This is a genomic window from Streptomyces sp. NPDC002788 (assembly GCF_053592115.1).
Genome location: NZ_JBSFVB010000020.1, coordinates 109,126 through 153,766, shown reverse-complemented (window position 1 = coordinate 153,766; position 44,641 = coordinate 109,126). Strand labels below are relative to the sequence as shown.

The following is a 44,641-nucleotide window of genomic DNA, read 5'->3' as shown; positions in this document are numbered from 1 at the left end:
CCCACGCCTGCCTGGCCGTCCTGCGAGCCCGCGAGCTGGATGCCGGGAAAGCAGAAACGGATCCTCCCAGCTCATCCACCTCAGCCTCGCCGAGATACGACGGCTGATCACCCGCCTCACCAACCGTCATCCCACACCCGTCGAGCACATCCTGCACTGGTCGACCGGGCGCCGACATCGACAACACCAGGCCCGCATCAGCCACTACAAACGGCGCGGCCACAGCCCCTGACCTGGCCATCAGTCACAGCAAACACCGTTGCAGTACTAGGGCCTGTTGCGAAAGTGGATCTTGTTCGTTGATGATCACGCCCTGTGGGACGTGGGGATCTGACGAACGGCCAATGGGCCAGGCTGGAGCCGCTGCTGCCGCAGGGCGTCAAGCCGGGCCGACCGCAGGTGTGGACGCGGCGGCAGCTTATAGACGGCATACGGTGGCGGACCCGGACCGGACCCCCTTGGCGGGACGTGCCTAGCGTTACGGGCCGGGGGACCGGGTCTACGACCTGTTCCGGCGCTGGCAGCGAGACGGAACCTGGGCAAGGATTTTCACCCGACTCCAGGTCGAGGCGGACGCGAAAGGCCTGATCACCTGGGACGTGAACGTCGACTCCACCGTCTGCCGGGCCCACCAGCACGCGGCCGGGGCGGCGAAAGAGGGGACCTCCAGAAGGAAAACCGCCCGGCGGTGTCTCCGTCGAACCGGCTGACCACGGACTCGGCCGGTCCCGCGGCGGGCTGACCAGCAAGATCCACCTCGCGGTCGAGCATGGGCAGAAGCCGCTGTCGGTGGTGATCACAGCTGGGCAACGAGGGGATTCGCCGCAGTTCGAGCCGGTCCTGAAGCTATCCGGGTGCCGCGGTTGGGGCTCGGCCAGCCACGCAAGCGGCCGGACCGGGTCCGGGCCGACAAGGCGTACGACTCCCGCAGCAACCGCACCTACCTGCGCAGACGCGGGATCAAGGCCACGTTTCCGGTGCCTGCGGACCGGGTCCGCTACCGGCTCCGCGGATCGCGTGGCGGACGGCCACCGAAGTTCGACAGGGACGACTACAAGCAGCGGCACGCCGTCGAGTGCGGCATCAACCACCTCAAGCAGCACCGCGCCGTCGCCACCAGGTACGACGAACTCGCCGTCCGCTTCGAAGCAACCGTGCTGGTAGCAGCCATCAACGAATGGCTGTGATGGGCACACCCGCCGACGTTGCTTACGGCTCGTACAGCGGCAGGAAGTGGATGACCGCTTGCTCGTAGGGATGGGCATCGCGAACAGCCTGCTGGACGGCGCTGGCCTGAGCCGCGTCACAGACCGATTCGATCCGGCACTCTTCGCTGTGCTGTACGACTCCCACCTCGCCGTCGTAGGGCTGCGCGCCAGGTAAGGCCTGCCAGTTTCCGGTCACCTTCCAGATGCTGGAACACCGTGCGTACTCGCCCACTCGTCCTGCACCGGCCATGTGGAGAGCCTCGATCACAGCCTCCGCATGACTCTCGGGGACGGATATCTCGATCTTCAGGCGTGTCATGCCTGGACCCTAGCAACCTGTGCGACCAGCACTTTCGCAACAGGCCGTGCTGTCCTGCGCCAGAGATCCGTCGGCAGAAGCGGGCCAGGGAGTCCAGGATTTCCTCGGCTGACTTGGTCCGGATGAATAGCTTGGGGTCTTCGTTCCAGTCCTTGACCCACTTGCGGGTGTCGGCTTCCAGGGCCCCGGACGTTCTTGTGTGCACCCCGGCGGATCATCTGGTCGGCCAGGAACCCGAACCACCGCTCGACCTGGTTGATCCAGGAGGAGCCGGTCGGAGTGAAGTGCGTTTGGGACCGCGGGAGTTTGGCCAACCGCGCCTTGATCGCGGGAGTCTTGTGGGTGCCGTAGTTGTCGCAGATCAGGTGTATCTGGAGATGTGCTGGCACCTCCCGATCCTGAGCAGGAACTTCTTGAACTCCGCTGCCCGCTGCCGAGCTTGAAGGTGGCTGTCAGATGCGGCTTGAGCTGGAACTTCCGCCAGATCCGGCCGACGGTGGACTTCGACAGGGCACTGTGCTCGCCATCAACTTACGCGACCAGTGGGTGGCGTTCTTCGGGATCTCCTCCAGCGTCGTGGCCACGACCGCTTCCACCTGATCAACGCTGACGGTGGGCGGTCGGCCCGGCCAGGGCTCGTCGACCAGGCCGTCGAGCCGCTCCGCCAGGAACCGGCGCCGCCACTTGCGGACGGTGTCGGCAGCCACCCGCAACTCGCGGGTGACCTCGACGATCGGCAGCACCACCGACCCTGCACACGCCAGCACGATCCGCACGCGCAGGACCAGCGCCTGGGCCGACGACGCCCGTCGCATCCACCGCTCCTACACCGCCCGCTCGTCATCAGACAGCAGCAACGGTTCCAGCTTCGGGCCCCGACGAGGACCTGACGCACCAGCAGCAGAAGTCACGCAACTACTAAAGAAGCGTCCTCAGCGTGTCCGACCGCTCGGGGTCCGGCTGAGGACGAAGCGACGCAGGTTGGGGACGTCGCCCAGCGGCAGGACAGGAAGGGCGTCATGGACAAGCAATCGCGACCCTTGTCCCCGAGATGGCACCCGACGGGAGCTAATGGATCAGGGCATTCGCCATAATGATCACTAGGCCGATCAGCATATCGAGGCCCCCTGCCCGGCACGAGGACGGCCATCCGTGCCCAGCGGTGCGAGCGGCCGAGGCGCCCAAGCCGAACAAGGCGACGGTGTTGAACAGCAGGGCCGCCTCTACAGCCGTGGTCTCTGCCCACCACCCGGCTGCCGCCGCAAGAAGTATCCCCGCCGTGGGCAGCACGGCGGCGACCAGTGGCCACTCGGCGAGCACCGACCGCAGTCTGCTCGTGGTGGCTGCCTTGTGGACGGACGCACGCTGAGCGATCACGTGCGCGTACCCATGGGCGGCACTGGACGCCAGCGCGGTGATCAGTACCCACAACGCGTACACACCAGGGTCGGTCTTCCCACCCGTCGCGTCCAGCGCGGCCACCATGGCGCTGGCCAGCACCAGTCCGTAGATGCCGCTGAACAGCCACTGCTCCGACGGCAGTCGCCGCAAGATCTCCCTTGGCGCAACGCCCTCGGGGCGGACATGGTCAGCGCGGTCAGGCATCGCATCCCCTCGGTACGGGAAAAGGGCTGGGTCCGCACATGCTCACTCGCGTGGCGTCAGGGCCGCTGAGGATCGGCATGAACCATTCGATAGGCGAAGTAAACGCTCACTCAGAACTCCGGGGCTCCCGTCACATCCCGCCCAGTCCGCACCCGGTAGGAGATCCGCAGCCCTTCAGGCCCGGAAGCCCGGATGCTGCCCCAAGGAATGGTCTGCCCGAACTTGAGCCCCGTGAAGTTGGGGTCGTCCACCACATCCAGCTTCACACCATTCAGGCGCCGACTGAGAGTGAGGGTATCGCGGGGTTCCTTGATCTCGACTGTGCACTGCCTGGACACGGCAACGTCAAGCACCTCCAGACCGCTGTGTCCAATAGTGCGGACTTTGTCACGGACCGCCATAAAGAGTCCTTTCGTTCTGGCACCGTCGACAGACAAGAGCTATCTCTGAGCCTGCACGCCGCCTGGCGGCAACGCCCACCAGGACATACGAACGGGTGACGGCCACCGAGCGGCCGCGCCGCAATCCCCGAACCGTCACCATGTCGCCCCATCTGGCACAGCGGCTTGATCAGAGCCACGGCGGTGGGCCGCCGGGATGCTACGGCGGCTGCCGTCACGCCCGGATACCAGGCGATGTCGTCGGCTGGGGCAGCCGCACAGTAGCGCAAAACCGTGACGTCGAACTGCCGCGGCGGCAGTGAGTACAGGACGCGCGCGGAGTCGGTGAAGGCGATGGCCGTGATGCTTGAGGCCATGCCGACCTGGGCCACTTGGCTCAAGGCGTAAGCGGGGAACGCACAGCCGCCGGGCTCTCGCTCATGGCGAGCGCATGACGGCTTGCGGGCGGTGCGGCGGCGGCCTGGGCGGTTCCCCTTGGATCATCGGGCGGACCAGAAGCAGCAGTCACACCCGCCTCGTTTCTGCTCTGGGCAAGATCGGTTTGAAGAGGGACCCCAGTCGCGTCCCCCACCGCACGCTCGTGATCAACAATCAGGGAGACGGACCTCCTGTCACCAACGATGCACGAGCTCGTCAGGCGGCATGGTGGATGACGAGCTTGAACTCGGCGAGGGTCAAAAGACGCGGGTTGGCGTCGTTGTGCGTGACACGGAGTGCAACCGGGGTGCCCGGGTCGACGAAGACGCCGTGGTTCTTGACGTAGTACTGGCCGCCGGGCGTCGGCGTACGGTGCTCGGTCGCCGTGGTGTCGTTGGGGTTGGGCGTCAGGCCCAGCGGGTCACGTACGTACTGGTCGCGCAGCTCGCTGTAGCCGCCCGTGCCGCTGGCGGCCTCCCACTGGATCATCGCGTGCAGGTGGCCCCAGCCGGCTTTGGACGGCCAGATCAGGCCGCTACGGTCGTCTGTCGCCCAGTCACTCACCACGTAGCCGTCCGGCTGGACGGCCTGGTGCATTCCGAATCGGTCAGTCGGCTCCGCCACGCCGAAGGGGAAACGGACGATCTTGTAAGCGGTTCCCGGCGCGATCAGCTGCGGCGTATCCACCTTGAGAGAGCAGACCTGCACACCGGGCGCAACACCGTACGGCCCACCTTGCGCCGGACGAACTTCACGACTGCCACGTTCGCGGCCCGCCTGGCCCAGGGGGAGGCGGACTCGGCCCAGCGCCGTGTCCGCGGGATCAGCTCCAGGTGCCCCAGGAAGAACGGATACAGCAGCTTCAGGCACACGTCGTCGCACTGCGCCCAGTTGGACACGTACGTCTCCAGCCAGTGCTCGCAGCGGTCCAGCAACTCGTCGCCGAGGCCGGTCCTGGCGACCTTGTGGAGGACCGCGAAGCCCAGGAGCACCTCCTCGTGGTACTCGGCGTGCGCCAGCACCTCCTCCGCCAGGAGCAGCCGGGTAGCCGCGGGAGTGTCGCGCCGGTCGCGGAAGAAGCCGGTGGCGATCTCGACGACCGCGGCGTTGCCGACCCCGAGGGCCCGGATCTCGTGGGGGAAATACCGCTGCATCCGCACCGCGAAGTCCGGGTCGGCCCTGGCCGCAAGCGCCTTCGACAGGTCGCCGGCGACGGCTGGAACATTGATCACGGGGTGCCGATCGTGTGTTCGGGCGGCTGGGTGGTCACCGGTTTCGGTGCGCGCTCCAGCCGGGGCTTGCTCTGCATGACGGACGCGTACTCCTGTTGCGTGTCGGCGACGGCCTGGATGGTGTCCCTGGAGCGGTCCGTCGGGTTCTGCCCGCCCAGGCCCCACCACAGGTACCAGTTCTTGGGGTGGCTCAGGTAGACGTCGCGGACGAAGGCGAGCGTCCCGGTCGGCGGGGATCGCCGGCTCCACGTGGAAGGCGGGGACGAACGTGCTATGCCCTCCCGCAGGATCCCGGCCTTGACGGCCTGGCGCTGCAGTTTGTGCCGCTGAGGATCCGGATGCCGAGGTTGGCGCCTGTCCGCCACCGGCCGCTGGCAGCCCCGCAACGCCCCTGGCGCCCTGCGCACCGGACGGTGCACGGGCGCGCGTTCTCGGAAGGGAGCTGCATGGTCACCCGTCACGCGGGCGTGGTGGCGCAGGCGCTGGAGGGCGTCGTCGGCGTGCTGGGCGCCACGGTAGCGGTCGCGGTGGGCGCCCTCGAGCTGGTGCCCGGCCATCCAGGCGGTGTGGGCGCGGTAGGGGGCGACGGCGGCCCGCTGATCCTTGTCGGGGGCGGTGGTGCCGTATTCGAGGTGCGGGGCGGGCCGGGACGTCGGCGACCAGCGCATGGTCGGTGGCTCGTGGGGGCCACGCCGCCGGATGGCCCAACCTCACTGGTTCGCGACCTTTGGTGTCATAACCTGCACGATATGAAAAAATGCCATATCGCACCTCTGTCGTGCATCGCGGCGCTGCTCGGCACGGGCCTCGGCGCCGCTCCGTCGACCGCCGCCCACACGGTCCATCTCGTGAAACCGGGGCAATCCATCCAGGAGGCGGTGAACACCGCCCGACCGGGCGACACCGTTCTGCTGGGGCACGGCACCCACCACGAGAGCGTCAACGTGACCACGCCCGGGCTCACCCTGCGTGGCATGGGCCGTGGCACGGTGCTCAAGCCCGAGGCCGGCCCGAGCACCGCCACCACCGCCCCGAACGCCGGCCCGGGCGCCGTGAAGGCGGCCAACAGCTGCGCCGCGGCCGGTAACGGCATCTGCGTGGTGGGCACCAAGGACCACAGCGTCGACGGCGTCACCATCGCTTCCCTGACGGTGACCGGCTTCAGCAAGACCGGCGTCTATGCCAATGAGGCTGACGGGCTGACCGTGCGGGGAGTCACCGCGGTCAAGAACGGCGTGTGGGGCATCGCCACGGAGCACTCGGTCCGTGGCGTGTTCCGCGCCAACACCGCCCGGGACAACGGCGACGCGGGCCTGTTCCTCGCCAACACGGTGACGCAGGAGCAAGGTGCCGTCGACACCGAGGGAACGGTGGTGGAGCACAACCGGCTGGAGGGCAACCGGATCGGCGTCACCGTCCGCCGGCTGCGCAACCTGACGGTCGCGGGCAACCACCTCACGGGCAACTGCGCGGCGGTATTCGTCGTCGGCGACGAGAACAAGCCGAAGGCCGGCCTCGTCACCGTGCGCGAGAACCGCATCGAGCGCAATAACAAGTTCTGTCCGAAGACCGCCCGGCTGGACGCCCTGCAGGGATCCGGCATCGTCCTGACGGGCGCCGAGGAGAATCTGATCACCCACAACGTGATCAAGGACAACGTCGGCAGGTCCCCGCTGTCGGGCGGCATCGTCGTGTTCAAGAGTTTCGTGGGCACACCCAGCGAGCGGAACCGGATCAGCGGCAACATGCTGCGGGGCAACTCCCCGGCGGACCTGGTCAACACGGACCCCGGTATGGGCAACACGTTCCAAGGCAACTCGTGCCGGTCGTCCAAGCCTGCCGGCCTGTGCTGACCGCCCGCCGTTGCCCTTCGCGGAGCTGAATGACTCCGCGAATGCCCAGTGATCCTCGTACTTCAGGTGACCCAAGTAGGAAGGCGGCACATGACGACCACTCAGCCTGCGCCTCCGCCGTCCATGCGGCTGCGGGAACTCGCTTTCGGGGCGGCATGTGCTGCCGCCCTCCGGGCGGCAGCCCGGCTGGGCGTCGCCGACGCCCTCGGTGACAACCCCATGGCCGTGGAGGACATCGCGGCCGCGGTGAAGACGGAACCCCGCCCGCTGCGACGGCTCCTGCGGACCCTGTCCTGCTACGGCGTCTTCGCCGAACGCCCGGACGGGACGTTCGCGCACACCGACGTCTCCCGGCTGCTGCGCGAGGACGACCCCGACAGCCTGCGCGCCATCTCGCTGTGGTGCACCGAGCCCTGGACCTGGGACGTGTGGCCGATGCTGGACGAGGCGGTGCGCACCGGCCGCAACGTGGTGGAGGACCTGTACGGCAAGGAGTTCTTCCCCTACCTCAACGAGGACGCCCCGGAGTCGGCCGACGTCTTCAACCGCGCCATGACCACCTCCAGCGTGCAGTCGGCACGCGACGTCGCACAGTTCCTCGACCTCACGGGGAAGGCGTCGGTCGCCGACATCGGCGGCGGCCAGGGGCACGTGGTGGCGAGCCTGCTGGACAAGTACCCCACCATGCACGGGACGCTGCTCGACCTGCCCCGGGTGGTGGAGAACGCTCTGCCGAGACTGCGCGCGGGCGGCGACCTCGCGGACCGTGCGCGCGTGGTGCCCGGCGACGTCCGGACGGCCGTCCCGGTGAAGGCCGACGTCTACGTCATCAAGAACGTCCTCGAGTGGGACGACGAGAGCACCGCCCGTACGCTGCGCAACGTCCGCGAGGCCGGAGGCCCCGGGACGCGGGTCGTGGTCATCGAGAACCTCGTCGACGACTCACCTTCGATGCGGTTCAGCACCGCGATGGACCTGCTGCTGCTCCTCAACGTCGGCGGGGCGAAGCACACCACCCAGAGCATGGTGGCCCGGCTGACCGAGGCGGGCCTGGTCATCGACGACATCAGTCCGGTCAACCCCTATCTGCACGCGTTCGACTGCCACGTCCCCGGCTGATCAAGCCGGGTTCCCGTATCTCCGGCTCCCTCCTGTCCCGCACAGACCACCGGTGGCCGGGCCCGCAGCGTCGCGGGCCCGGCCACCGGTGATGGTCGGCGGCAGTCAGCCGGCCGGCTCGCGCTCCCAGAGGTAGAAGCGCTGCGCCATGGCGTCCTTCGGGGAACGCCAGGTCTCGGGGTCGTACGCGCTGACGTACGCGGCCAGCCGCTCGCTGACGTCCCGGAACTCGGGATGCCCGCTGATCTCGGCGATGGCGGACCCGGGCTCGCGCTCGGACTCGATCAGGTGCATGTACACATCGCCGAACTGGAAGAGGCTGCGCCGGGTCACGCCGACGAGCCGCGGCAACTCCCCACGGTCGGACTCCTCGAACACCTTGGCGATGTCGGGCGCCGATCCCGGGGCCATCCGGGCGACGATCAGGGCTTGGTGCATGGGGCTGTTCTCCGTCCGGCTCAGTCGGTCAGAGCGGGGCTCACACCGCGCTCCGAGGCGATCTTCTCGATGTGGTCCCGGATCAGGCCCAGCTGCACCTTGGAGTTCCGGTTGATGTTGTCCGTCATCCACGCGTCGTCGACCGGCGCCTCCGGCTTCATCGCGAAGTCCTGCGTCCAGACCATCCGCGTGCCGCCCGGTACCTCCTCGTACCGCCAGTGGATGTCCATGTGGGCGAAGGGCCCCGTCTCGACCCGGCGGGCCCGGACGGTGAGCGTGTCGCGGTCCGGCTCGCGCTCGGAGACCCAGCTCCACACGGTGCCGTTCTCGTCCGGGTGCATCGTCAGCCGGAAGGTCGTCTTGCCGCCCTCCCGGGAGAGGATCTCGACGGAGGCGTACTCACTGAACAACTGTGGCCAGTTCTCCAGGTCGTTGGTCACCTCCCAGACCAGGTCCACGGGTGCCGCGATGGTGATCTCGTTCTGCGTGTGTCCAGCCATGTCAGGCTCCTGCCATGAGGGCGCCGTTGACGAGGTCGAGGAACTGCCGGGGTGACTTGGAGCGTTCGGCGTCAGTCGGCATCGGCGTGCCGTACCGGTTCTCCAGCTCGCCCACGATACCCAGCAGGCCCAGTGAGTCGACGCCCATGGACTCGAAGAGCGCCTCGTCTTGACGGAGTTCCTCCGGGGTGACGGTGGCACCGGCACACTTCTTCATGAGTTCGGCCAGCTCTTCCACGGTGATGCGGTCACTCATCGCATTCCCTTCCTCTCCTGTTTCTGCGAGGCCTCACGACGAGGCGTCGGTGGCGCCGTGCCGCAGCACCAGCGCCGAGTTCGACCCCATGAGTCCGCGGCTCAGCAGCAGCGCCGTGCGTACCTCGGCGGTACGGGCCTGGCCGGTCACGAGGTCGAGGTCGTGGCAGATGTCGAAGACATTGGGGGTGGGCGGGACAAGGCCGTGCTCCATCGAGAGCACCGCTGCCGCGGCGTCCATCAGCGGTGCCGCGCAGTAGCCACGGCCGATCCCGGTCTTCGGCGCGGTGACGGGCACACGGGTGCCATGGGCCCCGAGAGCATCGGCGATGGCCAGCGCCTCGGCGCGGTCCGCCTGCGGTACGCCGAGGGCGTCGGCGAAGACCACGTCGATCTCTTCGGGGGCGCAGTCGGCCTCCGCCAGGGCCCCCCGGACGGCCTGGGCGAGCCCTTCCCTGGACTCCTCCCAGCGGGAGGCTCCCGTAAAGGTCGCCGCGTGTCCGGCCAGGTGGGCCCGCACGCGCGCGCCCCGTGCCCGGGCCGCGTTCTCCGCCTCCACCACGACCATGGCGCCGCCCTCTGCGGGCACGAATCCGCAGGCCGCGGAGGTGAACGGGCGGTAAGCGCGGGTCGGGTCGTCGACCGTGCTGAGTTCCGGGTAGCCGAGTTGGCAGACCACCGAGTAGGGCGCGATCGGCGCCTCGGTCGCCCCGGCCACGATCACATCGGTGCCGCGCCGGACGGCTCGTGCCGCGTGAGCGAGGGCGTCCAGGCCGCCGGCCTCGTCCGCGGCGACGACGGAGCAGGGACCCTTGAAGCCGCGGCGGATGGAGATCTGGCCGGTGCTGGCGGCGTAGAACCAGGCGATGGACTGGTACGGGCCGACGAAGCGACTGCCCTTGCCCCACAGCTGCTGGAGCTCGCGCTGTCCGAACTCGCCGCCGCCGGAACCGGCCGCGGTGACCACGCCCACGGAGAACGGCGCGCCGTCGGTCTCGGGCCGGTGGAGCTGGGCGTCGTCCAGCGCGAGGTCGGCCGCGGCCATCGCGAAGTGCGTGAACCGGTCGGTCTGGACCAGGAAGCGCTCCTCGATCGCGGCTGCCGGGTCGAAGTCGCGGACCTGGCCCGCCACGCGCAGCGGCAGGTGTTCACAGCCCTCGCGGGTCACCCGGTCCAGGACGCTGACGCCCTCCCTGGTGGACTTCCAGAAGGTCTCGGTACTGGCTCCGTTGGGCGCGACCACGCCGATTCCCGTGACGGCCGCGCGCCGAGCGTGGGGTTCGCTCATCGTGTCTTCTCCCTCGGCCGGTTCATGACCACCGCGGACTGGAAGCCGCCGAATCCGCTGCCCACCGAGAGCACGCTGGCGAGCTTGCGCTCGCGGGCCACGCGCGGGACATAGTCCAGGTCGCACTCGGGATCGGGTGTCTCGTAGTTCGCGGTCGGCGGGACCACCTGGTGAGTCAGGGCCAGCACACAGGCGACGAGTTCGATCGCTCCGATGGCGCCCAGGGAGTGGCCCACCATCGACTTGATGGAACTCATGGGGGTCTCGTAGGCGTAAGGGCCCAGAACCCGTTTCACCGCGGCGGTTTCGTGGCGGTCGTTCTGCTTGGTACCCGACCCGTGCGCGTTGACGTAGTCGATCGCGGTGGGGTCGAGCCGTGCGTGGTCGAGGGCGTCCTCGATGGCCCGGGCCATCTCCAGGCCCTCACTGGTCAGGCCGGTCATGTGGTAGGCGTTGCCGAACGTGGCGTATCCGCCCAGCTCGCAGTACACGCGGGCGCCACGGGCCCTGGCGTGCTCGAGCTCCTCGAGGACGAGTACGGCGCCGCCCTCGCCCATGACGAATCCGTCGCGGTCGGCGTCGAAGGGACGCGAGGCGTGGGCCGGGTCGTCGTTGTTCGGGGAGGTGGCCTTGATCGCGTCGAAGCAGGCCATGGTGATCGGGGAGATCGGCGAGTCCGAGGCGCCGGCTATGCAGACGTCGGCCCGGCCCTCCTCCACGGTGTGGAAGGCGTACCCCACCGCGTCGAGCCCGGAGGTGCAGCCCGTGGAGACGGTCTGCACCGGACCACGCGCCCCGAACCGCTCAGCCACCGTCGAGGCGAGCGTGCTGGGCGTGAACGCGCGGTGCAGGTCCGGGCCCGCCTGCCGGTGGTCCACGTCCCAGCGCTGCCCGCGGTGGCTGACCAGGACGTAGTCCTTCTCCAGGCGGGTGGTGCCGCCCACGGCGGTGCCCAGGGAGACGCCTACCCGCCAGGGGTTCTCGGCGGCGAGGTCGAGACCGGCGTCCCGTACCGCTTCGTCCCCCGCGACCAGGGCGAACTGAATGTAGCGGTCGCATCGTTCCACGTCGCGGGTGTCCAGGCCGTGGGCCGCAGCGTCGAAGTCGCATTCAGCGGCGATCCGCGAACGCAGGCCGGAGGGGTCGAAGAACGTGATGGCCCGTGTCGCCGTACGCCCGGCTGCCAGGAGACTCCAGAACGCCGGTACGCCTATGCCGCCGGGAGCGACGATGCCTATGCCGGTGACCGCCACTCGTCTCGTCATGACCGGACCTGACGTCGTTCGGCCGCCTCCGCCCCCACCACTGCGGACTCGGCGTCGGTTTCCTCGGTGTCGACGTGGCCCAGCGGCGGGCTCGGGGCCAGTGGGCCGAGGTGGAAGACCATCCGGGCCTCCACGTCGCCGACGTTGCGGAAGCGGTGGCGCACGTTGATGGGAATCAGCAGCCCCTGCTCGGGCTCGAGCGGGTGCGGCTCACCATCCAGGTCCACCTCCAGCTGCCCGCACATCACGTACACGAACTCCTCGGAGTACGGGTGGTAGTGCTCACCGATCCGGTCACCGGGCTGGATGAGCGCCACACCCATGAAGCCACTGGTGGCGCCCACCGTGGTGGGAGTGAGCATGGCGCGCAGGTCACCGCCTCGTCGGCAGTTGGCCTCGACCTCGCTCATACTCACGATTCTGGGACGAGATGTGATCACGCGTTCCTCCGATGATGTGCTGCTCCAAGGTGGGAGAGGCAGGCACCGCCTCTCCCACTGGATGACGAATCAGGCGTCGGGCGACCGGCGGTCGGTGACGAGATCCATGCGCGCCAGTTCGAGGGAGCGCGCGAGGCTGCCGTCCTTCGACGGCGACGCGTTTCTGCCCGCGGCGTCGTCCAGGAGGGTCGTCAGCTCGGCCACCTGCGCCGAGTCGGACAGCCCGAGAACGTGGGCGGGGTCGGCGGCCTCGAGTCCGCCGCGCACGTCGATCAGCCGTACGACGACGTCGTCGCGCTGGAAGATCGTGCTGCGCAGGACCGGGCTGCGCGGGTCGTCCGCCGCCGCCTCGTCCTGACGGGCCAGGAGTTCGGCCAGCTTCATACCGCTCTCCGGCCGCGCCGGGTAGTACAGGGCGTACCGCTCGGCCTGCGGGTCCTGCCGCCCCGCCGTCACATGGTGGACGGCCGGCAGCGCGGCCCTGGTGAAGAAGACCCGGGCGGACTCGGGGTCGTTGAGGTCCCGGTCCTGCTCCAAATGGGGGTTGATGGCCTCTTCGACGGCCCGTACCTCGGGCTGCCGGGCGACGTGGCGCAGCGCGGCCAGCAGGTCGCCCCGCACCTCGACGGCCCGCACCACCCGGTTGCCGTACATGAACAGCGAGGTGCGGCACAGCCGGGTGGTGTCGTCGACCTTCGGCTCGGGGGAGGCGTAGTCGGCGAGGATCTTGGCGACGATTTCCTCGCTGCCGGGCTTGACGGTGAAAGTGAGCGCGTGCCGGATCACACCGTCACCGACCCTGGGCGCCGTCTGGAGCCGGCGCCCCGCCTGGTCGGCACCCGTCGCCGGGCCGCCGGTCTCGCGGACGATGTGGAAGCGCAGCGACCGGGTGTCGCGCACACAGCTGTGCAGCGGCTCCACCATCCGCACGTGCTCCTCGCTGTTGACCCAGGCGAGGAACGGCGGGGCGCTCTCCCACTCACTGGTGATGAGCCACTGGGAGGGGTTCTCGATCGACTGGCACAGCTGGTCGCTGACATGCCCAGGGACGGACGCGACCTGGTGGCACAACTGTTCGTAGGCTTCGAGGAACTCCTGCTGGGCTCCGTCGTGGACGTCGACCAGGAGGACGACTCGCAGCGGGGAACCGTCGAACACGGACTGGGAGACATGGTGCGACGCCTGTCGCGCCCGTGAACCTGCCATCCGTTCGGACGTGGTGGTCATCCTGCGCACATCTCCTTCGCGGAGGGGAAAGTGAACGTTGGCCGCAGTGATGCGACGTCGGCGTTCCTCGATCCTGTGCCCGCCCCCGCACATCGCGCGACTCGGATGAAGTACGTGAGTGGTCGGCCGGGAGGCGGTCAGCCGAGATGAGCGAAGACGACCAGGCCATCCGCGTTGTCCTCGGCCTGCCGGTCGCACTCCCCCGCACGGGTGATGGGCGCATCTGCGCCAGGGTGGTGTCGCCATCCGCCCGGCGGCCGAGAAACCCGGCCCTGCGGGATCTCCCCACTGCCGGCCCGGAGGCACGCCTTGCTGCCTCCGCCCGCCGGCCTCCTCGCTGCTGGTGGAGGAGTCCTCGTGCTCCGTGTGAGCGACTTCGCCATCGGCGCCGGAGGCGCCGATGGCGAAGGGATCCGATGCCGCCGGGGTGGCAGGGCATGTTCAGAGCACATCTGATGGTCCTTGCGTCTCTGCCGGGCAGCCGGCGTCCCCCCGTCGGCTGCCCGGCCGAGACGCGATACGTCCGCAGCCCGCCCCTCAGCACCCCTCGGGGCGTTCACACGGTCGAAGCCCGCAGGGAGTCAGGCGACTGCGAGCCCGGTCCTCAAGACCTGGCGCAGCACCGCCTCGGCGTCCGCCTCCGGGCCTGGCGACCGCCATACGACGAACCCGTCGGGCCGGACGAGCACGGCGCCCCCAGGGCCCGTACCGTGGCGCTCCGCCCAGTCGGCGCCGTCCTCCGGCACCAGGTCGGCCTGAGCTCCGGTGCCCACCCGGTACGACTTGAGCGGGAGGGCCGGCTTGTCGGCGAGGCGGATCGCGGCCTCGTGCCATGCGTTCGGCTCAGCGGCGTCACTGAGCAGCACGAGGGACCGCTCGTAGAGGTCGAGCGTCGAGATCCGTTCGTCCCCGCGGCGCACCCACAGGTGAGGCGCCCTGGTGCCGGGTCCGCCGGTCAGGTCGAGGCTCTCCGGCACCACCGGGGCCGCAGGATCGGCGCCGACGACGGCGCCCTGCGGGTAGCGGTAGCCGAGGGCCACGTTGAGGATGCCTTGCCGGGGACCGCCGCCTGCTCCGGGCGGGGGGGCGAATCCGGGATGGCTGTGCTCGGCCGACCGGGCCGCGGCCCGCGCGCTGGTGGCCTCGGCCACGGGACGGCGCTCGGCGTCGTAAGTGTCCAGCAATTGCTCCCCGGCCCAGCCGTCGAGCACTGCAGCCAGCTTCCAGGCCAGGTTGTGCGCGTCCTGGATGCCGGTGTTGGAACCGAAGGCGCCGGTGGGGGACATTTCATGAGCCGAGTCACCGGCCAGGAACACACGTCCCGACCGATAGCTGCGGGCGACCCGCTGAGCGGCGTGCCAGGGCGCCCTGCCGGTGATCTCCACATCGAGATCGGCGACCCCCACCGCCCGGCGGATGTGCTCGACGCACCGCTCGTCCGTGAATTCGTCCAAGGATTGGCCGTGTTCGGGGTGCCACGGGGCGTGGAAGACCCAGTTCTCGCGGTTGTCGACCGGCAGCAGGGCGCCGTCGGCCTCCGGGCTCGTCAGGTAGCAGACGATGAAGTGGCGGTCACCCACGATGTCGGCGAGACGGCGGGAGCGGAAGGTGAGGCTGACGTTGTGAAACAGGTCGCCGGGTCCGCTCTGCGTGATGCCGAGTTGCTCACGCACGGGACTGCGCGGGCCGTCTGCGGCGATGAGATAGTCCGCGCGGATGGTGGTGTGCTCGCCCGTCTCGCGGCTTTTGACCACGGCCGTCACGCCGGTGGGGTCGCTGTCGAACGACATCAGCTCGGTGGAGAAACGCAGGTCGCCTCCGTGCCGGCGGGCATGGTCGAGCAGGACCGGCTCAAGGTCGTTCTGGCTGCACAGGCACCAGGCGCTGGGGCTGAAGCGGGCCAATCCGCCGCCCGGGTCGATGTCCCTGAACAGCCACTCGCCCTCGTCGCCGGCCAGGGTGGGCGCCTGGAGGATGCCGCGGTTGACGGCAAGGGTGGCGGCCGCCTCTTGGATCGCCTTCTCGACGCCCGCCACCCGGAACAGTTCCATCGTGCGGACGTTGTTGCCGCGGCCTCGCGGGTGGATGGAGGTGCCCGCGTGGCGCTCCACCAGCACGTGCGGTACTCCCAGCCGTCCCAGGAACAAGGAGGTCGCCAGGCCGACCAGGGAGCCGCCCACGATGAGGACCGGGACGCTGATGGTGTGGGAGCCCCTCTGTCCGGCTTGTTCGTTCATCACTCTCGCCTCCAGCTCGTCGATGCCGCCGACCCAGCCGGATACGGCGGAGATCCTCATGCATGCCCCGGGAAGGTGACAGCGGCTCAGGCTTCACCCGCCTGCTGCGCGATGCCGACGTGCCCGGGTCAGCACGGCGGCGAGCACCTGTCCCGCGTCAGTGACGTCGCGCGTGTGGCCTCACCGATGTCCCGTGACAGCACTCGTGCAGGGGTTCGGGCGGCAGTTGTGATCACTCCGCCTCGGATCGTTGACGAGAATCGTTGGTCCTGCCGGGTGCTCCCCCGGCACGTCAACGTTCTCGAAGTCGGTGATCGTGCGGAAGCCCGAGGTCACATCCGGCGGCAGCGGAGCCCGCGGAGGCGCCATCCACGACCGCTTCACTGCGTGGCCGCGCCTCCCGTTCTGCGATTCCCGGGGGTTCCGGGTTGCACCTAGAACCCCTAGGAATATGTGGAGGGCGCATGGGGCGGCCAGGGCTGACGGCGGAGCGGGTGACGGTCGCGGCCGCGACCATGTCGCAGGTGGCGCGACGGCTCGGCGTGAGAGGACGCTGGCCTACTTACCCACGCTGCATGTCCCGAAGCACCGGACGACCCCGAGGCCGAGCAGCGCGTGACCGAACACGCCGACGACGCGGCCGAAAACGGGAACTGCTGTCGCCCCGGTGAGCCCGCCCGCGTGTTCGGCGCCGGCTCGGGCGCGATCGCCGCCCTGCACCCGCTCCCCCGAACGGATGAACGCGGCGAGCCGGCAGGCTGAGCAGTGCGACTCCTGCGGCCGGCCGAGCCCGGATCTGTGCGAAGCGCGGGCGCTGGTGGGCGGTGAACGTCGACTCCATGATGTGCAGGACTCCCCGGCACGCCGCCGGGGTGCGCCGCGGCGGCCAGGCCCGGAAGGAACCGCCTTGGCCCAGGAGATCCCGCGAGCCGCGCGGGGTCCTGCGGTGTCCGGCGGTCGTACTGTCGAGTCCCTTGCCGAGGAGGACTTCCGATGCGCAGCTTGACCTATTCGATGAGCGTCTCACTTGACGGCTACATCGTCGGGCCGGACGGCAACTTCGACTGGTCGGGGCCCGACGAGGAGGTCTTTCGCTTCTGGATCGACGAGATCCGACAGGTCGGCGTCCACCTGTTGGGACGACGGCTGTACGAGACGATGCTGTACTGGGAGACCGCCGACCAGGATCCATCGCTCGACGCCTCCATGCTCGAGTGGGCCGCGCTCTGGAAGCCGCTCCCGAAGGTGGTGTTCTCCACCACGCTGTCGGCGGTGCAGGGCAATGCCCGCCTGGTCTCCGGCGGCCTGGCGCAGGAGATCGAGCGGTTGCGGGCCGAGCCGGCGGAGGGCGACATCGCGATCGGCGGCGCGACCCTCGCCGCCGAGGCGGCCGCGTCGGGTCTGATCGACGAGTACCGGGCCATGGTCTACCCGGTACTGGTCGGCGGTGGCATTCCGTTCTTTCCCCAGCGCGAGCGCCGGGTGGATCTCGAACTCGTCGAGACCCGCACCTTCAACTCGAGAGTCGTCTACCTCCGCTACCAGGTGGCACGCTGAGAAGCCCTGACAGAAGCTGTTCGAACCTCACGAGCCGGAACACGATCTGGACGGACGACCGTCTGGTGATGACGGGTCATTGACCGGGACCCGGCCACCCCCGACGAGGCGTTGGACGACCCTCACAACTCGCTTGATGCAGCGCGCCTTTGCAGTTTCCCGACCGGCAGCGCGGGGTCGGCTACGGCGAGGCGGGCACGTCGTCGGTCTGAGGGCCCAGCCGGACGGCTTCTTGCTCAGCCCCTTCTCCCGCTGCCTGGGCCGGCGAAGCGCATCGTGGCAAGGACTTGCTCCCATGGGGCGGGTCCTGTCGGATCGCGTACTGCTGCCGGGGCGCCAGACGGCGGAGCCGGTACCAGAGCGAGGTCGGCGGCAGCGGATGTTTCCCGGAGGCTGTGGGAACGATTCGCCTGCCCGCAGCTGCGTTGACGGTCGGCACCGCCTCGCCAGTTCCTCATGATGATCCTCCGTAGCGGGTGGCGATCTCGGCGGCGCGGTTGCGCAGAGAGTCGCGCAACCACTGCGGGGCCAGGGCTTCCGCGTTCGTGCCTAGATGCCAGAGCGCCCACTCGGCGTGTCTCGAATCTTGGAAGGTCACCTCCAGCCGCAGCCGGCCGTCTGCGTCGGCTTCCTCCGCGAGGACGGCCAGTGTGCTGCCCACCAGATCTTCCCGCCGGGCCGCGTTCATCCGTACCAGCACGGTGACTTGGTCGCCGCCGGTCCGAAACCGTGTGCTGCGTTCCTGCCAGGCCCGGTCCAGATCGACCCGGTCCGGCCGCTGTGCCGCCTCGGCGAGCTCCTCGGCGGACAGGATGCGGGACAGCCGGTAGGTGCGGTCCGCGCCGGACCGCGTGGCCAGCAAGTAGCCCTGGTCGCGCACGGTGACCAGGCCGATCGGGTCCACTGTGCGCCACTTCGGGGTCTGGTCCACGGCCGCGTAGTGGATGCGCAGCTTGTGTCCGGCGAACACCGCGCGCCGGACCTCGGCCACGATGGTGTCAGGCACCTCCTCGGCAACCAGCCGACGCGCGAGGAGGTCGGTCTCCGGGTCGATGAGCAATCGCTGAGTCGCGTCGGCCGCGGTGGCCCGATGACTTTCGGGCAACGCGTCAACCACCTTGAGCATGGCCGATGCGAGCGCCGAGCCGAGTCCGAATGCCTGCGCGCCGCGCCGCGATCCGGCGACCAGCAGAGCGAGTGCCTCGTCGTGGTTCAGTCCGGTGAGCTCGGTCTGGAAACCGGGCAGCAATGCGAACCCGCCGTGCCGGCCGCGTTCGGCGTAGACCGGGACGCCGGCTGCGGACAGTGCCTCGATGTCGCGCAGCACGGTGCGGGTGGACACCTCCAGCTCGCGCGCCAGCGCGGTCGCGGACAGCCGACCGTGCTGCCGCAGCAGCAGTACCAGCGATACCAACCTGTCGGCGCGCATACGGAAACTCTAAAGGAATACATGACACAGGATGTCGTGTATTCGTTGCGAGGCTTCTCGGCATGACAAACAAGGAAGTGGCCACTGAGCCGAACGACCTGGGCAGGTACTTCATCGAGCGCGCCAACGCGGGCGATGTCGACGGGCTGGTGGCGCTGTACGAGCCGACCGCCGTGCTGGCGTTCCCACCGGGCAACCTCGCGAGGGGACATGCCGAGATCCGCAAAGTGTTCGAGCAGTTCGTCGCGGCCGCCCCGGTGCTCTCGCCGGGAAGGCAGCACCCGGCGTTGGTGACCGGCGACCTGGCACTGACGGCGGCCACGCAGACCAACGGCGACGTGACCGTCGAGATCGCCCGTCGCCAGCCGGACGGGGCGTGGCTGTGGGCCGCGGACCAGCCGACGCTCGCGCCTTAGCGAAGTGGCGGTGGGCCGGCGTGACCGAGCCCACCGCCGCACAGCGGCGCGTCGGACGGACGGTGTGCGCGCCGCGCCGCTTGCGGCGAGTGCCTCAGACATGAACGCGACGTCCCACCACGCGCCACCGAGCCGACTGGGTGCGGCGGTGAAGCGGCTCCGCGGGCCCGTGATTCGGACGCTCTGACTGCCGAGGGCCGGGGGATTCCCGTGCCGCGCCTCATGCGCGTGGGCGCCGGCTCCGACCTCGTGGACAGCCTCGGCAACCACGGCCGGCAGAAGCGGCTCGCCGAGCATCCGGCCGCCTCGCGTGCGGCGGCTCCGGCGACGGTGACGACCTGCGCGACCAACACCTTGCGCGACGCAACGGCCGCGTGGTGCAGTGCCCGGTGGTGAACCGGGCCTCGATGCCGACGCCGGTGCCCGGCAGCAACCAGGTTGCGTCCTCGTGCCGGTGATCCCCACGGAGGGCCGGGCGCCGCTCAGCGGGCGGAGCGTGTGCGCTACATTCTGCCTGTCTTTGACCGCGATCAATCACGATCTCTACGCTTCGGAGTCGGCAACCCCATGAGCGACATCGTCAACGGACTCGGGCGGGCCACAGCATACGGCGGCCTGGGACTGGTCCTGTTGGTCCTCGGCATCGTCCTGGTCGACGTGCTGACGCCTGGAAAGCTCGGCCGACAGATCTGGGAGCAGCGCAATCGCAACGCCGCCATGGTGCTCAGCTCCGCACTGCTCGGTATCGGTGGCATCGTGTTCACGTCCATCTGGACGACGTACGAGGACTTCGGCAAGGGACTGGTCTCGACCGCGGCGTTCGGGCTGCTCGGGCTGGTGATGATGGCCGTGGCGTTCCTGGTGGTGGACCTGATCACACCGGGGCGTCTGGGTGCGACGCTGGTCGAGACAGAGCCGCATCCCGCGGTCTGGGTGACGGCGTCCTGCAACCTCGCTGTCTCCGCACTCGTTTCGGCGTCCATCGCCTGAACCATTGTCCCTGAGAGGGGACTTGTCACCGCACGCCATACGGGGTTCCTGCCCCACGGAGGGGGCTTCAGCGTGGGGACTGGCCCGCGCGTCCCGCTCAGCGCCGGCCGTGCGGTGCGGGACGTCCAGGAGCTCACGCTTGTCGTCGTTGCCGCGTCGGCTCCACCCGAGTCGCCACTGCCGGGGCGCGCCGCCGGAACCGAGCGGGCGGTGTTCCGGTACGAGTGCCCTACGTCGGCGGCCCGTCGCGCCGCGCGGCTCGATGACGGCGCTGATGTCCAGCAGGTCGCCGTAGATGTCCGCGAGCAGCCGGTTCGCTTCCTTGACGGAAGTCCGCCGGATCCGGGCGAGCTGCTCACCGCAGAGGCCGGCTGCCTCGGCTGTCGGTTCGACGCCGAGAGTGTGTCCTGGCGCAGTGCGACGCTGGCGGGCATCTTGGCGGGTTTGTAGCGGGCGTCGTTGAAGACGTGGTCGACGGGGTCGGCGGAGCCGGTGACCACCTCGCGGGTGAACCTGCTGCCGCACTCGTCGAAGTCCCGGCGGACGGCGTGGCTTTGAGGGCTGTGGCGTCCCTGGGCGGCGGCCCGAACAGAAGTGAACGAGAGTGGGGCTCCGCGTCAGGCGGAGCGAGGACGCAGAACTCGTGGCCCTCCGGGTCGGCGAGGCACGTCCAGGGGGACGTCCCGGCCGGGGTCGGTCGCGCCGAGAGCCCGCAGCCGGGCCACTACCTCCGCGCCGGCCGAGTCCGACTGCTGCACCGTGCCTGGATGCCGCACAGGGCGCAGCGGATCGGGACCCAGCAGGCCCTGTGTCTCGAGTTCAGCCCCGTCCGCAGCGATCGAGTGCAGCACGAACCTGGTTCAGCCCCGCCTCTCTCCAGTGGGCCCGGTCAGGCATCTGGTCGTCTCGGCGCCAGCGCCATGCTGAGAACATCGCCCAGTTCAGGGCGCGGCACCGACGAATCAGGGCGTGGTCGGCCCCCGCATAGTGCTGTCCCACTTCTTCGGGCGCATGGGCGAGGTCGAACTCGATCGGCCCACGGCAGCACGTGGCAAGGTCTACGAAAAGCGGCCCTCTCCTCGTGTTGAGGAGGTTGCCCGGATGAGGCTCGCCGTGCAACAGCTGGGCGCTGGCTTTGTCGATGGTGATCGCGGCGCTCTGTCCACTGAGTGTGTCGCTGAGAAGTTCCCGGTCGGAATCGGACAGCTCGGGAGACTGCTCGCGGTCGTTCACCTCTCTGAGTGCCGCGGCGACTCGATCCGTGAAATGCGGTGCATCCAGATCGATCTGGCGCAGGGCGGCATGGTGCCGAAGGAACACGTCTGCGTAGTCGGCCGGCGCGATCTCTGATTCCGCTGGTTCGTAGTAGGTCCAGAGCGAGATGGCGAAGGCGTCACGCACATGGACTCGGGGGGCGACCCGAGGCTCGAGCTCGGCCACCGGAGCGTCGACGGCGGCGAGACGGCGAGCAACCTCGACTTCGAACTCGGACTCAGCCAGATGCCCCAAAGGCGCGACTCGAGCCAGAACCCCGCAAGGGACCAGGCGCAGCGCGACGCGATCCGAGTTGTGGATGACGACCACATCGTCGACCTCAAGGCCCAGCTCCGAAGCGGTCGCCCGTCCTGCCTCAACTGCGCGGCGGAGTTCCCGCGGCTCCATTCGGTCCTCCCTGGTTGTCGCGTACACATACGCGTCCGGAGGCAGCAGCGACGCACCCGATGCCTTCGCGAACATCGTTCGGCGCGCCAACCCGGACCCGGCGACCAGCATCGCAGGGAACGGTCGGCACAGGCCCAGGATTTCTCTGTTGTGGTAGACGCCGGCACGGATGTGTGCGGCGACCGCGCCGATGAAGAACATGACGAGTCCCGCGGCGGCGGCGACACCGATGACCGTGACACCCGTGAGCCCGAGTAGGAGGCCGGCGGCTCCTGCGAGCTTGAGCGCGGCGAGTCACGGGAGCCAGGTCTGCGGGAGACCGGCTCCGGGTGCGGAGGTCAGGTGCTTGGTCACTGCTGCTCTTCACCGGTCGCTCGGGGGACGTGGATGGCCAGGACGGCGGTGTCGTCGTCGACGCCCGTGCCGAAGGCGTCGAGCAGGTCGCGGACCGCGCCGATGGTGGCCGAGGCGGTGGTGGGGGCGAGATCGCGGCAGAAGTCGAGGAGTGCGTCGTCGCCGTAGCGGTCCTGGCCGCCGCCGACGGTGTGGGCTTCGGTGAGGCCGTCGGTGTGCAGCAGCAGCGTGTCGCCGGGGGCCAGGCGAACGGTTGCGGTGGCGATGTGGGCGTCGGGCAGGACACCGATGAGCTGTCCGCCGGGGGTGGGCAGGTAGTCGGCGGTGCCGTCGGCGCGCATCAGCAGGGCCGGAGGGTGCCCGCCGCTGGCCAGAGTGATACGGAAGCCGCCCTGGTCGTGCTCAGGGGTGAGCAGACCGAAGACGACGGTGCAGAACCGCGGGTCGATGCCGCTGTACTCGTGGTTCAAGACCGTGTTGAGGTTGTCGAGGACGGCAACCGGGTCGGGGTCGTAGACGGCGGCGGCACGCAAGGTGTAGCGGGCCAGGGAGGTGATGGCCGCCGCGGCGGCGCCCTTTCCGCATACGTCACCCAGGAACAGCCCCCAGGTGCCGGCGGCCAGGGGAAACAGGTCGTAGAAGTCGCCGCCGACCTCATCGACGGAGGCGATGTGGTAGTGCGCGGCGACGTCCAGGCCGGGGACGTTCGCCAGCGTCGGCGGCAGCAGGGTCTGCTGCAAGGTGGTGGCCAGGCGCTGGAGGCGGTCGCGTTCCTCGTCGGCCTGTTTGCGGGCGCGCAGCAGCTCGACTTCGTAGGCGCGTCGGTCGCGGGCGTCGAAGACAGTGCTGCGGATCAGCAGCGGTTGCCCGTCGCTGCCGGTTCTCACCGTCGAGCTGACCATGACCGGCAGGCGGGAACCATCGGCCGCCTTCAGTTCGAGAGCGATGCCGTTGACCTCGCCCTGCATCATGAGCAGCGGGGCGAAGTGGGTCTCGTGGTAAAGGCGGCCGCCGACGGCGAGCAGGTCGGAGAAGTACTTGCGGCCCACCAGCTCACCGCGTTCGTAGCCGAGCCAGCCCAGCAGGGTGGTGTTGATCTTCACGATCCGGCCGTCCAGGAGGGTGGACAGATAGCCGCAGGGCGCGTGCTCGTACAGGTCCTCGGCGCTGTCCTCCAGCAAGGCGGAGAACTGGGCCTGCTCATCCACCGGCCCCCGGTCCTTGTCCGGGCCCCCGGCTCCTTCTCCGTCGCCGGCCTCGCACATCATCCGGCAGCCCCCGCGAGCGCGGTGTTCTCGTCCGGGGCGACGCTGTACCGGCAGCGGTCACACTCGAACACGTTCGCCCGCATCGCTACCGGCCCGCTGTCCCGTCCGGTCACCGTCACATGAATGCTGCGCCGCACCTCCATGCCGCCATCCTCGCAGACAGCTCCCCGGCCATCCCGGTGACGAGGCTGACCTGCGCCGGCCCGAGTCCGTCCGGGTCCCTTGCCGTCCCCCCGTGTCGAGTCCGGTGATCGCGTGTCGGAGATACAGACCGGCCGCCTTGGCGAGACTCGTCGCCCTTGCGCTCCTGGAGTCCGGCCGCCCCGGACGCGACCCCGGGTTCCACAGACGAGATGCCGTACACGCCGGACGGCTTCACGGCCCAGGATGTCGCTGTCCGTCCGGTGTGCCCGAGGGCGGGGAGGTGCCAAGCGGGCAGACGCCGCTACCAGCGAGGTTGCCGGCCATGGCCACCGCCAAGGAGTTCGCTGTCGCACGTCCCACGCGCTCGACGGCCTTCGTCTGCGGCGCGGTCGCGGTCATCGGCAGCCAGGTCGTTCGAGGCCACCGGGGCGAACGCTCGCGAGCGGCTTGCCGGTTCCATTCGGACGGCAGAAAGCAAAAGGCAAGGAGATCTCTCTCCCTGCCACTCTCAAGCTATAGCGCACCGGGGGGCTTGCCGCAAGGCCCGGGTCACGGCGCAGAATCATCGGCCGATGCCACAACCTGCGGAAATGAGGGGGCGACGTGCGTGTGCTGTTGTCGACGTACGGGGGAGACGGTGACGTCGAACCAGTGGTGGGCCCGGCAGTGCGGTATCGGATGCGCGGCGCGGATGTGCGGGGGTACGCGCCGCCGGACCGGGCGCAGCGGCCGGCCGACTCGCCGGAGGGAGCGCAGCCGGAGACGAGGACGTGCATGACAAGAGGTTCGACAGCGCTGGAGGCACCGGTGATTCGATCGGCCCCTGCCGTGCAACGGGACACGACCGCCTCGGGGGTACCGCGGTGATCGCGCAGTACGTGTTGGATCTTCAAGAGGTTGACCAGAGCCAGGTCTCGCTCGTCGGCGGTAAGGGCGCGCACCTGGGCGGGCTCTCGCGGATCGATGGCATCCGCGTGCCGGGTGGCTTTTGCGTGACGACGGATGCCTTCCGCCGGATCATGGCGGAAGCGCCGTCGATCGGCGATCTGCTCGCTCGGCTGTCGTGCCTGAATCCGGACGACCGGGAGGCGATCGGCACGCTCAGTGCGCAGATTCGTCGGACCATCGAAGGGATCGCCGTCCCGGACGATCTCGCGGCGGCGATCACGGGTGCGCTCGCCCAGCTCGGCGAGCAAGCCGCCTGCGCCGTCCGATCCAGCGCGACGGCAGAGGACCTGCCGACGGCCTCCTTCGCCGGCCAGCAGGACACGTACCTGAACGTCGTGGGGCCCGAGGCGGTCCTCCGGCACGTCAGCCGGTGCTGGGCCTCGCTGTTCACCGAGCGGGCCGTGATCTACCGTCAGCGCAACGGCGTCGACCACCGTACGGTCCACATGGCCGTGGTCGTGCAGCAGATGGTCTTCCCGCGCGCGGCCGGCATCCTGTTCACGGCCGACCCCGTGACGGGCAACCGGAAGGTCGCCACCGTGGAGGCCGGCTTCGGCCTCGGCGAGGCGCTGGTCTCCGGCCTGGTGAACCCGGACGTCTTCAAGGTGCGGCAGGGCGAAGTCGTCGCCAAGGCGGTCGCCGCCAAACAGCGTGCCGTTCACGCCCTGCCTGCCGGCGGTACGCGGGAAGTGGCGATCGACCCGCGGCGTCGGGAACAGCCGGCGCTGACGGACGCACAGGTCGTGCGGCTCGAGCAGCTCGGGCGGCGGATCGAAGCGCACTTCGGCCGCCCGCAGGACATCGAATGGTGCCTGGCCGATGATGCGTTCCAGATCGTTCAGAGCCGGCCGATCACGACGCTGTTCCCCATCCCCGAGACCGGTGACCAGGAGAACCACGTCTACGTCTCCGTCGGTCACCAGCAGATGATGACCGACCCCATGAAGCCCCTGGGGCTCTCCATGTGGCAGCTGACGGCCATGGTGCCGATGCACGCAGCCGGCGGGAGGCTGTTCGTCGACGTCACCCGGCGCCTGGCGTCGCCCTCGAGCCGCGCCGGCCTCCTGGACGTCATGGGGAAAGGCGATCCGCTGGTCAGGAACGCACTGGAGACCGTCCTGGACCGCGGCGATTTCGTCCCGTCGCTCCCGGACGCGGACCCCGTCGGGCCGAAGACCGCCGGCGCGCCCGCCCCGATCGAGACCGATCCGGCCATCGTGACCGAGCTGATCGAGCGCAGCCGGGCGTCCGTCGCGGCCCTGGAGCGCGGCATCCGGACGAAGACCGGACCGGCGCTGTTCGACTTCCTGTCGGAGGCCTTCGAGGAGCACAAGCGGGCCCTCGGTGATCCGCTGAGCCTTCAGGCGATCATGGCGGGGATGGAGGCCACGTGGTGGCTCAACGACAAACTGCGGGAGTGGCTGGGCGAGAAGAACGCGGCTGACACCCTCACCCTGTCCGCCCCCGGCAACATCACGTCGGAGATGGGACTGGCGCTGCTCGATGTCGCGGACGTGATCCGTGCGCGGCCGGAGGTGGTGGCGTTCCTTCAGAACGTCGAGGACGAAGGCTTCCTTGACGAGCTGGCGAAGCTCGCGGGCGGGGCCGAAGCGCGCGACGCCATTGAGGCCTACCTCGATCGGTACGGCATGCGCTGCGTCGGCGAGATCGACATCACGAGGCCGCGTTGGCGCGAGCGGCCCACGACGCTCGTGCCCGCGATCCTCGACAACGTCAAAAACTTCGAGCCGGGCGCCGCCGAGCGGCGCTTCGAGCAGGGCCGGCAGAAGGCACAGAAGAAGGAACAGGACGTGCTGTCACGCTTGCGGATGCTGCCGGACGGGGGCCGGAAAGCCGACGAGGCCAAGCGGATGATCGATCGGGTCCGAACCTTCATCGGGTACCGGGAGTACCCGAAGTACGCCATCGTCAGCCGCTACTTCATCTACAAGCAGGCTCTGCTGGAGGAGGCCGAGCGCCTCGTGCAGGCCAACGTGCTTTCGGAGAGGGAGGACGTCTTCTACCTCACGTTCCAGGAGTTCCACCACGCCGTGCGCTCGAACCAGGTGGATGACCGGCTCGTCCAGGGGCGCAAGGACGCGTTCCGGTCGTACCACGCGCTCACACCGCCCCGCGTCCTCACCTCGGACGGCGAGGCCGTCACCGGGGCGTACCGGCGCGACGACGTGCCTGCCGGTGCCCTGGTCGGGCTCGCGGTTTCCGCCGGGACCATCGAGGGGAGGGCCCGAGTCATCCTTGACATGGCGGAGGCCGATCTTGAGGCGGGCGACATCCTGGTCACGACCTTCACGGACCCCAGCTGGTCGCCGCTGTTCGTCGGAATCGCGGGCCTGGTGACGGAGGTGGGCGGCTTGATGACCCACGGCGCAGTGATCGCCCGGGAGTACGGCTTGCCGGCCGTCGTGGGCATTCAGCAGGCCACCGGGCTGATCCGGGACGGACAGCGGATCCGCGTGAACGGGACCGACGGGTACGTCGAGATCCTGGCCTGACCGACCACACCGCCCGCTCGTGACATGAGACAGCCCCTTGTCCGGCTGCGCTTCTGCTCGGGCCCGCGCCACATGGCCCTGCTTCGGGCTCGTCGGCGCGCACAGCGCCACGGGGGCGGTCCGGCAGATCCGGACCATCAGGGGCCGCAGCAGGCAGACGGTGGACAGGACATGGGGAAGGGCCGCTTCGACCTCCCCAGGTGTTGCAGCCCTTCCCGTCCAGCGGCAAGCGCATACCCCGACATGCCGGTCCCACGCCTCACCCGCCGGGCCTGGGCCGCCGGGTGGGGTGCGCCCCCTCGCCACCCGCACGCACCTGTCGTTCCCCGCACCCACAGCCCTGGGGTCAGTGCACCCGAAGCCGCCTCACAGCGTCGTGCTGCCCATGCCTGCCCTGAACGGGGCCACGGGTGCGGCGAGCGATGCGGGGCGCTCCGCCGCTGGGCTGTGGCTCCCGACGGACCGAACGGCTCAGACGGCAACGGTTGTGTGGTCACCGCCCATGCGCGGACGGCCATGCAGGCAGCACCGGGCCTCGTCGGCGCCGCAGCCAAGACCGATTGTCAGTGGTGGGTGAGAAGGTTGGAACAACAAGCCGGAACGAGGGGGAGCTGTGATGTCCGGAAGTCAGAATTACATCAATCACGTTGCTCTTGTGCTGGATGCCAGTTCGTCCATGTCGCACCTGAGCCGCAAGGTCGTGGAAGTCGCCGACCAGCAGATCGCCTATCTTGCCCGCCGTTCGAAGGAGCTGGACCAGGAAACCCGCGTCACGGTGTACGTCTTCGCGGACAAGGTGGAGTGCGTCATCTACGACAAAGACGTGCTGCGCATGCCGTCGCTGAAGCAGATGTACCGGACTGGTGGAATGACGGCCCTGCTCGCAGCCGCACTGAAGTCTCAGCGGGAGCTGGCGCAGACAGCCCAATTGTACGGCGACCACAGTTTCTTGACGTTCGTCCTGACCGACGGGCAGGAGAACGCGAGCCATCGCTGTCAGGATGCCCCCGTCAGGAATCCACGTGAACTGGTCCAGGCCGTGGCCGAGATGATCGAGACGCAGCCGGACAACTGGACGCTGGCCGTCCTGGTGCCCGACCAGATGGGCAAACGCGAGGCCATGCAGTGCGGTTTCCCCAAGGACAACATCGCGATATGGGACGCCACGAGCACACAGGGTCTGGAGGAGGCCGGACAGGTCATCAGGCAGGCCACCGAGAATTTCATGGTGGGCCGCACCCAAGGAATCCGGGGATCGCGGGCGGTGTTCTCCACCGGCGCGGACACGGTGAACAAAGACACCATCAAGGCAGCGGGCCTCACCCCGGTCGACCCGTCGAAATATCAGCTGATCCCGGTGGCTCGCAGCGCGGCGATCCGGGACTGGGTCATCGAATGCGGGCACGCCTACCGTACCGGTGGGGCCTTCTACCAGCTGAGCAAGTCGGAGAAGATCCAGCCGCAAAAGCAGATCGCGGTACTGGAGAAGAAGACGGACCGCGTGTACACGGGACCCGAAGCCCGAGCCCTTCTCGGCCTGCCGAACACGGAAGTCCGCGTCAAGCCGGACCACAACGACCACTTCACCATCTTCGTGCAGAGCACCAGCGTCAACCGGAAACTCGTACCCCACACGCGGCTGCTGCTCATGCTCTGACCGCAGTCAAGTCGGTGGGTCTCCGGGGTGGATGATGACCGGAGGCTGCACCTGGACCTGCATCCGGGCAGCGTGTTCCGACCCGGCGGGGCCCGTGGGTAGCGACTGGTGCAAAATGCCGAGCACCCGCGGTGCCCCCGGAGCCGGCCGCCCTCACCGGGCGCCTGCCCTGGAGGCGCCGGAACCGTCCGCGAGACCGAGTTCGCGCTCGCCGAGCGGAGTGAAGAAGCGCTCGACGTCGGCGTCGGTGACCTCGGCCAGGGTCCTCGGCGACCAGCGCGGCCTGCGGTCCTTGTCGACGACCTGGGCGCGGATCCCCTCCACCAGGTCGGGTGTGGCCAAGGCGGCGCAGGAGACGCGGTACTCCTGGTCCAGGACTCGCTCCAGCGGGCCGAGCCTCCGGGCCCGGCGCAGGGAGGCGAGGGTGACCTTGAGAGAGGTCGGCGACTTGGCCAGCAAGGTCTCCGCTGCCTCCTTGGCCGCGGGGTCGCCGTGCGCGAGCAGCCGACGCACGATCTCCTCGACGCTGTCGGCGGCGTAACAGGCGTCGATCCAGTCGCGCTGGGCGGCCAGGACGCCTGGCGGAGCTGTCCGCACATGACCGGCCAGGGCCTCCTCTACGGGCATCTCGGCCAAGGCGCCGAGGAGATCCCGCAGCGAGGCCGACGGCACGTAGTGGTCGGCGAGCCCGCACAGCAGCGCGTCGGCGGCGCCGGTCTGAGCGCCCGTCAGGGCCAGGTGGGTACCCAACTCGCCGGGGGCCAGGGCGAGCAGGTAGGTGCCGCCCACGTCCGGCACGAAGCCGATGCCGGTCTCCGGCATGGCGACCCGGGACCGCTCGGTGACGACGCGGACGCTGCCGTGCGCGGAGACACCGACACCGCCGCCCATCACGATGCCGTCCATCACGGCGACGTAGGGCTTGGGGTAACGGGCGATGCGGGCGTTGAGGCGGTACTCGTCACGCCAGAACGCCGCGGAGGCCGTGCCGTCGCCGTCGCGGGCGTCGTTGTGGATGGCGCGGATGTCACCGCCCGCGCACAGGCCGCGCTCCCCCGCGCCGGTGATGACGACGGCCTCCACGGCCGGGTCCCGCTCCCACGCGGTGAGCGCCTCGTCGAGACGGCGGACCATGGCGTGTGTGAGGGCGTTGAGAGCCGACGGCCGGTTGAGCGTGATGCGGGCGGCGCGCCCGGTGGTGTGAAAGAGGACGGGTTCCTCCGCTCCGCTCATCGGAACGCCTCCCCCAGGCCGTGGGCCACCATGACGCGCATGTCTCGTCGATTCCTTCCCACTCCGGTGGAGGACACCTCGTCCGCCGCCGCTGCCGGCGACGAACGCCTCGCCACCGCGGACCATACGGTGCCTTCGGGATGCGTGTCACCGCTCCCGGGCTCGCCTGCGCGGTGAGCACCAGGAGGTCGATGACGGCGCTCGGCGCCTGTCTCGAGGTCATGGGCGTCGATTTCGTCCCCTGCGCGAAAGAGCGCCGTCCCCATCCGCCCAGGCGTGCCCACGCCGCTCGGCCCTGGTCCTACGCGGCCCTCCGCAGGCGCGCCACCAGCGGCACGTCCGTGTCGGTGCCCCGTCCGCGGAATGGGCCGGAATTGCCTCAGCTCGACGGCCGAAACGCAGGTTGAGCGCCGGTCACTGGTGTGTTTGCAGGTTGAAAAGGTACCGCCCGATGGGACGACGTGAAGCCGGTGGACCCCGACGCCGGACCGGTGCAGCGGCTGGCACACGATGTGCGCCTGCTGTGCGAGAAGGGCGCCGACCAGCTCGGCCGCCGACACCGATCACGGCACCGGGCTCGGCGGGCCGCTGGGCGCATGACGGAGCGGGCGAGGCCGACGGTGAGCGAGACGATGACGGCAGGAGAGCCGCACGTCCTGGTGGTGCCGCTGCGCAAGAACGGCACCCACCTGGTCGGTGAGGTGATGAAGGGGCCGGGATGTGCCGTTCGGCGCCGTGCCGGCGTCCGGGGACGTGGAGCGCGTCGACCCGGAACCCGTACGGCGGCCCCTGGAGGTCGGTTACGGGCGCCAGGAGGCCCGGCGGCTGCAGGGCAGCAGGCGGACCCGCGTGTTGTGATCCCGGCGGCCACCCCTAGAATCGAACACGTGACCGACCTTCCGCCCGACCTGCTCCGTTTGCGCACGCTGGAGACCTTCCTCGTGCTCCTTCTCGACGAGGTCCGGCGGGCTGTCGCGGCGGCGGAGCTACGGGAAGCTGAGCGGCAGCGTGGCGTCGAGGCCAGGCCGCCGACGCCGGACTGGCTGATCGAGCGCGGCCTCGATCGGGACAGCGCCCCGATCTACGTCCATGTCGGCGACTGCTGGAACGCGGGCAAGCGGAGCCGCGGCGTCGAGCGGGACCGGGCGCTGCGCGCGCTCGCCGAGGGCGTCATGGCGTGCCCGCAATGCCGGCCGGACAGCGCACTGGGCTACCTGGACGGTTAGGCCCGGCGGCTCAGCCGTCAAGCAGGACCGGCTCGAAGGGCGAGATCGAGAGGGGCCCGCCTGATACCGGACTTGAGCAGCGCCTGCGGTCAGGGCAGGTACTCGTCCAGCCGCCTCGCCGCGGCGAGCGGGTTCCGGGTCCCGCACCGCGGCCGAGACGGCCGATGGACCCCGGCCCCTCGCCGGCGGGTGCTCGCGGGACGAAGCGAAGTCCCGTCTGGCCCGAGTAGGCGCGCACCGCGACCCGAGCGCCGCGGCTCCCCCCGTCGGTCTCCTTCACGCTACGGGGATTCGGCCTCCGCACTCACCGCATACCGTGAAACCGCCGGGCGCGCACGCGTCGTCCGACTGGGTGCCACTGTTCGGGCGGTCATGGCCCGGAGGCTTCCCCAGTCTCAGCCGCCCCCTTCCTCACGGCCGCGTCGAGGACAGGGCCGAGTTCCCGGACCACGGTCGTCAGGGCCCGGACGTCCCGCTCGGCCCGGGCGAGAAGGATCGCCCCCTCGAGGCTGCTGATCATGAGCGTGGCGAGCCCCCCGGCCCGTTCCTCGGGCACGCCCATCCCAGTCAGAGCCTGGGCGACGGCGCCGGTCCAGGCGGCGAATGCGGCGGACGCGGCCTGCCGCGTGGAGGGGACCGACTCCGCGCAGTCCACCGTGGCGGCCGCCACCGGGCAGCCACCCGCGAAGTCGGCAACCTCGTACTCGTCGGTCCACTGACGCACCATCGCGGCGAACAGCCCGCTGGGCGTCGGCTCGGGCAGCAGGTGCAGGAATCGCGCGACACGGCCCGCCGCGTAACGGCCTGCCCACCCCACCGCCTCGTCGACCAATTGCGTCTTGCCGCCGGGAAAGTAGTGCTGGAGCGAGCCGCGCGGCGCGGCGGCGTCGACGGCGACTTCGCGCATGCCGGTGGAAACCACTCCGCCGCGCCGGATGAGCTGGGCCGCGCTGAAGACCATCCGCTCGCGCGGTCCCCGTTCGGCCTTCGTCATCGGCGACCTCCATCACTCTGTTACACGTGGTTCATCCGAGTCCACCCTATGACGGCCGTCATGACCACCCCTACTATGACCGTTGTCATAGTCGAGGTGACCACGGTGGCTCGGCCTTCGCACGAGCCGGAAAAGGCGGTGCGCGATGTACGTCGGTTTCGTCGGTCTAGGGGTCATGGGGCAGCCCATGGCACTGAACCTCACCCGCGCAGGGACGCGACTCGTGGTCTGGAACCGCACCCCCGGGCGATGCGAACCGCTGCACGCCGCCGGCGCCGAGGTCGCGGCGAGCGCCGCCGGAGTCTTCCAGCAGGCGGACACCGTGTTTCTGATGCTGGCCGACGAGACGGCCGTGGACGCGGTCCTGGGGCGCTGCACCCCGGACTTCGCCACCCGGGTCGCCGGCCACACAGTCGTCCATATGGGCACGACCTCGGCCGAGTACTCGTGCGGCCTCCAGGGCGACGTCCGAGCCGCGGGCGGGCGTTACGTCGAAGCCCCGGTCTCCGGAAGCCGCGTCCCTGCCGAGCGGGGCGAACTGGTGGGGATGCTGGCGGGTGACGAGGACGCCGTGGCGGCCGTACGGCCGCTGCTCGCCCCCATGTGCCGGGAGACGTTCGTGTGCGGGACCGTCCCGGGGGCGCTGCTGCTGAAGTTCTCCGTGAATCTGTTTCTGATCACTGTGGTCACGGGGCTCGCCGAGGCGTTCCACTTCGCCGACCGGCACGGGCTCGACCACCATCTCTTCCGGGACGTTCTGGACGCAGGTCCCATGGCCAGTGCCGTCTCCCGGGTCAAGGCGCCGAAACTGCTGGGCCGCGACTTCTCGGTCCAGGCAGCCGCCGCGGACGTCCTCAAGAACAACCGCCTGATCGCCGAGGCCGCTCGCAAGGCGGACCTCGCGTCCCCGCTCCTCGACGTCTGCCACGCCCTCTACGACGAGACCGTCCGGCGGGGCCATGGTGGCGAGGACATGGTGGCCGTACTGCATGCCCTGGAGGCCCGGACCGCCGGCGCTCCTGCACCGGGGGAACCATCGTCGACAGGACCGTTTGACGGGGCGACCGGTTCCTGACGAGTCATGCGGGCTGTTCCGGCGAGTGATACAGCCCATTGAGATCCGTCGATTCCAGACGGCGGCCGAACGTCGAGTGCGGTCAGAGGATGGAGAGCAGGTCCTGGAGTGGGGCTGGAACACGGTCGGGGTCGAGGGCCTCGACGAGGACCCGGCCGTAGTGGATCTTGCGGCCCTTCTTCGTTCCGAGGAAGCGCCTGAACTGCTGTTGCGGGGTGCGGCCCTGCTGGGCGGGCTGGCGCAGGAAGGTCTGCAGGGCACGCAGGTCGCCTTCCTCCCGGACGAGTTCCGCCACGCGTGTCACGCCCAACGCGCGGATGAGCTCGTCCTCCAGGTCCGCCGCGCAGACGAAGAAGTCCTGCTGCGCCGCACCGGCCTGTTCGAAGCCGCGGGCGTAGTAGCCACGCTCCGCCTCGTCGCACAGTCCCGTGAGACGGAGGCCCAGGCCGGGTGAACCGAGGAGTCGGGCGTAGCGCCCGATGCTCATCGCACCGCCGATCGACAGGACGCAGATCCCTTCGGCCGCCAGGTTCCTGCCGCGACCGGCTGCCAGCGCGTCGACCGCAGCCAGGTCACTGCGCCCTTCGAGCAGGACGACGGCTCCGACGGGCAGTCGCTCGGCCAGTTCGTGCGCCGGGCCGCCGGAGCCACCCGCCGCCCACGCGGTGACCGCGTCCCGGAACGCCCCGATGTCACTCATGAGGCGAGTCTCGGGCAGTTCACGGTGAGGGCGCGAGAGGATTTCCGCCGGTGCGTCGATCAGCCGTGAGCGGCCGGTTCCAGGTCGGCGTGCACCAGGTGGTGGTCCGAGGACGGGGTGGGATGCACCCGGTGCTGAAGCGGGTCGATCCCTCGCAGGAAGATGTAGTCGAACTTGCTCTGCCAGTCGGTGGTGGGCCGGCAGGTGCCGGTGGGCGCAGGGTGGCACTGGGGGTCTGTGTCCGCGGCCGACGCCCACATCCCGGTGAGTTCCGGGGCTTCCGGCACGGCGTTGAAATCGCCGAGAGCGATCGCGCGGTCGTGCCGGGCGACCTCTGCCGCGAGTACGCCGATCTGGCCTGCTCGGACTGCCTCTTGACGCCGTTGGGCGAGATGCGTGTTGAAAACCCGCACCTCGCGGCCGCCGACGGTGGTGGTGACTGCCATGTACCCGCGGTCTTCGGATCCGCCGTCGGGGTACTCCACGTTGACGACGTCTGTCATCGGTGCCGCCGACAGGATCGCCTGGCCGAAACCCCCCGAGCTCCACGGCACTCCCCCGCAGCGGCCCCAACTCCGAAGAACCGTCCCGTACTCGACGTGGTACACCAACCCGTGCAGGTTCTCCAGATGGTCCCGGATCCTCTCGACGTCACGCACGCACGCTTCCTGCAGGCCGATGACCTGGGGAGCATACGTGGCGATCTCCACTGCCCGGTCGACGTTGCTCACCTCGCAGGGATTGCAGATGTTCCAGGTCATGACCCGGTTCGGTACGACATCCCTGACGGCTTCGACGGGCGAGGACCTGCCGAAGAGGGCACCGCTCGGCGCACTGGGACCGACGAGCACGATGCAGAGCACAACCATGGCCCCCGCGAGCAACCGCGTGTCCCTTCCGAGCACCATCGCCTCCTCAGCCTAAATACACATGGCATCCGACGTCTCCCCGCACGAGGTTATGGGATGGGGTCGCCGACGCGGGCCGCCTGGAATCGACCATGCTGGTCACAGTCCTGGCCTGTACCGCGGCGAGAGCCTGGCGTCCGCCCGGTCCCACTCCCACCCGTCCACACCGCCGCAGCCCCAGGCCGGCACGATGAAGGCGCTGCCCGCGACCAGTGCGAGCATCCCGAGCAGAACCCGTGCCGTCACCTCCTCTGCCCCGCACCAGCCTTGTCACCGGGCAATGGCGCAGTCGGGACAATCGTCTGACCGATGCGGTTGCGGGCCGACCGGGATCCGGAGGCTACGCACGCGTGCCGGCACCCCTCCGCGTGGCAGTGATCACCGGCGTTGATCCTCCGCACCCCGAAAACCAGCCGGCCGTCGACGGCGAGGTCGTGCTGCGGACCTACCTGGACTGCAAGGTCATCACCAGAGGCGGTCTGCTCGGCCGCCCGAACTTTCCACGCGCCGACGCCGGCCGGTTCGCGGACGGCCCTGATCCCGAGAAGAGACGGCTGGTGGGACTCGACACGCAAGCGCCGGTCGACATCGTGGTCCGGTTGCTCGCCGATCCCGACGAACAAGTACGTGCCATGGCAGCCGCGCACCCCGCACTGCCGGTCGACCTCATCCTCAAGAGCTGCGAGGACCCGGAAACTTCCTCCCGAGCCCTGCGCAACCCGAGCCTCCCTACGGAGGTCATGCACCAGTACCTGGATGCCGCGGGCATTCCTCGCCGACGCCGGCAGCCGCCGAGCCTCCGCAGTGGGCAGGCCGATTCGTATCAATGACGCCCGCCGGCTGAGGTCGTCGGTGATGATGTGCATGTGGCAAATCGCGTCAGCGCTCTGATCTCGGTTTTCGGTGTCCTCGTCAGCACGTTGTTGCTCGTCGGGGCCGTTCGTGAGTACCGCTCCGGGCTGTCAGGGCTCTGGATCGGGGCTGGAGCTGTGTTCTTCCTCTGCGCTGTGTACGCGCTCGTGCGGGACGTGCGACGACTCCTCACGAAGCCTCAGCCCGACGAGAGTTTTCTCTCCAAGCGGTGACCTCCTACAGGTTCTCGGTCGTCACCCGGCGGGCGCGCCTCCGGAGTGGATGGAGCCCATGGACGACAACATTCAGGCTTCGTGCGTCATGGCGAAACGGGTGAAGCCGGCGAGGCGCGGGAGGAACGTCGGATCGAGCTGCTCGCCGAGCGCGGAGCGCAGCCCTGCCGCAAGCTCGGCGTCCGGCTCCCCGAACACCTCGAAGCGCTCCACCCGGCAGTGCTTCATCACCTCCTGGATGTACGGATCCGCCAGCTTCCAGTGCGTGCGGACCGCGTCGGAGTCCTGATACAGCTGGAAGCTGTGCGCGAGCATCCGCCCCTCGTCCACGAACGTATGCACCATCAGCTGCGGCCCGTGCTGCTCCGCGAACGCCACCGCCTGGGCGATGGCGTTGCTGAAGCTCTCCAGGTGGCCGTTGGTGATGCGCATGGTGTTACGGAAGAGAAGAACCGCGTTGCCTGAAGTGGTCATGACTTCACCTTGACGCCTCAACCACGATTGAGGTCAAGTGCGTTGGCTTGCCCTGGGGGTGCCACGTGTGGACGCCACTCGGCGGGTAGCAGCCGGGCGCTTGCCACTCTCGTGTGCCTCAGTCGCCGTGGACGCCGACTTCATAGAGGGAGTAGCCCCAGCCGGTGCCGCGCTGAAGCCCCTGGATCCGTACGTACCTGGCCGGTGTCGACGTGAAGGTTGCGGTGTCCAGGCCGCCGTCGCCCGCTGCAGTGGACCAGACGGAGTGCCAGTTCTCCCCGTCGGCGGAGAGCTCGATGCGGTACGACTTGCCGTATGCGCGTTCCCAGTCGAGGGTGACCCGCCGGACAGACTGCGGTGAGCCCAGGTCGAGTCGGTACCACTGGTTGTCGCTCCAGTCACTCGCCCAGCGGGTACCGCTGTCGCCGTCGACGGCCCGGTGCGGCTTGTGGTTCGTGAACAGGCTCCATTCCGAGGAACTGGCCGATGTGGTGGAGCTTTTCGCGAGATCGGCCTTGGGTTCGTGGTGTTCGGAGGCGGCCCAGGTGTCGAGGTAGGACTCGGCTCCTCGGAAAAGGTCGTCCACCACGTCCTGGCCGCCGCCCCTGCGGATGTCCTCGATCCAGTCCGGGACGAGACCGTAGTGGGCGCCGCCGTCGGTGTTCACGTCCCAGGTGCGCTCGCCGGTGGTCTGCCGGTCGATGACGGAGCCGCCGTCGACGCTCCTGAAGGGATAGGTGACCTTGTTGGGGGCGTCCGCTCCGCGCGGGGCCGGCCAGCCGCCGATGCCGTTCATGTCGGTGCCGTAGCCGTAGCCCACGCCGTACTTGTCGCGCAGCGCCTCGGTGCGCTTCGCCTCCGCTATGAAGCCCTCGGAGCCGTGCATGTACTGCGCGATGAAGCCGCCGAGGCCGTAGACCCGTTCGGTCCATTCCATGTCCATCCAGCTGTGCGAGGAGAGCACGCCGGGGTAGGAGGCGCCCTCGAAGATGTCGAGGACCCGGCCGGTGGCCTTGACGCTCATGTGGTCGATCTCGAGCATCATTCCGCGCTGCATCATGCCGCGCACGGCGTACTCGCCGAGGTCGGTGAGTCCGCGGACGTTGCACTGGGCGTCAGCGTTGTAGGTGGGGACCTCCACACCTGCCGGGAGTTTCTTCTCGGCTTCGGCCGCCGCCGCATTGCCGATGGGGTTGTCGTGCTGGGGTCCGGTGCACTGCTCCGTCTTCCAGAAGGTGCCGGTCGACAGGAACTGGCCGACGTTGATGGCCGTTCCCAGCGTGCCCGAGTCGAAGCGGACGCCGCACAGGGCGTTGTCGAACTTGTGGCACAGGAACATGCTGCGTACGCCCAGCGAGTGAAGCTCGTCCAGGCCCTTGTCGATGTCCGCCCTGCTGCACTGCGCGATGTCGAGGACCTGCTTGCAGCCGAACGGCTCGGAGGTCTCGACGCCGAGGACGACCGCCAGTTTGCCCTGCTCGATGACCGCACGGGCCTGCGCGCTGTCGGTGACGATGCGGAAGAAGCCCTTGCCCGGACCGCCGTACATCGTGTCGATGTAGGACTGCATGTCGTACGTCAGCTTGGCCTGGAGCCGGATGGACGTCATCTCGTCGCAGCCGCGCTCCTTGAAGAAGTACACGGAGCAGATCACGCCGTTGGTGACCAGGTCGTTGACGAGCACCCGCTGGCCGCCGCGCCAGGCCCGCTCCACCCAGGCGTAGTAGTTCTGCTGGTGCGTCAGGGAGTCATGGGCCGGCCAGTCCTTGAAGGTGGGCCAGCCGACGGGGTCGTGCTTGCCGTCGCCCCCCTTGGTGATGAAGTCGAAGATCGCGAGCGAGCCGTCCGGGTAGTGCTCGGGGCAGTCCTTGAGCGCTTCGGCGATGCCCTGCCCGGAGAACGGCTTCCCGCAGATCAGGCGTCCGCCGAAGGCTTCGTTGGCGAAGATGTGGTCGTGCGCGTCGACGAAGCCGCGCACCTCGCCCTTGGCGTCGGTGCCGGTGAAGGGCTCGCCCGTGATGTTGACCTGGGAGTCCGGCTGCGGCCGTGCGATCGGAGTCCACCAGTCGGGGCCCGCCGCCGAACTCGGTGCGGGGCCCAGCACGACGGCCAGCACGAGCAGGAGGAGTGACGTGGCAGTGACGTGCCTGCGTCGGCGGTACGGGCGCTCGGTACGGGTCACAACCCCACGTCCCTCGGTCAGCGGGAAGGCGCAGCCGACACGTCGGTCCGCCCGGGGTCGGGAAGAGCCCGGGCAGCCAATCCGATTGTCATGACCACACCCAAGGTGCGACGAGGATGACCACAACGACTCGACGAGTCAAGACGCCTGGATGTGTCAGTTACTGACAGGGAGTCAAATTGTGGTCCGTCGGGTTTGGCCCGAGCGCGCTCGGAAGTAAGGAAATCGGTGCGATTCGAGTTCGCGGTCGAACCACGTCGGATCGGCTTCGCGAGCGGCGGCGTGAGGGCACGGGTGGTGTCGGCGGACGGGCGCAACGAACGGGGATCGACCGGCAGTCAGCGGATCACGGTGCGCCCGAGGGCGAAAACGACGTTCCGATCTCCTCCCGCGGGAGGGCAAGGGCCTTCGATCCGGATCCCGCGGGAGGAGGCTCGGGACGACGATGCCGCGCCCCGCCGACCGACCCTCGGGCCACTGCTGCGCCGCGACTTGTCGGCCCCGGTGTCCTTGCTCAGGCACCGGCCAGGAGCGGGTGATCACGTACTCGCCGTCATAGCGGCCTCGCCCTTGCCAGTCCGGCGGGGCGACCCGGCCGGGCAGCGCAGGTGGACAGCAAACATGATCGCCGCAGGTGAACCGCCGAGCGGCGTGGTGTTTCAGGAGCGACCACACATGAAACAGGCAGACCACTCTTCGAGATAATAAATGAACCACCATTTATTGACGTGCTAGAGTCGATCGCGAGAGGAGGACTTCATGCCACGACCACGCGCCACCAGTGACACCGAGATCCTCGCCGCCACCGCGCGCGCCATCGGGGCCCACGGCCCTGGCAAGCTCACCCTGGCGCACGTCGGTGCCGAGGCGGGAGTCTCCCCGGCGACGCTGTCGCAGCGCTTCGGGTCCAAACGGGGCCTGCTGCTGGCATTCGCCGCGGACGCCGCCGCTGATGCTGCCGCGCCATACCGGAGGGCTCGGGCCGCGCATGACTCACCCCTGGCGGCGTTGCACGCCGCCGCCGGCGAGTTCGCCGGTCACATGTCCACCCCCGAGGAAATGGCCAATCACCTCGGCATGCTCCAGCTCGACCTCTCCGATCCGGAGTTCCGCGTTCATGCCGCCGAACACACCCGCGCGGTCGATGCGGCACTGCGCGAGCTGCTTGCCGACGCCGTCGCGAGAGGCGAGCTCCCGTCCGGCACGGACGTGCCGCGCCTGGCGCGCGCCGTCCAGATCACCACCGACGGCTCCCTGCTGCGGTGGGCCCTCACCGGCGACGGCGATCCCGTCGCTCTTCTCCACGACGACCTTGACCACCTGCTCAGGAGCATCCCGTGACCTTCTCTGCCACTGTCTTCATCGGTACCAGCCTCGACGGCTACATCGCCCGTCCCGACGACGACATCGAATGGCTGACCTCGCGCGGCGAGAGGGCCGGCGACATGGGTTACTTCGAGTTCCTCGGCTCGGTTGACGCCGTGATCATGGGTCGCAACACCTACGACAGGCTCATCGGTTTCGGCGAGGAGAACTGGCACTACGGCGACCGCCACGTCGGCGTCCTGAGTACCACTCTTCCCGGGGACGCCGACCCCCGCATCACCGTCTACCGCGACATAGACAGCCTCGTCGCCGACCTCGACAAGCGCGGGATCAAGCATGTCTACCCCGACGGTGGACGCCTCATCCAGAGCTTTATACGCGCCGGACTCGTCGATGCGTTCATCATCAGCGTCGCCCCGGTCCTCATCGGCGCCGGTCACCGTCTCTTCGGTGACCTGACCGAGGACGTCCCGCTGCGCCTGGACTCGGCCACCGACATCGGCGGCTTCGCGCAACTGCGTTACACCGTGCAGAAGTAGCGGCGCATGACCGGGCAGGCCGGTGACGCAGGGCGAGGAACGGGACGGTCAGGGTGCAGCGGGCGGCGACGAGGTCGGCGCCCGCTGCACCCAGCAGCCAGGAGAAGGCCGGGCCGCGGAATGAGTCAGTCGCCCCCGGCCGCCGGTTTCACATGGCGTCGGCGAGGTCATGGCGTGGCTGCACCTCCAGGCGCAGGTCGTGGACGTACTCGAGCGCTTTCTGCATCCATCGCACGTCGGCGTCGAGATGGGCGATCACAAGATCCGCGGCGAGCATCTCGCCGACCGATGCGCCCGGGCTGGTCTTGACCGCGGTCAGCTCGCGCATGCGCGCCAGGTGCGCGGCGCGCTGTGCGGCCAGGTGGTGGCGACCGCGCCCAGTACGACGGCCGCAACGTAGGTGCCCAGCGGCTCGCCCGGCAGCACGAGCCACACGAGGCTGGCGGGCGCGGTCAGCAGCAGTGGCCAGACGGCGGAGAAGCTGGCGTCCGCGTGCTCGATCGCCACCTGGTCCGCCATGGCCCAGACGAGAACGGCGGCGCAGACCGCCAGGTACAGCCGACGCAGCAGGTTTCCGGCCGCCATGGGGCGTGCGCCGGCGGGCCGGTGAGGCGTGTCGCCCTTCATGATGTCCCCCGAAGGATTCGGTCGATCTCGTGGTTCCTGTGGACGGAGGCGCGCGCGGCCGGTTCACGCGGCGCACTACTCGGGTGGCCTTCTCACGGCGCCGTACAGGACCGAGAGCCTCCCCACGGCTCTACGGCGCAGCGGCACGAGCGGTTCGGGCTGCTTGGCGCGTTGCTCGGCCAACTGGAGGGCCGGCTCGGCGGGTTGCGCGTCTGAGGGCCGTGGGCCCCGCTCCGACCAGGCACACGGCACAGCGACTCACCGATGGCCGACGGCCCGGGGCCACCCTCATGGGACTCCGGGCCGCCTGTCTCACCGTGCTTCTTCCGCGGTCAGACCCCGGTGTGCCGGGTGATCCAGTCGCGGATCTCCGGGATGCCTAGGGGGACGATGCTCGCTTCGCCGATGAGGGGGTTGTACTTGGCGGTGACGCCGATCTGCCGGGTACCGAGCACGACCGGGCCGCCGGAGTCGCCCTCCAGGTTGTGTCCGTCGGACTCGGCGGCGAAGAGGTAACTCGGGGAGCCGTCGTCCAGCCGCTGCACGCGCATGGAGGCAACCTTCAGCTTGCGAGAGGGGTGCTGATCGGCGTAGCTCGGATAACCCCAGCCCGATACGGCCACGTTCGAGCCGATGGAGGGGGTCACCCCGCGAGAGCTGATGGAGTTGACCTTCACCGAGGAGGGGAACGGCGAGGAGACGCGGAGCAGTGCCAGGTCGTTGGCACCGGCGAGCTCGTACTCCACGACCTGGCGCCGCTCGCCCTTGCCGAGGGCGCGGTCCCCGGCCCGTCTCCAGAGGGGGTTCGCCGATGGGCGGTCGTGGTTGACGAGGCAGTGCTTGGCCGTGATGAGCCACTCGCGGTGGATCACGCCGGCCGTGCAGATGTACTTCTTGCCGGAGTCGGCGTTGCCGTCGGGGCCGAGCCATACCTGTGCGGCTCCCCGCTGCTGACCTGCCTCGGCGCCGCCGATGATGGCCTCGGCCCGCGGCGCCGCGGGCCCCGCGAGCAGCGCACAGGTCGCGACGGTGACGGCGAACAGCGCTGATGTTGTAGCTGCCCGCGGCGGCAGCGGTGGACGGGGCGGCACCGGCGGGCGTGGCGGACAGCCCCGCCGCCAGGGCGGTGACCGCGGTCGCAGCGAACAGGACGCGCTTCGCGCGGGTCTTCCGGGGGGTGCGGGGATCGGCCTGAGCGGACATGGACGTCGACGTGGACATGCTGGAAAACCTCCAGTGAGAGATGGTGCTGCTGGTGGGAGATGGTGCTGAGGGCTGCGGGAGTCAGACGGCCCGGGCGATGCAGATCCGGGCGTTCCGGCGCGGTCCGGCCTCGTAGAACATGCACGAGGTGCCGGAGTCGGTACCGAAGGACGGAGCGGCCACCCGGCCGTTGTCGGACCCGATCGGCGTGTGGAAGACACCGAGGTGGTTCTCCCGGTCGAAGCCGTTGCCGACCTCGGTCACGCGCATCCGCCCGTCGTTGCCGTGGTGGACCACATAGGTCGTGCCGTCGCGTTGCACCAGGGTCGGTCCCCAGATGTCGGTCGGGCCGTCGGGCTCGGGGTTGACCAGTAGGGTGGAGCTGAACTGCCAGCCGTCCCAGCCGTTGGGCGACCAGCCGTGGAAGATCCGCCGCCCGCCCCGCACACCCATGAAGACCATGACGTACTTGTTGTCGCGCCCGGGCAGTGTGTGCGGGAGGACGCGGGCGTAGGAGGTTTCCGAAGTCCCGGAGACCAGGCGGGTGCTGAGAATCGGCGCCTCGTCCGTGAAGGTGAGGCCGACGGTGGACCGCGCGACTCTGGTCACGGTGTTCTCGCCGTGGAAGTAGCGGAAGAACTGCTTCGTGGCCGCGTCCCAGACCACATGGGGGGACGAGACATGGGTGACCGTGGTGCTCGGCAGGTACTTGTCGATGACCGGGTTGCCCTCGTACTCGACGAAGGGCCCCTCCAACGAGTCGGCGAACGCCACGCAGATGCCGCCGGGATCGTCGTGCGGCGCGTATACCGGGAACGCGCACCGCTGATCTTGTCGTACACCCCGCGGACGCAGGGGAAGATGAACTCACCGGTCGGGGTGATGTTCCACCGGCAGGGCCGGTGCATCCCGCAGGTAGCGATACGTCGGCAGCCCCGCGGGACCCGCCGCCCGGGCCGTTCCCGGGGTGGCGAGCGTGCTGCCCGCGCCGACCACGATGCCGGCTGCTCCGGCCGCTGCTCCGCGCAGCAGGCTCCGCCGGTTCGTGGGTGACTTCCGACTCTGGTGCAAACCGTCCATTCCGCCCTTCTTTGCGTGTAGACCGAACGCTGCAGGACGAAGCTATGTGCCCTGCAAGACGCCGAGTTGTCCCTCCGTGCCCGCGAACCTGTCACTGAGTGACGCGATTTGTTCCAACCATTGAGCGCCCGGCTTCATCTTCTACAGGCCGCAGGGCCGCCACAGCAGGGAGGAACCATCGTGAGCATCGTGCTGTCCACGGCATCGGTGCCGGCCGCAGAGCGGCTGGACTACTGGCACGAGGTGATCAGCCAGACGTACGAACAGCTGGCGTCTGTCCGGCTGAACGTCTCCACTCCCACGGAAGCGCCGTACAACGGCGTGCTCAGAAGCCACCGGATCAGCAGCATGCAGGTTGCCACGACCGAGGCCGACCCCTTACAGGTCCGCCGGACCACACGCGGCGTCGCCGGGGCGGACACGGACTACCTCAGCGTGTGCTTACAGGAACGCGGACTGCTGGTGATCGACCAGGCCGACAGCCGGACACTCCTGCGGCCCGGATCCCTCACGCTCTTCGACACCACCCGCCCCTACACCGTCTCCTACCCCGAGCCCTTCCGCATGCACGTCATCCAGGTACCGCGGTGGATGGTGGGCGTTCGCGAGGCCGACCTGCGGTGTGTCACCGCGGTGTCCATGGACGCGGACACCGAAACCGCGGCCCTGGTCATCCCGTTCCTGTCCCGGCTCGCCACGCGGCCGGCAAGCCATCCACAGGAGATCGGCGACCTGCTCGTCCGCAACGCCGCGGACCTGCTGACCACACTCGTCACCGAGCGACTGGGCCGTGACGTCACCGACACCGATGCCGCCCTGCGGCTGCGCCTCAAGGCCTTCATGGACCGCCACCTCGCCGACCCCGGCCTCTCCCCGCAGACCGTCGCCGCCGCCCACCACATGTCCATACGTCACCTGCACCGGCTCTTCCAGGCAGAGGAGACCACCGTCAGCCGCTGGATCCAGCACCGCCGGCTCGAGGCATGCCGCCGCGAACTCGGCCGCCCCGGCCGGCACGCCCCGGCCGTGACGGCGATCGCACACCGCTTCGGCTTCACCAGCCCCACTTCCTTCAGCCGCGCCTTCCGCGCCGCCTACGGCATGTCTCCCCGCGAATGGCGCGCGGCAGCCCGCCGCGACCAGACACAGAGGGACACGACCAGCGCTCGGACGATGGGCCCGGACGGTCCGGTCCGTGACATGTGACGCCGAGTTCCCTTGCGGGGCAACCCTCCTGGGGCACCCAG

At 69.3% G+C, this 44,641-nt stretch carries 46 protein-coding genes and 4 pseudogenes; 19 read left to right on the top strand and 31 right to left on the bottom strand.

Features of this window, described 5'->3' with window-relative positions:
• Both ACWD1U_RS31395 and ACWD1U_RS31390 read left to right on the top strand, forming a co-directional pair.
• Nucleotides 1-232 (top strand): annotated as a pseudogene (locus ACWD1U_RS31395) (hypothetical protein); the annotation flags it as partial.
• Nucleotides 233-315: 83 nt separating this feature from the next.
• Nucleotides 316-1,187: pseudogene (locus tag ACWD1U_RS31390) on the top strand (IS5 family transposase).
• Nucleotides 1,188-1,209: 22 nt separating this feature from the next.
• Here ACWD1U_RS31390 and ACWD1U_RS31385 read toward each other — a convergent pair.
• The 7 genes and pseudogenes from ACWD1U_RS31385 to ACWD1U_RS31355 form a co-directional block, all read right to left on the bottom strand.
• Nucleotides 1,210-1,527, bottom strand: coding sequence for a hypothetical protein (locus ACWD1U_RS31385; RefSeq protein ID WP_451112629.1), 318 nt, complete (start codon nt 1,525-1,527; stop codon nt 1,210-1,212).
• 67 nt (nt 1,528-1,594) lie between these two features.
• Nucleotides 1,595-2,393: pseudogene (locus ACWD1U_RS31380) on the bottom strand (helix-turn-helix domain-containing protein); the annotation flags it as partial.
• 202 nt (nt 2,394-2,595) lie between these two features.
• Nucleotides 2,596-3,132 (bottom strand): hypothetical protein, encoded by a 537-nt coding sequence (locus ACWD1U_RS31375; RefSeq protein WP_451112628.1) that lies wholly within the window; start codon nt 3,130-3,132, stop codon nt 2,596-2,598.
• A gap of 110 nt (nt 3,133-3,242) precedes the next feature.
• Nucleotides 3,243-3,533 carry a hypothetical protein gene (locus ACWD1U_RS31370; RefSeq protein ID WP_451112627.1) on the bottom strand — a complete coding sequence of 97 codons (291 nt, stop codon included), beginning with the start codon at nt 3,531-3,533 and terminating at the stop codon, nt 3,243-3,245.
• A 633-nt stretch (nt 3,534-4,166) separates the two neighbouring features.
• Nucleotides 4,167-4,637: a hypothetical protein gene (locus ACWD1U_RS31365; RefSeq protein ID WP_451112626.1), complete on the bottom strand. Its 471-nt coding sequence runs from the start codon at nt 4,635-4,637 to the stop codon at nt 4,167-4,169.
• A complete protein-coding gene (locus tag ACWD1U_RS31360; RefSeq protein ID WP_451112625.1) occupies nt 4,619-5,182 on the bottom strand; it encodes a DNA alkylation repair protein in 564 nt (187 codons plus the stop codon). The genes ACWD1U_RS31365 and ACWD1U_RS31360 overlap by 19 nt, the downstream gene beginning before the upstream one ends.
• Entirely contained in the window at nt 5,179-5,850 is a 672-nt protein-coding gene (locus ACWD1U_RS31355) for a hypothetical protein (protein ID WP_451112624.1), read from the bottom strand. The genes ACWD1U_RS31360 and ACWD1U_RS31355 overlap by 4 nt, the downstream gene beginning before the upstream one ends.
• An 81-nt stretch (nt 5,851-5,931) precedes the next feature.
• Here ACWD1U_RS31355 and ACWD1U_RS31350 point away from each other — a divergent pair, with 81 nt between their 5' ends.
• Entirely contained in the window at nt 5,932-7,035 is a 1,104-nt protein-coding gene (locus ACWD1U_RS31350) for a right-handed parallel beta-helix repeat-containing protein (RefSeq protein ID WP_451112642.1), read from the top strand.
• Nucleotides 7,036-7,125: 90 nt separating this feature from the next.
• Complete coding sequence (locus ACWD1U_RS31345) at nt 7,126-8,154, top strand: methyltransferase (protein ID WP_451112623.1); 1,029 nt, start codon at nt 7,126-7,128, stop codon at nt 8,152-8,154.
• Nucleotides 8,155-8,259: 105 nt separating this feature from the next.
• Here the strand turns inward: ACWD1U_RS31345 and ACWD1U_RS31340 are convergent, their stop codons facing one another.
• The 8 genes from ACWD1U_RS31340 to ACWD1U_RS31305 all read right to left on the bottom strand — a co-directional run bounded on the left by ACWD1U_RS31340 (nt 8,260) and on the right by ACWD1U_RS31305 (nt 15,804).
• Nucleotides 8,260-8,592: a TcmI family type II polyketide cyclase gene (locus tag ACWD1U_RS31340; protein ID WP_392357869.1), complete on the bottom strand. Its 333-nt coding sequence runs from the start codon at nt 8,590-8,592 to the stop codon at nt 8,260-8,262.
• A 20-nt stretch (nt 8,593-8,612) separates the two neighbouring features.
• Nucleotides 8,613-9,092 carry an SRPBCC family protein gene (locus tag ACWD1U_RS31335; protein WP_451112621.1) on the bottom strand — a complete coding sequence of 160 codons (480 nt, stop codon included), beginning with the start codon at nt 9,090-9,092 and terminating at the stop codon, nt 8,613-8,615.
• A gap of 1 nt (nt 9,093) precedes the next feature.
• Nucleotides 9,094-9,348, bottom strand: coding sequence for an acyl carrier protein (locus ACWD1U_RS31330; protein ID WP_451112619.1), 255 nt, complete (start codon nt 9,346-9,348; stop codon nt 9,094-9,096).
• Between the two features lie 33 nt (nt 9,349-9,381).
• Complete coding sequence (locus tag ACWD1U_RS31325; protein WP_451112617.1) at nt 9,382-10,635, bottom strand: beta-ketoacyl synthase N-terminal-like domain-containing protein; 1,254 nt, start codon at nt 10,633-10,635, stop codon at nt 9,382-9,384.
• A complete protein-coding gene (locus tag ACWD1U_RS31320) occupies nt 10,632-11,900 on the bottom strand; it encodes a beta-ketoacyl-[acyl-carrier-protein] synthase family protein (protein ID WP_451112615.1) in 1,269 nt (422 codons plus the stop codon). Before ACWD1U_RS31320 ends, ACWD1U_RS31325 begins: the two co-directional genes overlap by 4 nt.
• Nucleotides 11,897-12,310, bottom strand: a complete 414-nt coding sequence (locus ACWD1U_RS31315; protein WP_451112613.1) for a cupin domain-containing protein — start codon at nt 12,308-12,310, stop codon at nt 11,897-11,899. The genes ACWD1U_RS31320 and ACWD1U_RS31315 overlap by 4 nt, the downstream gene beginning before the upstream one ends.
• Before the next feature lie 99 nt (nt 12,311-12,409).
• The gene (locus ACWD1U_RS31310; protein WP_451112611.1) at nt 12,410-13,567 is read right to left on the bottom strand and encodes a SchA/CurD-like domain-containing protein; all 1,158 of its coding nucleotides are present in this window, start codon (nt 13,565-13,567) and stop codon (nt 12,410-12,412) included.
• A gap of 581 nt (nt 13,568-14,148) precedes the next feature.
• Nucleotides 14,149-15,804, bottom strand: a complete 1,656-nt coding sequence (locus ACWD1U_RS31305) for an FAD-dependent oxidoreductase (RefSeq protein ID WP_451112640.1) — start codon at nt 15,802-15,804, stop codon at nt 14,149-14,151.
• 993 nt (nt 15,805-16,797) lie between these two features.
• Here ACWD1U_RS31305 and ACWD1U_RS31300 point away from each other — a divergent pair.
• A complete protein-coding gene (locus tag ACWD1U_RS31300; protein WP_451112609.1) occupies nt 16,798-17,361 on the top strand; it encodes a dihydrofolate reductase family protein in 564 nt (187 codons plus the stop codon).
• A 454-nt stretch (nt 17,362-17,815) separates the two neighbouring features.
• Here the strand turns inward: ACWD1U_RS31300 and ACWD1U_RS31295 are convergent, their stop codons facing one another.
• Nucleotides 17,816-18,790 carry a helix-turn-helix transcriptional regulator gene (locus ACWD1U_RS31295; protein WP_451112607.1) on the bottom strand — a complete coding sequence of 325 codons (975 nt, stop codon included), beginning with the start codon at nt 18,788-18,790 and terminating at the stop codon, nt 17,816-17,818.
• 62 nt (nt 18,791-18,852) lie between these two features.
• Between ACWD1U_RS31295 and ACWD1U_RS31290 the strand changes: the two genes are divergently transcribed.
• The 3 genes from ACWD1U_RS31290 to ACWD1U_RS31280 all read left to right on the top strand — a co-directional run bounded on the left by ACWD1U_RS31290 (nt 18,853) and on the right by ACWD1U_RS31280 (nt 20,196).
• Nucleotides 18,853-19,206, top strand: a complete 354-nt coding sequence (locus tag ACWD1U_RS31290) for a YybH family protein (protein WP_451112605.1) — start codon at nt 18,853-18,855, stop codon at nt 19,204-19,206.
• A gap of 222 nt (nt 19,207-19,428) precedes the next feature.
• A complete protein-coding gene (locus ACWD1U_RS31285) occupies nt 19,429-19,602 on the top strand; it encodes a hypothetical protein (protein WP_451112604.1) in 174 nt (57 codons plus the stop codon).
• 171 nt (nt 19,603-19,773) lie between these two features.
• Nucleotides 19,774-20,196, top strand: a complete 423-nt coding sequence (locus ACWD1U_RS31280; RefSeq protein ID WP_451112603.1) for a DUF350 domain-containing protein — start codon at nt 19,774-19,776, stop codon at nt 20,194-20,196.
• A gap of 819 nt (nt 20,197-21,015) precedes the next feature.
• On the opposite strand, the pseudogene ACWD1U_RS31275 reads toward ACWD1U_RS31280, so the two are convergent.
• From ACWD1U_RS31275 to ACWD1U_RS31265, 3 genes and pseudogenes are all read right to left on the bottom strand, one after another.
• A pseudogene (locus tag ACWD1U_RS31275) lies at nt 21,016-22,140 on the bottom strand (DoxX family protein); the annotation flags it as partial.
• Nucleotides 22,141-22,208: 68 nt separating this feature from the next.
• Nucleotides 22,209-23,477: a PP2C family protein-serine/threonine phosphatase gene (locus ACWD1U_RS31270; RefSeq protein WP_451112638.1), complete on the bottom strand. Its 1,269-nt coding sequence runs from the start codon at nt 23,475-23,477 to the stop codon at nt 22,209-22,211.
• A complete protein-coding gene (locus tag ACWD1U_RS31265) occupies nt 23,477-23,623 on the bottom strand; it encodes a hypothetical protein (protein ID WP_451112601.1) in 147 nt (48 codons plus the stop codon). Before ACWD1U_RS31265 ends, ACWD1U_RS31270 begins: the two co-directional genes overlap by 1 nt.
• Before the next feature lie 864 nt (nt 23,624-24,487).
• Between ACWD1U_RS31265 and rph the strand changes: the two genes are divergently transcribed.
• Together rph and ACWD1U_RS31255 are read left to right on the top strand one after the other, a co-directional pair.
• Nucleotides 24,488-27,085: a rifamycin-inactivating phosphotransferase gene (rph, locus tag ACWD1U_RS31260; RefSeq protein ID WP_451112599.1), complete on the top strand. Its 2,598-nt coding sequence runs from the start codon at nt 24,488-24,490 to the stop codon at nt 27,083-27,085.
• A gap of 616 nt (nt 27,086-27,701) precedes the next feature.
• Nucleotides 27,702-28,742 carry a vWA domain-containing protein gene (locus tag ACWD1U_RS31255; protein ID WP_451112598.1) on the top strand — a complete coding sequence of 347 codons (1,041 nt, stop codon included), beginning with the start codon at nt 27,702-27,704 and terminating at the stop codon, nt 28,740-28,742.
• Nucleotides 28,743-28,895: 153 nt separating this feature from the next.
• Here ACWD1U_RS31255 and ACWD1U_RS31250 read toward each other — a convergent pair whose 3' ends face one another.
• Entirely contained in the window at nt 28,896-29,975 is a 1,080-nt protein-coding gene (locus tag ACWD1U_RS31250) for an enoyl-CoA hydratase/isomerase family protein (RefSeq protein ID WP_451112597.1), read from the bottom strand.
• Between the two features lie 720 nt (nt 29,976-30,695).
• On the opposite strand from ACWD1U_RS31250, the gene ACWD1U_RS31245 reads away from it, so the two are divergent.
• Both ACWD1U_RS31245 and ACWD1U_RS31240 read left to right on the top strand, forming a co-directional pair.
• Entirely contained in the window at nt 30,696-30,833 is a 138-nt protein-coding gene (locus ACWD1U_RS31245) for a hypothetical protein (protein WP_451112596.1), read from the top strand.
• A 29-nt stretch (nt 30,834-30,862) separates the two neighbouring features.
• On the top strand, nt 30,863-31,201 hold the full coding sequence (locus tag ACWD1U_RS31240) for a DUF6233 domain-containing protein (RefSeq protein WP_451112594.1): 339 nt from the start codon (nt 30,863-30,865) through the stop codon (nt 31,199-31,201).
• A gap of 370 nt (nt 31,202-31,571) precedes the next feature.
• On the opposite strand, the gene ACWD1U_RS31235 is transcribed toward ACWD1U_RS31240, so the two are convergent.
• Nucleotides 31,572-32,195: a TetR/AcrR family transcriptional regulator gene (locus ACWD1U_RS31235; protein ID WP_451112592.1), complete on the bottom strand. Its 624-nt coding sequence runs from the start codon at nt 32,193-32,195 to the stop codon at nt 31,572-31,574.
• A gap of 145 nt (nt 32,196-32,340) precedes the next feature.
• On the opposite strand from ACWD1U_RS31235, the gene ACWD1U_RS31230 reads away from it, so the two are divergent.
• A complete protein-coding gene (locus tag ACWD1U_RS31230; RefSeq protein WP_451112591.1) occupies nt 32,341-33,270 on the top strand; it encodes an NAD(P)-dependent oxidoreductase in 930 nt (309 codons plus the stop codon).
• Nucleotides 33,271-33,352: 82 nt separating this feature from the next.
• On the opposite strand, the gene ACWD1U_RS31225 is transcribed toward ACWD1U_RS31230, so the two are convergent.
• The 3 genes from ACWD1U_RS31225 to ACWD1U_RS31215 all read right to left on the bottom strand — a co-directional run bounded on the left by ACWD1U_RS31225 (nt 33,353) and on the right by ACWD1U_RS31215 (nt 35,124).
• Nucleotides 33,353-33,970: a TOPRIM nucleotidyl transferase/hydrolase domain-containing protein gene (locus ACWD1U_RS31225; RefSeq protein ID WP_451112590.1), complete on the bottom strand. Its 618-nt coding sequence runs from the start codon at nt 33,968-33,970 to the stop codon at nt 33,353-33,355.
• Nucleotides 33,971-34,029: 59 nt separating this feature from the next.
• Nucleotides 34,030-34,878 carry an endonuclease/exonuclease/phosphatase family protein gene (locus tag ACWD1U_RS31220; protein ID WP_451112589.1) on the bottom strand — a complete coding sequence of 283 codons (849 nt, stop codon included), beginning with the start codon at nt 34,876-34,878 and terminating at the stop codon, nt 34,030-34,032.
• Between the two features lie 99 nt (nt 34,879-34,977).
• Nucleotides 34,978-35,124, bottom strand: coding sequence for a hypothetical protein (locus ACWD1U_RS31215; protein ID WP_451112587.1), 147 nt, complete (start codon nt 35,122-35,124; stop codon nt 34,978-34,980).
• A gap of 104 nt (nt 35,125-35,228) precedes the next feature.
• On the opposite strand from ACWD1U_RS31215, the gene ACWD1U_RS31210 reads away from it, so the two are divergent.
• Complete coding sequence (locus ACWD1U_RS31210) at nt 35,229-35,708, top strand: hypothetical protein (protein ID WP_451112585.1); 480 nt, start codon at nt 35,229-35,231, stop codon at nt 35,706-35,708.
• Between the two features lie 36 nt (nt 35,709-35,744).
• Nucleotides 35,745-35,963 carry a hypothetical protein gene (locus ACWD1U_RS31205; protein ID WP_451112584.1) on the top strand — a complete coding sequence of 73 codons (219 nt, stop codon included), beginning with the start codon at nt 35,745-35,747 and terminating at the stop codon, nt 35,961-35,963.
• Nucleotides 35,964-36,035: 72 nt separating this feature from the next.
• Here ACWD1U_RS31205 and ACWD1U_RS31200 read toward each other — a convergent pair whose 3' ends face one another.
• Together ACWD1U_RS31200 and ACWD1U_RS31195 are read right to left on the bottom strand one after the other, a co-directional pair.
• Nucleotides 36,036-36,437, bottom strand: coding sequence for a hypothetical protein (locus ACWD1U_RS31200; RefSeq protein ID WP_451112583.1), 402 nt, complete (start codon nt 36,435-36,437; stop codon nt 36,036-36,038).
• A gap of 118 nt (nt 36,438-36,555) precedes the next feature.
• Complete coding sequence (locus tag ACWD1U_RS31195) at nt 36,556-38,619, bottom strand: discoidin domain-containing protein (protein WP_451112581.1); 2,064 nt, start codon at nt 38,617-38,619, stop codon at nt 36,556-36,558.
• Nucleotides 38,620-38,772: 153 nt separating this feature from the next.
• Between ACWD1U_RS31195 and ACWD1U_RS31190 the strand changes: the two genes are divergently transcribed.
• From ACWD1U_RS31190 to ACWD1U_RS31180, 3 genes are read left to right on the top strand one after another with little or no spacing between them, the layout of a single operon-like run.
• Nucleotides 38,773-39,324 (top strand): trypco2 family protein, encoded by a 552-nt coding sequence (locus ACWD1U_RS31190; RefSeq protein WP_451112579.1) that lies wholly within the window; start codon nt 38,773-38,775, stop codon nt 39,322-39,324.
• 54 nt (nt 39,325-39,378) lie between these two features.
• Complete coding sequence (locus ACWD1U_RS31185) at nt 39,379-39,960, top strand: TetR/AcrR family transcriptional regulator (protein ID WP_451112577.1); 582 nt, start codon at nt 39,379-39,381, stop codon at nt 39,958-39,960.
• Nucleotides 39,957-40,484, top strand: a complete 528-nt coding sequence (locus ACWD1U_RS31180; protein ID WP_451112575.1) for a dihydrofolate reductase family protein — start codon at nt 39,957-39,959, stop codon at nt 40,482-40,484. The genes ACWD1U_RS31185 and ACWD1U_RS31180 overlap by 4 nt, the downstream gene beginning before the upstream one ends.
• Nucleotides 40,485-40,632: 148 nt before the next feature.
• Here the strand turns inward: ACWD1U_RS31180 and ACWD1U_RS31175 are convergent, their stop codons facing one another.
• The 5 genes from ACWD1U_RS31175 to ACWD1U_RS31155 form a co-directional block, all read right to left on the bottom strand.
• The gene (locus ACWD1U_RS31175) at nt 40,633-40,812 is read right to left on the bottom strand and encodes a hypothetical protein (protein ID WP_451112574.1); all 180 of its coding nucleotides are present in this window, start codon (nt 40,810-40,812) and stop codon (nt 40,633-40,635) included.
• Entirely contained in the window at nt 40,800-41,111 is a 312-nt protein-coding gene (locus tag ACWD1U_RS31170; RefSeq protein ID WP_451112572.1) for an SCO4225 family membrane protein, read from the bottom strand. Before ACWD1U_RS31170 ends, ACWD1U_RS31175 begins: the two co-directional genes overlap by 13 nt.
• 332 nt (nt 41,112-41,443) lie before the next feature.
• Nucleotides 41,444-42,202, bottom strand: a complete 759-nt coding sequence (locus tag ACWD1U_RS31165; RefSeq protein ID WP_451112570.1) for a trypsin-like serine protease — start codon at nt 42,200-42,202, stop codon at nt 41,444-41,446.
• 193 nt (nt 42,203-42,395) lie between these two features.
• Nucleotides 42,396-43,088, bottom strand: coding sequence for a hypothetical protein (locus tag ACWD1U_RS31160; protein ID WP_451112568.1), 693 nt, complete (start codon nt 43,086-43,088; stop codon nt 42,396-42,398).
• A 93-nt stretch (nt 43,089-43,181) separates the two neighbouring features.
• Nucleotides 43,182-43,394 (bottom strand): hypothetical protein, encoded by a 213-nt coding sequence (locus ACWD1U_RS31155; RefSeq protein ID WP_451112566.1) that lies wholly within the window; start codon nt 43,392-43,394, stop codon nt 43,182-43,184.
• Between the two features lie 180 nt (nt 43,395-43,574).
• Here ACWD1U_RS31155 and ACWD1U_RS31150 point away from each other — a divergent pair, with 180 nt between their 5' ends.
• Complete coding sequence (locus tag ACWD1U_RS31150; protein WP_451112565.1) at nt 43,575-44,600, top strand: helix-turn-helix domain-containing protein; 1,026 nt, start codon at nt 43,575-43,577, stop codon at nt 44,598-44,600.
• Nucleotides 44,601-44,641: the final 41 nt, after the last annotated feature.

What these genes read in the sequence shown, in the direction of transcription:
- ACWD1U_RS31385 (WP_451112629.1), bottom strand. Translation starts at nt 1,527, where the DNA reads ATGACACGCCTGAAGATCGAGATATCCGTCCCCGAGAGTCATGCGGAG.
- ACWD1U_RS31375 (WP_451112628.1), bottom strand. Translation starts at nt 3,132, where the DNA reads ATGCCTGACCGCGCTGACCATGTCCGCCCCGAGGGCGTTGCGCCAAGG.
- ACWD1U_RS31370 (WP_451112627.1), bottom strand. Translation starts at nt 3,533, where the DNA reads ATGGCGGTCCGTGACAAAGTCCGCACTATTGGACACAGCGGTCTGGAG.
- ACWD1U_RS31355 (WP_451112624.1), bottom strand. Translation starts at nt 5,850, where the DNA reads ATGCGCTGGTCGCCGACGTCCCGGCCCGCCCCGCACCTCGAATACGGC.
- ACWD1U_RS31350 (WP_451112642.1), top strand. Translation starts at nt 5,932, where the DNA reads ATGAAAAAATGCCATATCGCACCTCTGTCGTGCATCGCGGCGCTGCTC.
- ACWD1U_RS31345 (WP_451112623.1), top strand. Translation starts at nt 7,126, where the DNA reads ATGACGACCACTCAGCCTGCGCCTCCGCCGTCCATGCGGCTGCGGGAA.
- ACWD1U_RS31340 (WP_392357869.1), bottom strand. Translation starts at nt 8,592, where the DNA reads ATGCACCAAGCCCTGATCGTCGCCCGGATGGCCCCGGGATCGGCGCCC.
- ACWD1U_RS31335 (WP_451112621.1), bottom strand. Translation starts at nt 9,092, where the DNA reads ATGGCTGGACACACGCAGAACGAGATCACCATCGCGGCACCCGTGGAC.
- ACWD1U_RS31330 (WP_451112619.1), bottom strand. Translation starts at nt 9,348, where the DNA reads ATGAGTGACCGCATCACCGTGGAAGAGCTGGCCGAACTCATGAAGAAG.
- ACWD1U_RS31325 (WP_451112617.1), bottom strand. Translation starts at nt 10,635, where the DNA reads ATGAGCGAACCCCACGCTCGGCGCGCGGCCGTCACGGGAATCGGCGTG.
- ACWD1U_RS31320 (WP_451112615.1), bottom strand. Translation starts at nt 11,900, where the DNA reads ATGACGAGACGAGTGGCGGTCACCGGCATAGGCATCGTCGCTCCCGGC.
- ACWD1U_RS31315 (WP_451112613.1), bottom strand. Translation starts at nt 12,310, where the DNA reads ATGAGCGAGGTCGAGGCCAACTGCCGACGAGGCGGTGACCTGCGCGCC.
- ACWD1U_RS31310 (WP_451112611.1), bottom strand. Translation starts at nt 13,567, where the DNA reads ATGACCACCACGTCCGAACGGATGGCAGGTTCACGGGCGCGACAGGCG.
- ACWD1U_RS31305 (WP_451112640.1), bottom strand. Translation starts at nt 15,804, where the DNA reads ATGAACGAACAAGCCGGACAGAGGGGCTCCCACACCATCAGCGTCCCG.
- ACWD1U_RS31300 (WP_451112609.1), top strand. Translation starts at nt 16,798, where the DNA reads ATGCGCAGCTTGACCTATTCGATGAGCGTCTCACTTGACGGCTACATC.
- ACWD1U_RS31295 (WP_451112607.1), bottom strand. Translation starts at nt 18,790, where the DNA reads ATGCGCGCCGACAGGTTGGTATCGCTGGTACTGCTGCTGCGGCAGCAC.
- ACWD1U_RS31290 (WP_451112605.1), top strand. Translation starts at nt 18,853, where the DNA reads ATGACAAACAAGGAAGTGGCCACTGAGCCGAACGACCTGGGCAGGTAC.
- ACWD1U_RS31285 (WP_451112604.1), top strand. Translation starts at nt 19,429, where the DNA reads ATGCGCGTGGGCGCCGGCTCCGACCTCGTGGACAGCCTCGGCAACCAC.
- ACWD1U_RS31280 (WP_451112603.1), top strand. Translation starts at nt 19,774, where the DNA reads ATGAGCGACATCGTCAACGGACTCGGGCGGGCCACAGCATACGGCGGC.
- ACWD1U_RS31270 (WP_451112638.1), bottom strand. Translation starts at nt 23,477, where the DNA reads ATGTGCGAGGCCGGCGACGGAGAAGGAGCCGGGGGCCCGGACAAGGAC.
- ACWD1U_RS31265 (WP_451112601.1), bottom strand. Translation starts at nt 23,623, where the DNA reads ATGGAGGTGCGGCGCAGCATTCATGTGACGGTGACCGGACGGGACAGC.
- ACWD1U_RS31255 (WP_451112598.1), top strand. Translation starts at nt 27,702, where the DNA reads ATGTCCGGAAGTCAGAATTACATCAATCACGTTGCTCTTGTGCTGGAT.
- ACWD1U_RS31250 (WP_451112597.1), bottom strand. Translation starts at nt 29,975, where the DNA reads ATGAGCGGAGCGGAGGAACCCGTCCTCTTTCACACCACCGGGCGCGCC.
- ACWD1U_RS31235 (WP_451112592.1), bottom strand. Translation starts at nt 32,195, where the DNA reads ATGACGAAGGCCGAACGGGGACCGCGCGAGCGGATGGTCTTCAGCGCG.
- ACWD1U_RS31230 (WP_451112591.1), top strand. Translation starts at nt 32,341, where the DNA reads ATGTACGTCGGTTTCGTCGGTCTAGGGGTCATGGGGCAGCCCATGGCA.
- ACWD1U_RS31225 (WP_451112590.1), bottom strand. Translation starts at nt 33,970, where the DNA reads ATGAGTGACATCGGGGCGTTCCGGGACGCGGTCACCGCGTGGGCGGCG.
- ACWD1U_RS31220 (WP_451112589.1), bottom strand. Translation starts at nt 34,878, where the DNA reads ATGGTGCTCGGAAGGGACACGCGGTTGCTCGCGGGGGCCATGGTTGTG.
- ACWD1U_RS31200 (WP_451112583.1), bottom strand. Translation starts at nt 36,437, where the DNA reads ATGACCACTTCAGGCAACGCGGTTCTTCTCTTCCGTAACACCATGCGC.
- ACWD1U_RS31185 (WP_451112577.1), top strand. Translation starts at nt 39,379, where the DNA reads ATGCCACGACCACGCGCCACCAGTGACACCGAGATCCTCGCCGCCACC.
- ACWD1U_RS31175 (WP_451112574.1), bottom strand. Translation starts at nt 40,812, where the DNA reads ATGCGCGAGCTGACCGCGGTCAAGACCAGCCCGGGCGCATCGGTCGGC.
- ACWD1U_RS31170 (WP_451112572.1), bottom strand. Translation starts at nt 41,111, where the DNA reads ATGAAGGGCGACACGCCTCACCGGCCCGCCGGCGCACGCCCCATGGCG.
- ACWD1U_RS31155 (WP_451112566.1), bottom strand. Translation starts at nt 43,394, where the DNA reads ATGGACGGTTTGCACCAGAGTCGGAAGTCACCCACGAACCGGCGGAGC.